The sequence below is a fragment of the Flaviaesturariibacter aridisoli genome, assembly GCF_004343705.1.
Classification (GTDB): Bacteria; Bacteroidota; Bacteroidia; order Chitinophagales; family Chitinophagaceae; genus Flavisolibacter; species Flavisolibacter aridisoli.
Map to the genome: position 1 here is coordinate 1 of NZ_SKFH01000018.1, position 57671 is coordinate 57671.

General features: G+C 60.5%; 46 protein-coding genes (1 of these 46 running past the window's edge). 16 read left to right on the plus strand and 30 right to left on the minus strand.

What is annotated here, in order from left to right; all coding sequences use genetic code 11:
* Positions 1-4370: beta strand repeat-containing protein (locus tag E0486_RS11600; RefSeq protein WP_165917301.1), on the minus strand; the 4370-nt coding region annotated here is incomplete at its 3' end.
* Between the two features lie 368 nt (positions 4371-4738).
* Here E0486_RS11600 and E0486_RS11605 point away from each other — a divergent pair.
* Complete coding sequence (locus E0486_RS11605; RefSeq protein WP_165917302.1) at positions 4739-5953, plus strand: GAF domain-containing protein; 1215 nt, start codon at positions 4739-4741, stop codon at positions 5951-5953.
* Here the strand turns inward: E0486_RS11605 and E0486_RS11610 are convergent.
* The 5 genes from E0486_RS11610 to E0486_RS11630 all read right to left on the minus strand — a co-directional run bounded on the left by E0486_RS11610 (position 5950) and on the right by E0486_RS11630 (position 11874).
* Entirely contained in the window at positions 5950-7902 is a 1953-nt protein-coding gene (locus E0486_RS11610; protein ID WP_131852349.1) for a protein-disulfide reductase DsbD family protein, read from the minus strand. The genes E0486_RS11605 and E0486_RS11610 overlap by 4 nt on opposite strands.
* A gap of 69 nt (positions 7903-7971) precedes the next feature.
* Complete coding sequence (locus tag E0486_RS11615) at positions 7972-8424, minus strand: protein-disulfide reductase DsbD domain-containing protein (RefSeq protein WP_131852350.1); 453 nt, start codon at positions 8422-8424, stop codon at positions 7972-7974.
* 144 nt (positions 8425-8568) lie between these two features.
* The gene (gene purQ, locus E0486_RS11620; protein WP_131852351.1) at positions 8569-9249 is read right to left on the minus strand and encodes a phosphoribosylformylglycinamidine synthase subunit PurQ; all 681 of its coding nucleotides are present in this window, start codon (positions 9247-9249) and stop codon (positions 8569-8571) included.
* A 109-nt stretch (positions 9250-9358) separates the two neighbouring features.
* Positions 9359-10342, minus strand: coding sequence for a hypothetical protein (locus E0486_RS11625; RefSeq protein ID WP_131852352.1), 984 nt, complete (start codon positions 10340-10342; stop codon positions 9359-9361).
* Between the two features lie 5 nt (positions 10343-10347).
* Complete coding sequence (locus E0486_RS11630) at positions 10348-11874, minus strand: hypothetical protein (protein WP_131852353.1); 1527 nt, start codon at positions 11872-11874, stop codon at positions 10348-10350.
* Between the two features lie 162 nt (positions 11875-12036).
* On the opposite strand from E0486_RS11630, the gene E0486_RS11635 reads away from it, so the two are divergent.
* Positions 12037-14043, plus strand: a complete 2007-nt coding sequence (locus tag E0486_RS11635) for a KUP/HAK/KT family potassium transporter (RefSeq protein WP_131852354.1) — start codon at positions 12037-12039, stop codon at positions 14041-14043.
* 98 nt (positions 14044-14141) lie between these two features.
* Here the strand turns inward: E0486_RS11635 and E0486_RS11640 are convergent, their stop codons facing one another.
* Both E0486_RS11640 and E0486_RS11645 read right to left on the minus strand, forming a co-directional pair.
* Complete coding sequence (locus E0486_RS11640; protein ID WP_131852355.1) at positions 14142-15062, minus strand: S66 peptidase family protein; 921 nt, start codon at positions 15060-15062, stop codon at positions 14142-14144.
* Positions 15059-16087, minus strand: a complete 1029-nt coding sequence (locus E0486_RS11645) for a S66 peptidase family protein (RefSeq protein ID WP_131852356.1) — start codon at positions 16085-16087, stop codon at positions 15059-15061. Before E0486_RS11645 ends, E0486_RS11640 begins: the two co-directional genes overlap by 4 nt.
* Positions 16088-16197: 110 nt before the next feature.
* Here E0486_RS11645 and metG point away from each other — a divergent pair, with 110 nt between their 5' ends.
* The 4 genes from metG (at position 16198) to E0486_RS11665 (ending at position 23361) form a co-directional block, all read left to right on the plus strand.
* On the plus strand, positions 16198-18399 hold the full coding sequence (gene metG, locus E0486_RS11650) for a methionine--tRNA ligase (protein WP_131852357.1): 2202 nt from the start codon (positions 16198-16200) through the stop codon (positions 18397-18399).
* Between the two features lie 150 nt (positions 18400-18549).
* Complete coding sequence (locus E0486_RS11655; protein ID WP_131852358.1) at positions 18550-20925, plus strand: 3-hydroxyacyl-CoA dehydrogenase/enoyl-CoA hydratase family protein; 2376 nt, start codon at positions 18550-18552, stop codon at positions 20923-20925.
* A gap of 141 nt (positions 20926-21066) precedes the next feature.
* A complete protein-coding gene (locus E0486_RS11660; protein ID WP_131852359.1) occupies positions 21067-22131 on the plus strand; it encodes an adenylate/guanylate cyclase domain-containing protein in 1065 nt (354 codons plus the stop codon).
* A gap of 165 nt (positions 22132-22296) precedes the next feature.
* Positions 22297-23361 (plus strand): 3-oxoacyl-ACP synthase III family protein, encoded by a 1065-nt coding sequence (locus tag E0486_RS11665; RefSeq protein WP_131852360.1) that lies wholly within the window; start codon positions 22297-22299, stop codon positions 23359-23361.
* On the opposite strand, the gene E0486_RS11670 is transcribed toward E0486_RS11665, so the two are convergent.
* From E0486_RS11670 to E0486_RS11705, 8 genes are all read right to left on the minus strand, one after another.
* Entirely contained in the window at positions 23333-23536 is a 204-nt protein-coding gene (locus E0486_RS11670; protein ID WP_131852361.1) for a hypothetical protein, read from the minus strand. The two genes, E0486_RS11665 and E0486_RS11670, sit on opposite strands and share 29 nt — an antisense overlap.
* A 345-nt stretch (positions 23537-23881) precedes the next feature.
* Complete coding sequence (locus E0486_RS11675; RefSeq protein ID WP_131852362.1) at positions 23882-24199, minus strand: DUF3303 family protein; 318 nt, start codon at positions 24197-24199, stop codon at positions 23882-23884.
* 177 nt (positions 24200-24376) lie between these two features.
* Positions 24377-26866, minus strand: a complete 2490-nt coding sequence (locus tag E0486_RS11680; protein ID WP_131852405.1) for a multicopper oxidase domain-containing protein — start codon at positions 26864-26866, stop codon at positions 24377-24379.
* 26 nt (positions 26867-26892) lie between these two features.
* Positions 26893-27357 (minus strand): DUF3347 domain-containing protein, encoded by a 465-nt coding sequence (locus E0486_RS11685; protein ID WP_131852363.1) that lies wholly within the window; start codon positions 27355-27357, stop codon positions 26893-26895.
* A 37-nt stretch (positions 27358-27394) separates the two neighbouring features.
* The gene (locus E0486_RS11690) at positions 27395-27607 is read right to left on the minus strand and encodes a heavy-metal-associated domain-containing protein (RefSeq protein WP_131852364.1); all 213 of its coding nucleotides are present in this window, start codon (positions 27605-27607) and stop codon (positions 27395-27397) included.
* Positions 27608-27687: 80 nt separating this feature from the next.
* On the minus strand, positions 27688-30102 hold the full coding sequence (locus E0486_RS11695; protein WP_131852365.1) for a heavy metal translocating P-type ATPase: 2415 nt from the start codon (positions 30100-30102) through the stop codon (positions 27688-27690).
* Between the two features lie 73 nt (positions 30103-30175).
* A complete protein-coding gene (locus E0486_RS11700; RefSeq protein ID WP_131852366.1) occupies positions 30176-30739 on the minus strand; it encodes a helix-turn-helix domain-containing protein in 564 nt (187 codons plus the stop codon).
* 33 nt (positions 30740-30772) lie between these two features.
* Positions 30773-33283, minus strand: coding sequence for a heavy metal translocating P-type ATPase (locus E0486_RS11705; RefSeq protein WP_131852367.1), 2511 nt, complete (start codon positions 33281-33283; stop codon positions 30773-30775).
* Between the two features lie 133 nt (positions 33284-33416).
* Between E0486_RS11705 and E0486_RS11710 the strand changes: the two genes are divergently transcribed.
* Positions 33417-33788, plus strand: a complete 372-nt coding sequence (locus E0486_RS11710; RefSeq protein WP_131852368.1) for a four-helix bundle copper-binding protein — start codon at positions 33417-33419, stop codon at positions 33786-33788.
* A 36-nt stretch (positions 33789-33824) separates the two neighbouring features.
* Here the strand turns inward: E0486_RS11710 and E0486_RS11715 are convergent, their stop codons facing one another.
* From E0486_RS11715 to E0486_RS18890, 4 genes are all read right to left on the minus strand, one after another.
* The gene (locus E0486_RS11715) at positions 33825-34004 is read right to left on the minus strand and encodes a GreA/GreB family elongation factor (RefSeq protein ID WP_131852369.1); all 180 of its coding nucleotides are present in this window, start codon (positions 34002-34004) and stop codon (positions 33825-33827) included.
* A gap of 18 nt (positions 34005-34022) precedes the next feature.
* On the minus strand, positions 34023-34223 hold the full coding sequence (locus E0486_RS11720; protein WP_131852370.1) for a hypothetical protein: 201 nt from the start codon (positions 34221-34223) through the stop codon (positions 34023-34025).
* Positions 34224-34229: 6 nt separating this feature from the next.
* Entirely contained in the window at positions 34230-35795 is a 1566-nt protein-coding gene (locus E0486_RS11725; RefSeq protein WP_131852371.1) for an FMN-binding glutamate synthase family protein, read from the minus strand.
* Between the two features lie 201 nt (positions 35796-35996).
* The gene (locus E0486_RS18890) at positions 35997-36155 is read right to left on the minus strand and encodes a hypothetical protein (RefSeq protein WP_165917304.1); all 159 of its coding nucleotides are present in this window, start codon (positions 36153-36155) and stop codon (positions 35997-35999) included.
* Positions 36156-36516: 361 nt separating this feature from the next.
* Between E0486_RS18890 and E0486_RS11730 the strand changes: the two genes are divergently transcribed.
* Complete coding sequence (locus tag E0486_RS11730; RefSeq protein ID WP_131852372.1) at positions 36517-36699, plus strand: hypothetical protein; 183 nt, start codon at positions 36517-36519, stop codon at positions 36697-36699.
* Positions 36700-36783: 84 nt separating this feature from the next.
* Positions 36784-37212: a hypothetical protein gene (locus E0486_RS11735; RefSeq protein ID WP_131852373.1), complete on the plus strand. Its 429-nt coding sequence runs from the start codon at positions 36784-36786 to the stop codon at positions 37210-37212.
* 144 nt (positions 37213-37356) lie between these two features.
* On the opposite strand, the gene E0486_RS11740 is transcribed toward E0486_RS11735, so the two are convergent.
* Positions 37357-37893 carry a hypothetical protein gene (locus E0486_RS11740; protein ID WP_131852374.1) on the minus strand — a complete coding sequence of 179 codons (537 nt, stop codon included), beginning with the start codon at positions 37891-37893 and terminating at the stop codon, positions 37357-37359.
* A 56-nt stretch (positions 37894-37949) separates the two neighbouring features.
* Positions 37950-39044: a TlpA family protein disulfide reductase gene (locus tag E0486_RS11745; protein WP_131852375.1), complete on the minus strand. Its 1095-nt coding sequence runs from the start codon at positions 39042-39044 to the stop codon at positions 37950-37952.
* Positions 39045-39331: 287 nt separating this feature from the next.
* Here E0486_RS11745 and E0486_RS11750 point away from each other — a divergent pair, with 287 nt between their 5' ends.
* The 5 genes from E0486_RS11750 (at position 39332) to E0486_RS11770 (ending at position 45603) form a co-directional block, all read left to right on the plus strand.
* Positions 39332-40030, plus strand: coding sequence for a Crp/Fnr family transcriptional regulator (locus tag E0486_RS11750; protein ID WP_131852376.1), 699 nt, complete (start codon positions 39332-39334; stop codon positions 40028-40030).
* A 19-nt stretch (positions 40031-40049) separates the two neighbouring features.
* Positions 40050-41930, plus strand: a complete 1881-nt coding sequence (locus E0486_RS11755) for a chloride channel protein (protein ID WP_131852377.1) — start codon at positions 40050-40052, stop codon at positions 41928-41930.
* 173 nt (positions 41931-42103) lie between these two features.
* A complete protein-coding gene (locus E0486_RS11760; protein ID WP_131852378.1) occupies positions 42104-42754 on the plus strand; it encodes a peptidase M10 in 651 nt (216 codons plus the stop codon).
* A 155-nt stretch (positions 42755-42909) separates the two neighbouring features.
* Positions 42910-44271: a M16 family metallopeptidase gene (locus E0486_RS11765; protein ID WP_131852379.1), complete on the plus strand. Its 1362-nt coding sequence runs from the start codon at positions 42910-42912 to the stop codon at positions 44269-44271.
* A 15-nt stretch (positions 44272-44286) separates the two neighbouring features.
* Positions 44287-45603 (plus strand): M16 family metallopeptidase, encoded by a 1317-nt coding sequence (locus tag E0486_RS11770; protein WP_131852380.1) that lies wholly within the window; start codon positions 44287-44289, stop codon positions 45601-45603.
* A gap of 130 nt (positions 45604-45733) precedes the next feature.
* On the opposite strand, the gene E0486_RS11775 is transcribed toward E0486_RS11770, so the two are convergent.
* Positions 45734-46669 (minus strand): TIGR01777 family oxidoreductase, encoded by a 936-nt coding sequence (locus tag E0486_RS11775; RefSeq protein ID WP_131852381.1) that lies wholly within the window; start codon positions 46667-46669, stop codon positions 45734-45736.
* Positions 46670-46792: 123 nt separating this feature from the next.
* Between E0486_RS11775 and E0486_RS11780 the strand changes: the two genes are divergently transcribed.
* Positions 46793-48271 carry a sensor histidine kinase gene (locus E0486_RS11780; protein ID WP_131852382.1) on the plus strand — a complete coding sequence of 493 codons (1479 nt, stop codon included), beginning with the start codon at positions 46793-46795 and terminating at the stop codon, positions 48269-48271.
* Positions 48259-48669 carry a response regulator gene (locus E0486_RS11785; protein ID WP_131852383.1) on the plus strand — a complete coding sequence of 137 codons (411 nt, stop codon included), beginning with the start codon at positions 48259-48261 and terminating at the stop codon, positions 48667-48669. The genes E0486_RS11780 and E0486_RS11785 overlap by 13 nt, the downstream gene beginning before the upstream one ends.
* A gap of 7 nt (positions 48670-48676) precedes the next feature.
* Here E0486_RS11785 and E0486_RS11790 read toward each other — a convergent pair whose 3' ends face one another.
* The 7 genes from E0486_RS11790 to E0486_RS11820 all read right to left on the minus strand — a co-directional run.
* Complete coding sequence (locus E0486_RS11790; RefSeq protein WP_131852384.1) at positions 48677-49105, minus strand: hypothetical protein; 429 nt, start codon at positions 49103-49105, stop codon at positions 48677-48679.
* Positions 49106-49333: 228 nt separating this feature from the next.
* Complete coding sequence (gene ftsZ, locus E0486_RS11795) at positions 49334-51199, minus strand: cell division protein FtsZ (RefSeq protein ID WP_131852385.1); 1866 nt, start codon at positions 51197-51199, stop codon at positions 49334-49336.
* A gap of 122 nt (positions 51200-51321) precedes the next feature.
* Positions 51322-52698, minus strand: a complete 1377-nt coding sequence (ftsA, locus tag E0486_RS11800) for a cell division protein FtsA (protein WP_131852386.1) — start codon at positions 52696-52698, stop codon at positions 51322-51324.
* A 55-nt stretch (positions 52699-52753) separates the two neighbouring features.
* Positions 52754-53962: a cell division protein FtsQ/DivIB gene (locus E0486_RS11805; protein ID WP_131852387.1), complete on the minus strand. Its 1209-nt coding sequence runs from the start codon at positions 53960-53962 to the stop codon at positions 52754-52756.
* On the minus strand, positions 53962-55389 hold the full coding sequence (murC, locus tag E0486_RS11810; RefSeq protein ID WP_243697433.1) for a UDP-N-acetylmuramate--L-alanine ligase: 1428 nt from the start codon (positions 55387-55389) through the stop codon (positions 53962-53964). The genes E0486_RS11805 and murC overlap by 1 nt, the downstream gene beginning before the upstream one ends.
* 8 nt (positions 55390-55397) lie before the next feature.
* A complete protein-coding gene (gene murG, locus E0486_RS11815) occupies positions 55398-56492 on the minus strand; it encodes an undecaprenyldiphospho-muramoylpentapeptide beta-N-acetylglucosaminyltransferase (protein ID WP_131852388.1) in 1095 nt (364 codons plus the stop codon).
* On the minus strand, positions 56489-57671 hold the 3' portion of the coding sequence (locus E0486_RS11820) for an FtsW/RodA/SpoVE family cell cycle protein (RefSeq protein WP_131852389.1). Its footprint extends 161 nt past the window's final position; 1183 of the gene's 1344 nt are visible here — the last part of the coding sequence; its start codon lies beyond the right edge, outside the window; its stop codon occupies positions 56489-56491. The genes murG and E0486_RS11820 overlap by 4 nt, the downstream gene beginning before the upstream one ends.

Genomic DNA, 57671 nt, shown 5'->3' on the forward strand with positions numbered 1-57671 from the left:
GCGGTGCCGCCGGGGTTCACCTGCGACGTAGCCGTGGTCAGCGCCGTCACGGTGGGAAGGGCGTCGATACCGAAATCGATCACCGTATTGGCGGTTACGTTGGCACCGAAAGTAAAGGTGCCGTTGGCAAGACCGTCGCCCGTCGTGCCGGTGGTGCCTTCTGCCGTGTAGGTAAAGGCGGCCGAAGGCAGCGTCGAGGTCGTGGCCAGCGCCGTATTGGTCAGCACCAGCGTGTAGTCGCCTACGTTGTTCTGCAGGCCGTCGGCGGTGCTGAAGCTATAGGTACCGGCAGCGCTCACAGCTTTGGAGGCTACCAGCGTCGTGCCGCTCACGAGGTTCACATATAATTGACCGCCGGCGTTGCTGCGCAGCGTGCCGTTGATGATGCCGGCATCCGGGTCGTCGTATACCGAGCCCGAGATGCTCACGTCGCTCAGGGGCTGGCGGGCCGCGCCGCTGGCAAGGCTTTCCTTACCGGCATTGTCTACCGCGCGGTAGGGGATGTCTACGTTCACCGCACCGTTCACCGGGTCTACTTTAACGGCAGCCGCGTTGGACAGGTTGCCGTTGGCAGCCGTGGCAATATACACGCCGCCGGCCGGGAAGGTGGCCGACGTGTAGATGGTCGTGGTTACCGGGCCGCCGATCGTGGTGGACCCGATGAGCGTGATCGTCGTGGCATTGGCGGGGAAGTCGGTGATGTGCACGTAGCTGATGACGCCGCCGTTGGCTGCATCGGCATCGGTGCCGCTGAAGGCCGTGGCCGGAACGGTCACCGTGTTGGTGCCGCCGGGATTTTGCTGCGTCGCAGCGGTGGTTAGGGCCGTGGTAGCCGGCAGTGCGTCGACACCGAAGTCGATCACGGTACTGGCCGTGATGCTGGCGCCGAAAGCATAGGTGCCGTTGGGAGCGCCGTCACCGGTAGTGCCGCTCACACCTTCGGCGGTGTAGGTCCAGGCAGTCGAAGGCAGCGTGGAGCCGGTTGCAGTGGCCGCGTTGGTGAGCACGAGCGCATAGGTGGTGATGTTGTTCTGCAGACCGTCGGCCGTATTGAAGGAATAGGCACCACCGCTGACCGCCTTGGAAGCGACCACCGTATTGGTGGCGGCGTTGACCAGGTTCACATACAGGGCACCGCCGGCGCTCGAAATGAGCGGTCCGTTGATGGTGCCGCCGTTAACATCGTTGTATACCGAACCCGATACCACCAGGTCGGTGAAGGACACGCTAGCCGTTCCGGTGCTGGCCGACTCGATACCGGCAGCATCCACCACCTTATAGGAAAGCGCCACCGAGGCCGCACCGTTGACCGGGTCTACCTGAACGGCATTCGCATTGGACAGGTTGCCGTTGGCACCCGTAGCGATATAGAGACCAGCGGCGGGGAAGGTACCCGCTGTGTAGGTGGTGGTCGTTACCGCACCGCCGGCCGTCAGGGCACCGGTAACGGTAATGGAAGTAGCGTTGGCGGGGAACGCCGTCAGGCGCACATAGCTGATGCTGCCACCGGCCAGGTCCACCGCGTCGGTACCGCTGAAAGATGTGGCCGGAACAACGGCATTGTTCGCACCACCTGGATTCACTGCAGAAGTAGCAGAAACGGTAACCGCAGCAGGCAGGGCATCTATGCCGAAGTTGACATTGGGCTTGCTGGCCGTCACCGCGCCCAGCGTGATCACGGGGTTCGTGACGTTCAGGCCGGTGTTGATCGAACCGTTGTTGTTGTAGCTCACGTCGGTCCAGCCGGTAGCAAGCGCCTGCGTAATCGTGTTGAGCGCGACGCCGTCGGTAGGCTGCGCGGCCAGCGAGGCCAGGCGCACTTCATAGCTGTTGCCCGAAGGGACGTTGCTGAAGCTGTACCCCGTGGCGTTCGCCGTCACCGCCGTGGAGGCGTATACGGTCGGAACGCCCGAGTAGGTGCCGGAGGTCTGTACGAGCAGCGCATAGAGCGTCTGGCCCGCATTGGCCGGTGCGGCAAATACTTCCGAAGCGTCTTTGCTGCCGTTGCCGTTCACGTCGTCCCAAACATTGCCCGATACCACGATCGGAGCGGCCTGGGCGATGAAGTTGATGGTCACCGTGCTGGGTTGGGCGTTCACATCCGTAACGACGGCGTTGTCGGTGGCGCGGAAAGGAATCACCACGCTCGTGGTGCCGGCGCCCGTGGGGTCAACGACGATGGCCGGAATATTGGCCACCGGCACCAGCACACCGGCCACCGGGAAGGCCGTACAGGCCGACTGCGGCGGGCAGGTGCCGCCGTTGGTGTAAATGATCCCGTTGAGGCGAATGTAGTTGGCGCCCGTGGGGAACGAAGTAATGGTGATGGACGACACGGAACCGTCTTCGTCGGCATAGGTAAAACCGCCCGTGGTGGGCACTGTATAATAGTTGTAGCCGCCCGGGTTGGCCACGTTGCTCAGCGTGCTGCTGGCCGTGGTGGGCGGAAGCTCGATACCGAAGTTGGCGTTGGTCACGGTGGAAGAACCGAGGGTCACCACGATCTTACCGTCTACCAGGCCGTCGTTGCCGGCCGTGGCGCCGATGTTCTCACCGATGCTCTTATAGGTGCCGCTGCTGCCGCTCGGGTAGGAGGAAGCGCTGATGGCCGTTCCGGAGGTGACCGCGGCGTTGCGGAAATAAATGAAGTAGTTGCCCGGGTCAACCGTACCGAAGCTGTAGGCACCGCCGGCGGCGACGCCGACACCCGCTTTCACAGCCAGGCCGGTGCTTTGGCTTACAAGTACCGCGTACACCTGGTTGGCGGCTGTGGTCGGGGTACCGTTGGCGCCCACCGTGTTATCGGTAAGGCCGTTGGCGTCGTGGTACACGTTCCCGCTGATCGACACGCAACTCACCGTAGCCGAGAAGATGGCATCCGGACTGGCGAAATTGCTGGTGAAGGCGTTGACGGTAAAGTTGCGGGTGCCGTTATTGGCCGAAGTAGCATTGTTGCTGTATTGCAACGCGTCGAGCAGGGCCTCGATGTTGGCCGCCGTGCTGTTGGCGCGCGTGAATTTGAGAAAGCGCACGCCGCTGCGGGTAACCGCCGTAGCCGTATAGGAAATGCCGCCGAGGGTAACCGTGGTGGCGCCGAAATCGGCATTGAGGCTGAGCGTGGCGCCCGCCGTGGCGTTGTTGACCAGGATTCTTTCGTTGGCGCCGTCGAGGATGTCGGCGGTACTGAACGAAACGACGAGCGAATCGAACACGTTGTTGCTGGGCGTCGCTTCGTTGGTAGCCGACGCGCCATTGGTGAACGGCATGGCCGCCGAGCAGGCGGAAGCTTCATTGTTCACCCCCGTGGCGGTAGTGTTGAGATCGATGCTGGGGGCGGTGAAGGTCTGCGCCGTGGCGAAGGCCTGGCCGACGCTGAAGTCGACAAAGTAGTAAGCAAGCCCCGCGCCGTCGGCACCGAGTGTAAAGCTGAAGTTGCCCAGGTTGGCGTGAAACATCTTCACGCGGGTGGGGTCGGCGTACACGGTGCCGTTGTTGGTGTTAACGCTGGAGCGGAACCTGGTTCGGCCGCTGGCATCGAGCGAAGGCACCAGTTGCGTACCGCTGCCGAGCTGGTATTGGTTGAAATCGCCGGCGATCACATACTGGTTGCTGTTGGCGCCGCCGTTGCCGTCGATGTCGTACACGTTCGACACCACGTTCTGTAAAATCACCGCCGTGCCCGAGGGGTTGGTGCCCGCGTTGTAGGATCCGCCGAGGATGAACTGGAAATTAAAGGTGGCGCTGCCGGCCGCTCCGAAGTTGAACTGCGGGGCGAAAAATTCGGGCTGGTTGCTGTTGAAGTTGGTGCCCGAGGTGGCGTTCTGATCGTAGGTATCGAACGTACCGCCGGTACCCAGGATAAGTGCGCTGGTGGTAACGATACAATCGATCGTCTGGCCGCTGATCGTGGTCACACCCGAATAGAGGATCTTATCCCCTACCGTTTTGCCCCCGTTGGTGCCGCTTATCTGCGTGGCGTTCGCGCTGAGAAAGGATACCTGCGCGTTGGCATTGTTGTAATAGGAGTTGGTTACCTGGATACTGAGCGTCGTGTTGGTCGAACCCGAGGCGTTGGTGGCCGTCACCGTATAGGTAGTGGCGGCGCTGCTGGCCGTTGGCGAACCGGTAATGGCGCCCGTGTTGGTATTAAACGACAAACCCGACGGCAGTGTCGGCGAGATCGAATAGGTCGACACATTTCCCGACACCGTCGGCGTGAGGGCCACCGTGCTGATATTTGTCCGGTAAACGTTCGGCGTGGGATACTTCAATGCGGTGGGCGGCTGCTGGGCAAAGAGCAGGCTGCTGCACAGCACGAACAGGAGCAGCAGAACGGGTCTTGCCGCGCGGACAGGGTACACTTGGGCCATATGCATGTTGTTGAATAAGCGGGGGAAGCGGGCAGGAACTGCCGGCAGCGATCGGGTTTGGCTTCGGGTCATTGCGCTAAGCGGTTTCGGGAGAAAGCTCATCAGTACTTTTAGGTAGTATTACTTACGCAAAAGTATCCGGAGTCGATAAATACTTAGCTAAAAATAGCTGAAAGCCACTTTTTGCCCGGCCAAACCCCAATTAACATTTATTGAAATAAGTAGTAACTATTACTTGTTGACGAGCTGACCGAAAACTCTTGTTTTAGTTTCCGGCCCCGTCCAGCTCTGCTGATTACACAGGCATTATCAACAAACGTTAAATAGGTATTTTCCCTAAATATTAGAAAAAGATGTACCTTGTCCGCATGAGCGAGCATTTACCGGAAGAAGACCGCCTCCGTGCCCTCGAGCGCCTCGACCTGCTGGACACGCCGCCGGAAGCTGATTTCAACGACCTCGTGTCGCTGGCGTCCGACCTTTGCGGGGCACCGATCTCCCTGCTCACCCTGCTCGACCGCGACCGGCAATGGTTCAAGGCGGCCAAAGGCATCGGCATCCGCGAAACGGAGCGTTCCCTCGCCTTTTGCGACAAGGCCCTGCTGCAGGACGACATCTTCGTGGTGTCGGATGCCCAGACCGATCCCCGCTTTGCCGACAACCCCTTCGTAACCGGCGATCCCAACATCCGCTTCTATGCCGGCGCCCTCGTTCATTCGCCCGAAGGCCAAAAGCTGGGCACGCTGTGTATCATCGACACCCGTCCCCGCGAGCTCTCCTGGCGCGAGGCCAACATCCTCGGCAAGCTCGCCCGCCAGGCCACCCAGCTCATCGAGGTGCGAAGCCGTCGCCAGGAGCTGGAAGCCGCCCGCAGCCGCGAAGAAGCCCTCCGCGCACGAACCGACGAACTGCAGTTCCAGTTCCAGCGCCTCGCCCACCTGTCGCAGCTGCAAAACGAAAACCTCGGCGCCTTTTTCCAGAATGCGCTCGACCCGCTGAAAACAGGTCGTTTTACCAAGAAAGAAATCGCGGAGATCAACGAAAAGGCCGCAGCCCACCGGGAGCAGGTCGACGCTTATAATGAGGCGCTCGCCCTGCTGGCCGCTTACCGGCGCCAGGCCGGACCGATGCCTGCGGAAGCCATCCGCCTGCTCGATTTTGTACAGGATGTATTCCCCGCGCTCATGCCGCTCGTTAAGGCAAGCGGCAACCGGGTGCAGCCCTACATTCCGGCCGACCTGGAGTTGCGCCAGAACCGCGCCGCCGTGCACCTGATTTTCAAGGCTACGCTTGGCCTACTACTGGGGGCGGTCAGTAAAGCCGACATTTCCCTGGTGGCCAAAAGCCGCCCCGACGGCGTAGCGTTCAGCATCTCCATCCCGGAACACAATCTGGTGGAAGCCCTGCAGCGCTACTTGCCCGACGCGCCCCAGTTGGGCTCCGAAGCGCTTACGGGCCGCTCCTTCCATGTGGAGGTCGCCCTGCTGAAAGACCTGATTTTTGAAATGGGCGGCAACAAAGACGTGCACCCGCTCGGCAACCGGGGCACAGGCATCGAGCTGTTTCTCCCCCACGCTTTTTAAGGACGCTGGCGTTCCCGGTAGGCCCTGAGCCCGCAGTCGAGCCACTCGTTGAATTCCTTCGGATCCTGCGTGTACGACTTTGTACGTGTCAGCGCTTTTTCATCGGGGCTGATAATGGCATATTGCGGCTGCGAAACGGCGAAGAAGTTTTCCGACTGGAAGGTGGCCCACTTATCCCCTACCGTTTCAATCGAGCGCTTGTCGCCGCGGCGCGAGGTATACTCCTGCTGCAGGGCGGCGGGCAGGCGGCGGCGTTCGTCCACATACAGCGACACCACCACGAATTCTTTTTGCATCCGCTCCGACACCGACTTGTCGGTCCACACCCGTTCTTCCATCCGCCGACAGTTGACGCAGGCCCAGCCGGTAAAGTCGATCAGCAGGGGCTTGCCTTCGGCGCGGGCACGGGCCAGTGCGCCCTCGTAGTCGTTCTTCATGGGCTCGAAGGCCAGCTTGTGGCCGCCCTTCGTTGCGGGGTAAATACTGTAGTCGCGCGGCGGTGGGAACCCGCTGATAAGGGTCAGGTTGGCGAAGCGAGTATTGGTAACACCAGGAAGCAGGTACAGCGTGAGGGTGGCAAAAAGGGCGATAAACCCGATGCGCAGCGGTGTAAAGCGCCGCCGGCCTTCGCCCTTGAAGCGCAGCAGGCCCGTCAGGTACAGCACGATCCCGGCACCGATGAGCACCCAGAGACCGATGAATACCTCGCGGGGTAGAATGTGCCAACCCTTGACGAGGTCGGCGTTGGAAAGAAACTTGATGGCCATCGCCAGCTCGATGAAGCCGAACACCACTTTCAGCTCGGTCATCCAGCCGCCGCTCTTGGGCAGCGACTGCAGCCAGCCGGGAAAGAGCGCGAACAGCACGAACGGCAACCCGAGCCCGAGCCCGAAGCCCGCCATCCCCGCCGTCAGCTTCCAGGCCGCCTCCGGACCATTGTAGGAGCCGCCAATAAGCGCGCCAAGGATACCGGCGGTGCACGAGAACGAAACGATCGTCAGGGTCAGCGCCATGAAAAAGATGCCCCAGATATCGCTCACACCGGCCTTGGAATCGACCTTGTTGGCGAGCCCGCTGGGCAGCGTGATCTCGAAGGCACCGAAGAAGGAAATAGCGAACACGATAAAGATGGCGAAGAACACCAGGTTCAGCGGCACGTTCGTGGAGATGTTGTTCAACACCTCGGGCCGCGGCTTGAACAGGTGAAAGGGAACGCTGAGCAGGGTATAGATGAGAAAGATCGAAAAGCCGTAGAAGAAGGCGTTGAAGATGCCGCGCTTGCGGGAGGGCGCACGCTTGGTGAAAAACGAAACGGTCAGCGGGATCAGCGGGAAGATGCAGGGAAACAGCAGCGCGAGCAGGCCGGCACCCAGGCCGATAAAAAAGACGCTCCAGACGTTCTGGTCCGCGGTGCTCACATCGCCGCAAGGCGCCGCGGGATTGTTGATATCGATGGATGGGATGAGGATGCGATTCTGGACCGACACGCCGCCTTCGAGTGCCACGGTAAAGGGTGCCTCGGTACCGGGGTACAGTTCGTCGTTTCGGCCGTAAGTATACAGCAACGTGCCGCGGAGCTGCGCCGGTACGCCGCCGTTGAAGCGCAGGTCCACGCGCCATTCCACCGGGCCGTTGTTAACGGCCACGATGCGTTCATCGAAGAGCGGGCTTTTGAACTGGCTGCTGGCAACCGTCTGCGTGGTTACAGGAGAAGGCAGCACGCTGCTGTCGCCCAGCTTCAACTCGGCAAAGGCAAAGTCGCGGATGTTGGCCTGCTCGGGCTGGTACAGCTGCCAGCCGCCGGCGCCGGTGCTGTTGAAGCGAAGCTCGTAGTGATGGTCACCCAGCCGCTTTGCCGTTACGGTCCATTGATACGGTGCTGTACCCTGCGCCCAAAGGTCGGCAGAAAAAAGTAGGAGTACCAGGAAGGGCAGGATGCGGCGCAACATACACAGGTGATTTAAAACAACAAACGGATCCTGTAAAGAATCCGTTTGCAAAGCACGTATAAAAACAGTTTAATTGAGCGCGAAGGTAAACGGCACCGTTTCAGGACGCAGGCACTTGTCGCCATTGCAGGTCTGGAACTCGAGCTTGCCGGTGACGGCGGTCTTCGCCCGGGCCTTCAGCTTCACCACCTGCACAAAATCCACTTTGTTGCTGTACTGGTGCGCCGTAACGTTGAGCACTTTGTCGTTGTACTTTTCCAGCTTTCCCTTTTCCCTCACATTACCCTCGAAAGCGAGCAGGGGGTTCTTGTTGAAGGCGAAAGTAGTCGGCAGCGCAATGGCGTCTTTCGGCTGGTCCTGCGCATACAGGTGCCACTCCTTCTGGATGGAAGCGGTCATATGCAGCTCGTAGGTTTTGTCGTTGATCTTCCTGGTGGAAAACGACCAGCTGACAGGGTTCTGCGCCGACACGGCGGCCGACACCAGCAGGAAAAGCGTAAGGGTAAAGGCGAGTTTTTTCATAATCGAGGACTGTGAAACAAATTTCGGAAACAAATCGGAGCCGCACTGTTAAAGATTCCGGAGCAAGGGTTTAGGAGGTGTAGGAGTTGGTAGCGAACCGGCTTGCCCATTAACTAACCAACCAATAGACCACGAAACCAGACCTCAGGCACCAACGTATTCCTGCAGCGCCGAAAAGAGTACGCCGAAGATCCTGCGCCCATCGGTATTACCGAGGAAGGTAGAGCAGGCGCGCTCGGGGTGCGGCATCATGCCAAACACATTACCCTCTTCGTTGCAGATGCCGGCGATGTTGCGGACCGAACCGTTCGGGTTCGCCTCGGGTGTTACGATGCCCTCTTCGTTGCAGTAGCGGAACAGCACCTGCCCGTTGCCCTCAATGCAGTCGAGGGTTTCCGGGTCGGCGTAATAACGCCCCTCGCCGTGGGCGATCGGAATCTGGTACACAGTGTCGCCACGGTCTTTAATGAACAGGTTCTTGCAGATGTATTGCTGGTTGTTGTTGCGCAGCAGCGCGCCCGGAAGGAGGCCGCTTTCGCACAGGATCTGGAAGCCGTTGCACACACCCAGCACCTTGCCGCCGCGCCGCGCATGCTCCGTAATGGCGCCCATGATGGGACTGAAGCGCGCAATCGCGCCGGTGCGCAGGTAGTCGCCATACGAAAAGCCGCCGGGCAGCACGATACAGTCGTCGGTGCCGAAGACCGAAAGGTCCTGGTCCTTATGCCAGAGCATGACGCACTCCTGGCCGAGGTCGTGCACGAGGGCATCCTGCATGTCGCGGTCGCAATTGGAGCCGGGGAAAACTACAACGCCAAATTTCATAAGGCAAAGGTAGTTTGGAGTCAGGAGTTTGGAGTTTGGAGTTATTGACAAACGTGGAAAATAACAGGGTTTTAATGGCGCCCCTTCCCACTTCCGACTTCCCACTTAATTACTTCCTGATCATACTCACGCCGTACTGCAGCGCCAGGATGTAGCAAAGGATCACGAAAAACAGCAGCAGCGGCGTCCAGCGGCGCGCGGGGTACAGAAAAGCGCAGGCATGGAAGGCGGCCAGCGGCGTGGCCACGAGCAGCCAGCCGGTATACAGTCCGTCGTTGTTGAAGAATGGGATACCGAGGGTCAGCAGGAGGTAAAACAGCGCGAGGCTCCAGTTTTTTCGCGCCTGGATCAGCATCTTCCGCAGGTTGGCCTGCACATAGAAAGAGCCGAGCAGGAAGGGCATCACCAGCAATACGATGGAGCCGAGCAGCAGGTAAGACGGCCGCTTCTGGATAATGCCGAAGTGCAGCCAGGGCACCAGCGCACGCCAGCTCAGCGTGTCGTAAAGAAACAGCCCCACCCCGTAGAAATACGTGGGAGTGAGCACGCCAAGCAGGTACAGCAACAGCTCCTGTGCCCGGAAGGGACGCAGTACCATCAGTCCGAGCAGCGCGATGACGCCGAAGAGCAGCGCCGGCGCAAAGAAAAAGCCGGCAAGTCCCGTCAGTAGCCCGATGTTGAAAATGCGGCCACCGGCCCGTGGGGCGGCATACAGGCGCAGGATGAGGCCGAAGGCCAGCACCAGCAGCGTGTTGGCGCAGAGCGGCGCCGACAGGCGGCTCCACTCGGGCAACAGCGAGGTGATGAGCAGGTAGGAAAGGGCCGGCAGGAAGGTCTGCCGGCTCATCATGCGGTACTGGTTCACGAACGAATTCATCGCCAGTGCCGCCACGAAGAGGAGCGTAAAAGCCAGCAATCCCGCCAGCACGGGCGGCGCGCCTTTGAGCTGGGCGGTAAGCAGCCGGAACATCGGACCGTCGGAGGGAGCGGTCTGCAGGGCTGTGCCGGTAAAGAGGGGCAGCTTCAGCAGCAGCCCCGTAATAAAAAGAATCGCGATCGTTCCGGGCGCTTTCTGTTTAAAGAGTGCAATCACTAGGATTATGGATTGGTATAGTCAACTTTTGCAAAGCAAATATAGTTGCGATAGTAACAGGGCACAATAAAGGTGCGCGCCGACACCTGCTTGCCGTAACGGGGCAGGAAGTCGAAGTTGCGGTCCAGGTTCTTCAGCGTCGGGTTGCGGGTCATGGCGCCGTCGGGCGTCAGCACGTAGTCGTTGAGCAACTGCACGCGCTTTTCGTCCTGGTTGAACAGGAAGTGCAGCGCCCCGCCGGTGTTCATCACCTGGTAGGATATGGCATCGTCGGCGTCGTCGTTGAACTGGTTCTTGTGGATCACCGAGCTCCACTGCAGCTTGCCCGTGGGGTCGAAAGACAGTACCGTGATGTTGTCGGCGTGGTAGCGCACCGCCTGGTTGCTGTTGTAGCGGTTGCGCCAGTACCAGCTGTTGTAGGGCGAATAGTTGTAATAGCCGTAGTTGCCGAAGCCGTAGGGCGACCCGTAGAGGTAGTCCCAGCGGTTCCAGTTGTTCAGGCGCGATGTGGTGTAGTAGCTCTCGGCGCCGATAAGAAAGCCGCCGTCTTTCTTGACAATGATGTTGCGGATGAAATAGTCGTTGAAGGCCATCCGCGAGTTAGCGTCGCCGCGGGCCTCGCGGCGGATGTCGTCGCCGAGGGCGGTAGCGCTTTCCAGCACCGGGCGCTTTGTGGCCTTGTCCCACACGTAGAAATAAAAGCCCTCGATATTGCCGCGGCGCTTCGTGTAATAAAAGGAGGTGAGAAAAATCCGCTTATTGGGATTGTCGGCTTTGATCTTGATCTCGTCGAGGAAGATCTTGTCTAGCCTGATATCCGATACGTACAGGCTGTCGGAGCCGGCCGCTTTGTAAAAGAGCGAGGCCTGGCCGATGTTGTCGTCGTTGACGCGGGTAAAGCGGGTGAATACGAGGTCGCCGTCGTTGTCGAGCTGAAACTGGCCCAGGTTATCGTCGCGCTCCTCCATCGGGATATTGTGCATGCTGCGGCCCAGCTCCCTGAGGCTGCTGTCGAGCAGCACCGTACTCAGGCGGTAGAGGCTTTTGTTGCGCGAGTTGATCTTAAATACCATCAGGCGCGCTTTGTCCTCGCTGCCGATGACGCTGTAGATCTTATTATTGGTGACGGCATTGATGTGGGCGGTGTCGAGCAGCTGCGGGTCACCCAGCTTTCGACCCAGCTCGTCTACCTTCACCGATTCGCAATAGACCACGTTCTTCCGCTGGTATTCATAGACAACGAAGGCATGGTCGGGGTAGTTGAAAAAGTCGACGTTGATGAGGCGGTCTTCGGGCAGGTAGGCCTGCACTTCGGTGGCTACATCCTTCATACCGTTGTCAAAAGCGGTGATGTAGCTGCGGCCGCGGTTGTTCTTATACACGAGGTAGTTGGCGCCCACCTTGCCGATGACCTCGAAGGTGGTCCGGCGGTTATCGTCGCGGGCGGGCTCGGAATACACGATCTTCTGGGCGCCGGCGGCCAGGGTGAGCAGCAGGGCAGGTACCAGGAACGAATAGCGGGTAAGACGCATGGGACTCGTGGGTTTTCAGGCTAAAATTAGGGGTTCCGCCCCTTTAAACGGGGTTAAACTTCGGCTTATTGCCGGCCGCGGAGAACAGCACCGTTTTTTCTGTGGGGATGTGGTCTTTCCGCTACCTTTATGCGCTAAAGACACTCACAACCGGCTCATCAAATGCCTTCACAACATAACAGCAAGGCGACCCTCGGGGGTCTGCTCATCGCACTCGGGATCATTTACGGCGACATCGGCACCTCCCCGCTTTACGTACTCAACGCCATCACCCGCGACCGCGTCATTACCGAAGGCCTCATCGTCGGAGCGCTTTCGCTGATCATCTGGACGCTCACGCTTCAAACCACCATCAAGTACGTCATTCTTACCCTGCGGGCCGACAACCGCGGGGAAGGCGGCATCTTCTCGCTCTTCGCACTGGTGCGGCGGCGGAAGCGCTGGCTCGTGGCCCCGGCCATGATCGGTGGCGCGGCGCTCCTCGCCGACGGCATGATCACGCCCCCGGTGACCGTTACATCGGCCATCGAAGGTCTCCGGCAGATCCCCACGTTCCACCACATCAGCCAGTGGACGGTGATCTATATCGTCATCGGCATCCTGTCGGCGATGTTTTTCCTCCAGCAATTCGGATCGGCGCTCATCGGCCGCTTTTTCGGCCCGGTGATGATGGTGTGGTTCCTCATGCTGGCGGTGTTCGGCGTGTACCACCTGTCCGACTACCTGCCCATTTTTAAAGCCTTCAACCCCTATTACGGCTTCAAGCTCCTGGCCTCGCACAGCAACGGCTTCTTTATACTCGGCGGGGTTTTCCTGTGTACCACCGGGGCCGAGGCGCTCTACTCCGACCTGGGGCACTGCGGCAAATGGAACATCCGGTACTCCTGGATCTTCGTCAAGTGCTGCCTGATCCTGAATTACCTCGGACAGGGCGCCTGGCTGCTCACGGCCCGCTACAAGGTGCCCGGCACCAACGAGCTGGTACCCATCCTGGGCCACAAGGTGACGCCCCAGATGATCGAGGGCGGCTTCAACCCTTTCTTCGGCCTCATGCCCGAATGGTTCCTGTACTTTGGCATCACCATCGCTACGGCGGCGGCCATCATCGCCTCGCAGGCCCTCATATCGGGCTCCTATACGTTGATTTCCGAAGCGATGCGCCTCAACCTCTGGCCCAAGCTGCAGATCAAGTACCCCACCGAGGAGCGCGGGCAGGTATATATCGGCGGCGTCAACCTGATGTTGTTCGTGGGCTGCGTGGGCATCGAGCTGTATTTCAAAAAATCCTCCGCCATGGAAGCGGCCTACGGCCTGGCCATCACGCTCTGCATGATCGCCACGTCCATGCTCTTTGCCAATTACCTCGTGCTGCGGCGCGTCAAACCGGCCTTCATTTACCTGTACCTGTCGGTGTACCTCACCATCGAGTTCGGCTTCCTGTTCGCCAATGCCGACAAATTCCCGCACGGCGGCTTCGTGACGCTGATCGTGGGCGGCTTCCTGTTCTTTGTGATGTACGACTGGTTCAAGGCCCGCAAGATCAAGAACCGCTACGTAGAATTCGTGCGCCTCGATGACTACATCCCGAAAATCCAGGAGCTGAGCAACGACCGGTCGGTGCCGAAGTTCTCCACCCACCTCGTATACCTCACCTCGGCCGACAACCCGCGCGAGATCGAGCACAAGATCATTTACTCCATCCTCAACCGGAAGCCGAAGCGCGCCGACATCTACTGGTTCGTGCACGTAGACACGCTCGACGATCCGTATACGATGGAATACAAGGTGGACCATATCATTCCCAACGATATCATCCGCGTGGAATTCCGCCTCGGCTTCCGCGTGGAACCGCGCATCAACCTGATGTTCCGCAAAGTGGTAGAAGACCTCGTGAAGAACCGCGAGGTGAACATCACCAGCCGCTACGAAAGCCTCGAGCGCAGTAAGGTGGTGGGCGACTTCCAGTTCATCGTGATGGAAAAATACCTGAGCCAGGACAATGAGCTGCCGCTTTTTGAGCGGGTGCTGATGAAGTTCCACTTCTGGTTGAAGGAAGCTTCCCTCTCCGAAGAACGCGGCTTCGGCCTCGACGTCAGCAATGTGACCGTGGAGAAGTTCCCGCTCATCGTGGCCCCCGTGACGAACCTGAAGCTGCGAAGGGTGGAATAGGCCGCACGCAGATAACGAAGATGAGTAATTCAAAATAGTGAAAGCCATCGCATTGCGATGGCATTTACATTACCTGCGCGATCCGCGCTATCTGCGGGTCACTTCTTTATGCGCTCCTCCAGCCGCACTTCCTCGCGCTCCACGCGCAGCGCATGCAACACACCGTGCTTCAGCGCTACGTTATCGGCGCCGTGCGACACGGGAAAATCGTAGCACACCGGGTATTCGTACCCCGAGACGGCATCGCGGATGATTTCATAAACGTCCTTACCGAAGGGCCGCGGTGTGTCTTTAAGGTCGGTGAAGCCCCCCACCACGAGGCCCGCGAGGCGGGCCAGCTTGCCGCTGCGCTTCAGCTGCTGCAGCATGCGGTCCACGTTGTACAGGTATTCGCCCACGTCTTCCAGGAACAGGATGGTCTTTTTGGTTTTCAGCTCCGAGGGCGTGCCGATGCAGTGCGCCAGCAGCGTGAGGTTGCCGCCCACGAGTGCGCCCTTCGCATGTCCCACCCGGTTGTAGGGATGGGCGGCGACGGTGTACGAGGAAGGCTCGCCCGCCAGCGCGGCCTGGAGCGTGGCCAGCGAGGCGTGGCCGGGGCCGTCGGGATTGAAGGCCGCGGCCATGGGGGCATGCAGACCGGCGATGCCGTACTCCTGCCACAACTGGCTGTGCAGCACCGTGATGTCGCTGAACCCGATGATCCACTTCGGATGCTTGCGCAGGGCCTGGAAATCGAGCTGGTCGATTATGCGGCTGATGCCGTAACCGCCGCGGGCGCAGAGGATGGCCTCCACCGACGGGTCGTCGAGGAAACGTTGCAGGTCGATGCGGCGCTCGTGGTCGGCATCGGAAAAGTAGTTGCTTGACTGGCTGTGGGTCGTGTCGCCCAGCTTCACGGTGTACCCCCACTCCTGCAGGGTGTCGATGCAGGCGCTCATTTGCTCGAGAGCCATGAAGCCCGAAGGGGCGGTGATGCCGATGGTAGCGCCTTTGGTCAGTGGTGGCGGGATCTTGCTCATAATGAATCGGTAAGGGTGGTGCCCGCGGCGTCGACCGTCAGGCGGTGGCGCAGGCCGCACCGGAGTGCGAAATTAGCACGTTGGTGACCAACGGGAAAATTAAACCCGACCGGGTAGTCCACCGGACCGATCCGCTGCAGTACGATATCGTACAGGTCGCGGCCGAATTCTTCGCCCGGGTCGTCGGGCTTCATCCGGAATCCGCCCACGATCAGCCCTCCCAGCCCGCACAGCTTCCCGCTGCGGTGCAGGTTTTGGAACATCCGGTCTACGCTGTAGGGATACTCGCCCGTGTCTTCCACGAAGAGGATCTTTCCCTTGGTGTCGATGTCGGAGGGCGTGCCCGCCAGGTTTTCCAACGTGCGCAGGTTGCCGCCCACCAGGACGCCGGCAGCCGTTCCGGGACGATTGCGCTCAAAGGCCGGAACGCGGTACGAGAGCGGCTTCCCGGCGAGGGCATCGCGAATGGACAGCACGGTGTCGCGCTGCACCGGTTCGGCGGCGGCCCAATCGTCCGGGAAGGAGTTGCACATCTTTGAATGGATCGTGGCGATGCGGCACTGGCGGTGAATATGGCTGTGCAGCACCGTGATGTCGCTGAAGCCGATGACCCACTTCGGGTGACGTTTGAAGCCCGACCAGCTGAGGCCGTCCACGATCCGCACGGCGCCATAGCCGCCACGGGCGCAGAGGATGGCGTTCACCGATGGATCGTCGAGCAGTTGCTGCAGGTCGAGGCAACGCTCGTCGTCGGTGCCGCCGAAGGAAAAGTCTTTTTTGCCGATGCTGCTGCCGAGCCGCACGCGGTAGCCCCAGGAGCGGATTTGCTGCAGCGCGGGTTGCAGCTCGACTTCGGTGATGGCGCCCGCCGGCGAGGTAATGGCGATGGTATCGCCGGGCTTCAGGAAAGGCGGGCGGCGGACCGGGGCCTCTTCCTCATCGGGAACGAAAGCGGCAGCCGCTCTGGGGCCGACGCTGCCGGCGAGCAGGGTACCGAGGGTGGCGAGAAAGGACTTACGTTGCATCGGCTCAATTTACGGCAATGCGACCGAAGGGCTCCTTCCGCCCGCAGGCCTTCACCAATCCTCAAAACCTTCAAAACCTTCAAAACCTCCCTAAACGTACATTTGTCGCGATGACAACTCCCAAGCGCTACTTAATTACCTCTGCCCTCCCCTACGCCAATGGACACAAGCACATCGGCCACCTGGCGGGCGCCTATATTCCCGCAGATATTTACGTACGCTACCTGCGCGCACAGGGCCGCGACGTGGTGTTCGTGTGCGGCTCCGACGAGCACGGCACCGCCATTCCCATCCAGGCCATGAAGGAGGGCACCACGCCCCAGGCCATCATCGACAAATACCACGCGATCATGAAGGAGAACTTTGACGACCTCTCGGTCTCCTTCGATGTATACGACCGCACCTCCGCACCGGTGCACCACGAAACGGCCTCCGAATTCTTTACCTACCTCAACGACCGCGGCGAGCTGATCGTAAAGGAAAGCGAGCAGTACTACGACGAGGCCACGGCCACCTTCCTCGCCGACCGCTACATCAAGGGCACCTGCCCCAACTGCGGCTTTACCGGCGCCTACGGCGACCAGTGCGAGAAGTGCGGCACCGCCCTCAGCCCCGACGAACTGATCAACCCCGTAAGCACGCTATCCGGCAACCCGCCGGTGAAGCGCGCCACCAAACACTGGTACCTGCCCCTCGACAAATACGAAGGCTGGCTCCGCGAATACATTCTTGAAGGACATAAAGACGACTGGCGCGCCTCCGTGCTCGGGCAGTGCAAAAGCTGGATCGATGCCGGCCTGCAACCCCGCGCCGTTACCCGCGACCTCGATTGGGGCGTCAAGGTGCCGCTCGCCGACGCCGAAGGGAAAGTATTGTATGTATGGTTCGATGCGCCCATCGGCTACATCTCCGCCACCAAAACCTGGGCGCAGCGCGAAGGCAAGGACTGGAAACCCTACTGGCAGGATAAGGACACCAAGCTGGTGCACTTCATCGGCAAAGACAACATCGTGTTCCACTGCATCATCTTTCCGCTGATGCTGAAGCTGCACGACTACATCGTTCCCGATAACGTGCCGGCCAACGAGTTTCTCAACCTCGAAGGCGACAAGATGAGCACCTCGCGCGCCTGGAAGCTCGATATGCAGGATTACATCGACGACTTCATCAAGAAGGCGAACGGCGGCCCCGCGCTGGCCGACTGCCTGCGGTATTACCTGACGAGCATCGCCCCCGAAACGAAAGACAGCGACTTTACCTGGAAGGGCTTCCAGGACGCCGTCAACGGCGAGCTGCTGAACAAGTTCGGCAACTTCCTCAACCGCACGCTGGTGCTGATGCACAAGCTCACGGGCGGAAAGGTGCCGAAGTGGCACGCCGATATCGTTACAGAACGGGACAACAACCTCATTAAAGAAATCCAGAATTCGAAAGCAAAAGTGGAACACCTGCTCGAGGAATACAAGTTCCGCGATGCGCTGAGCGAAGTGATCGCGCTGTCGTCGCTGGGCAACGTGTACCTGCAGGAATGCGCCCCCTGGTCGGTGGCCAAAAAGCTGGCCGAAGGCGGCTCCGTGGCCGAGACCGCGCAGAAGGAGATCGACAACTGCCTCCACCTGTCGTTGCAACTGAGCGCCAACCTGGCCATCCTCATCAACCCCTTCCTGCCCAATACGGCCAGGAAGATGTGCCACCTGATGAAGGTCGTGGACGGCATGCTGGAGTGGAAGAACGCCGGCTCGCTGAAGCTGCTCTCGGTGGGCTATTCGCTCCGCGCGCCCGAGCTGCTTTTCCGCAAGATCGAGGACGAGGAAGTGGCGTACCAGGTGGAAAAGCTAAAGGCGGGCATGGAGGCGTCGAAGGCGGCGCAAGAGGCAGCGATCGTGAGCCGTGAGGCGTCAGGCGTGAGCGATGCTTCGGACATCGGCGCTTCGACTGCGCTCAGCGTGACAAGTGCAGCAACAACGACCGTAGCAGAAACCAAATCTGAAATCGTCTATGACGACTTCGCCAAAATAGACCTGCGCATCGGCACCGTGACGGCCTGCGAAAAAGTGCCCAAGGCCGACAAGCTGCTGCAGCTGACCGTGGATATGGGCAGCGAGGTGCGTACGATCGTATCGGGCATCGCACAGCACTTTTCGGTGGAGGAGATGATCGGCAAACAGGTACTGGTGGTGGCCAACCTCGCGCCCCGCAAGATGCGCGGCATCGAAAGCCAGGGCATGATCCTGACGGCCGAACAGCCCGACGGACGATTGATCCTAGTGGGTCCGAACGACCGCACGGAGCCGGGATCGGGTGTGCGTTAAGCCGCCCGCAGATCGCGCAGATAACATTGCCAAAGGCGTCGCAAATGCGACGCCTTTGGCGTCATTGCGAGCGCAGCAACTTCCCACTTCCGACTTTCGAACTTGTTTTTGCTTACTTTTAGCCTAAATAGTTGCATAACTAACTAATTTATGGACAAGCGCATCATAAAGAAGGTAGCCGTACTCGGCTCGGGCGTTATGGGAAGCCGCATCGCGTGCCACTTTGCCGGCATCGGCATTCCCGTATTGCTGTTGGACATCGTGCCGAAAGAAGCACAGGAAAGCGACAACAAAGCAGCCCGCAACAAGATCGTCAACGACGCCCTGGCGGCCGCGATCAAAAGCAACCCCTCGCCCATCTACACCAAAGACGTGGTGAAGAAGATCAGCACCGGCAACTTCGACGACAACCTGAAGGAGATCGCTTCCTGCGACTGGGTAATCGAAGTGGTGGTGGAGCGCCTCGACATCAAGCAATCGCTCTACGAGCGCGTGGAGCAGCACCGCAAGCCGGGCACGCTCATCACCTCCAACACCTCGGGCATCCCCATCCACCTGCTGGCGGAAGGACGCTCGGCCGATTTCAAAAAGCACTTCTGCGGCACGCACTTCTTCAACCCGCCGCGCTACCTGCGCCTCCTCGAGATCATCCCCACACCCGATACCGATCCCGCCATCGTCGACTTCCTGATGGACTACGGCGACCGCTACCTGGGCAAGACCACCGTACTGGCCAAAGACACACCGGCCTTCATCGCCAACCGCATCGGCGTATGGGGCATGATGGCCATCTTCGGGCTCATTGATAAAATGGGCCTAACCATCGACGAGGTGGACGCCCTTACCGGCCCGCTTATCGGGCGCCCTAAATCGGCCACCTTCCGCACCGCCGACGTGGTGGGGATCGACACGCTGGTGAAAGTGGCCAAAGGCGTGTACGACAACTGCCCGCAGGACGCGCAGCGCGAAACCTTCGCCATCCCTTCCTGGCTCAACAAGGTAGTGGAGAACGGATGGCTCGGCGACAAGTCCGGGCAAGGATTTTTCAAAAAGACAAAGGGCGCCGGCGGTGAGAAAGAAATTTTGACCCTCGACCTGAAAACATTGGAATACGGCCCGCGCGTAAAGCCGAAGTTCGCTTCGGTGGACGCCGCCAAGCCCCTGGAAGACCTGAAGCAGCGCCTGCAGCTGCTGACAAACGCGCCCGACAAGGCCGGTGAGTTCCTGCGTCATTTTCACTACGGCCTGTTCTCCTATATCTCGCACCGCATCCCCGAGATCTCCGACGAAGTATACCGCATCGACGACGCCATGATGGCCGGCTTCGGTTGGGAGATCGGCGCCTTCGAAAGCTGGGACGTGCTCGGCGTAGAGCGCTCCGTGGGCAAAATGAAGGAAGCGGGCTACACAGTAGCCCCTTGGGTGGAAGAAATGCTGGCGGCCGGCAACAAGTCCTTCTACAAAGTAGAAGGCGGCCGGCGCCTCGCCTACGATCCTGCTTCGAAAACCTACAAGCCCATCCCCGGCGGCGGCGACTTCATCGTGCTGCGCCACAATAAGGAAGTGTGGAAGAACAGCGCCGCCCAGGTGTTCGATATCGGCGAAGGCGTGCTCGGCCTGCAATGGCAAACGAAAATGAACTCCATCGGCGGCGACGTGCTGGCCGGGATCAATAAGGCCATCGAGCTGGCCGAAAAGGGGTATAAAGGACTCGTGATCGCCAACGAAGGCCCCAACTTCTCGGCGGGCGCCAACGTAGGGATGATCTTCATGCTGGCCGTGGAGCAGGAATACGACGAACTCGACTTCGCCATCCGCCTCTTTCAGAACACGATGATGCGCGTACGCTACAGCTCCGTGCCCGTGGTGGTGGCCCCGCATGCCCTCGCCCTCGGCGGCGCCTGCGAGATGAGCCTCCATGCCGACAAGTGCTGCCCCGCAGCGGAGACCTACACGGGCCTCGTGGAGCTGGGCGTGGGCCTCATCCCCGGCGGCGGCGGCACCAAGGAATTCGCCCTCCGCGCCTCCGACGAAATGCACGAGGACGAGCCCGAGACCATTACGCTCAAGAACCGCTTCCTCACCATCGCTACCGCCAAGGTGGCCACCTCGGCCCTCGAAGGCTTCAACATCGGTGTGTACCGCAAGGGACTGGATGAGGTTGTGTTCAACCCGGGCCGCCGCATCGCCATCGCCCGCCAGTCGGTGACCGACCTCTACGATGCCGGCTATGTGCAACCTGTTCCCCGCACCGACGTGCGCGTGCTGGGCCGCTCCGCCCTCGGATCGCTCTACGCCGGCATCCACGGCATGACCACCGCCGGCTATGCCACCGCCCACGACGCCCTTGTAGCCCGCAAGCTCGCCTTCGTGATGTGCGGCGGCGACCTCTCCGAGCAAAGCCTCGTTTCGGAGCAATACCTCCTCGACCTCGAGCGCGAAGCCTTCCTCAGCCTGTGCGGGGAGCGGAAAACACTGGAGCGGATACAGGGTGTATTGAAGAATGGAAAACCGGTGCGGAATTAAGGGCAGAGTAAATGAGTACAGGAATACATGATTACATGAGGTAAGAAATCAACCCGCTCCCCCCTCATGTAATCATGTACTCATTTGATCATGTAATCGCCCCTCCTTGGCTTTGCACAGCTTTTGCATGGGCAGCCCCATATGCCCCGTCGCCTCTTGTACCTGCACCTGCGTTCGCTGGTCCTCATCTCGCTGATCTGGATCATTTTCGGCGTGGTCTTTTTCGAAAACCTCATCCGTAACTGCAACGACCTCGGCGTGCGGGTGGAGCTGTACCAGTTTTCGATCGCCTTCGGCCTTATCGGGGCCATCATCTCGGCCGTGATCATCTTTTACCTGAAGCCCGCCTTCAGCCACCACCCCGTGTGGCGGGCCTCGCTGTATAAGCTCCTCATTACGCTCGTGCTGTTCTTCTTCATCGCCTTCCTCCTGCTCTTTCTCTACTACCTCTTCCTGTACAAAAAAAGCTTTCACTTCGGCCACTTTCTCGACTCCTTTTTCACCAAGATCATGCTTACGCGCACCTTCACCATCTTCATGGTGGACATGGCGCTGATGACCGTGGTGTCGATCGCCATCCTGGAGGTGAAGGACAAATACGGCCCCGGCATGTTCTGGGCCATGATCTCGGGCGAGTACAACCAGCCCGTGGTGGAGAACCGCATCTTCATCTTCCTCGATATCAACGAGGCCACCTCCATCGCCGAAACCCTCGGCCACGAGCGCTATTTCCGGATGCTGCGCCGGTTCTTCGCCGACATCACGATGCCCGTGCTGGCCTCCGAAGGCGAGATCTACCAGTACGTGGGCGACGAGGTAGTGCTGAGCTGGCCCAACACCCCCGAGAACAAGCTCCAGGCCCTCCGGTTTCTCCGCTATGCCTACTTCCTCATGGAGCGCAAGGCGGCCGAATACGAGAAGCGCTTCGGCTACATCCCGCGCTTCAAGGCGGGCGTGCACGCCGGCGAGGTAACGGCCGGCTTCGTGGGGGTCGTGAAAAAAGAGCTGCTGTACACCGGCGATACGGTCAACACCACGGCCCGCATCCGCGGCATCTGCCACGATGTCAACGAGAGCTTCGTGCTCTCCGGCGCCTTCATGAGCGAGTTCGACAAGCCCCACGGCTACCGCATCAAGGCCATCGGCCGTATCGAGCTGAAGGGCAAGGTGGAGTGGGTGAAGCTCTATTCGATGCGTTTTGAGTAAGCCGCCCGCACCCCCCCGTTTTTCTGTCGTCCCGCGCCTCCCATATCTTTGCACTGCAGTTTTTTGAATAAGTCCAATCTTGAATATCTTTAGCCGAACTTGAAAAGCATTCAGGTAGCCCTCTCACGGGCTTCCGGTTGATACGGGCACAAAGAGGAAAGCATTATGAAACGAACGGTGATCACGGGCAGCGGAAGCTTTATCCCCGAGGAAACAAAAAGCAACCAGGACTTCCTGGCGCAACCCTTTTATGGTGCCGACGGCCGCCGCCTCCCCACCGAGCCGGCGGTGCTTATTGAAAAGTTCCGGGCCATCACCGGCATCAGCGAGCGGCGCTATGCCGACACCGGCGATGTCACCTCCACCCTCGCCGCCGCGGCCGGCGCCCGCGCCCTCGAACGCAGCGGCATCGACCCCGAGGAGCTCGACCTGCTCATCGTGGCCCACAACTTCGGCGACGTATTACCCGGCGGGCTGCAGTGCGATACCGTGCCGGCCCTCGCCAGCCGCGTTAAGAACACCCTTGGCATCCGCAACCCGCGCTGCATCGCCTTCGACACCCTCTTCGGCTGCCCCGGCTGGCTGATGGGCGTCATCCAGGCCGACGCCTTCTTCAAGGCCGGCATGGCGCGCAAGGCCCTCGTGATCGGCGCCGAAACCCTCTCGCGCGTGGTGGAATCCTTCGACCGCGACAGCATGCTGTTCAGCGACGGCGCCGGCGCCGCCGTACTCGAATTCCGCGACACCGATGGCGGCATCCTGCACAGCAGCTGCCTGAGCCACTGCACCGACGAAGTGGCCTACCTCAAAATGGACCGCCCCTTCCGCGAGCTACCCGACGGCGACCAGCGCTTTATGAAAATGAACGGCCGCAAGGTGTATGAATATGCCCTCACGCACGTGCCTTCGGCGATGAAGGAATGCCTGGACGGCAGCGGCCACAGCCTCGGCGACCTCAAAAAGATCTTTATCCACCAGGCCAACCAGAAGATGGTCGAGGCCATTGTGCAGGCCTTTTACAAGCTCTATGGGCAGGAGGCGCCGGCCGACATCATGCCGATGTGCGTGCACCGCCTCGGCAATTCCTCCGTGGCCACCATCCCCACCCTCTTCGACCTCGTTACGAGGGGCCAGCAGCCCGGCCACCAACTCGAAAGCGGCGACCTCGTGCTGTTTGCCTCCGTGGGCGCGGGCATGAACATCAACGCGGTTTGTTATCGCTGCGATTGACCGGAGCGTGCCGGAACAGCCAGCCGAAACCGACACTGAATACGAGGTACAGCCCGGCCAGGACCCAGACGGCGCGCGGCAGATCGGGGTGCTTCGGCAGGCCTTTGAGCAGCGCCAGGCCTCCCACCAGGAAGTGCGCGAAATTGCCGATCGCAATGGCGCACAGGCTTTGCATTCCTCACACCGGTGCGTTGCCCGCCCTTTGTAAAGAATTCCCTTCCGCACGCGTGCGGAGGCTTCCCCCTTCGAATGTTTGCCTTCCGCACTGGTGCCGCGCGCCCCATTTTCACCGGGCCGAATAAAATCCGCCCGGGCACGTAGTGGCGCTACGCGCCACCCGGGCGTGCGGCGCCTATCAACCCGGGTTGAACCCCCGGGCTGACACATACCGCCGCTATGCGGCGGCGGCAGAAGACGCACCGTATGCGTCTTTCCGGCAGCGCCCTTTACGGGCGGATAACCAACAGCAAGGCGCAAAAAAAGCCGCGCCCCGGGCGCGGCAACAATCCGTTGTGCTCACCTACCCCATCGCCGGTTGCCGGCGTGCGCTGTAGGCGGCCTTCAGGCCCTTTTGCAGGTCGTCGCGGTTCATGACCGGGCAGAATTCCACCTGCGCCTGCAGGCGGGTAAAGAGCGGCTCGGTGATGGACGGGATGTCTGATGGATCTTTCAGGTCGAAGACCATAAAGCAGGCGCGGTTGCCGTGCTCGGGATAGAAGTAGGTGCATTCGGGCTTGAGGCGATCAATGGTTTCCTCGATGATGGTTTGCAGCGAACCGTCGGCGATGGCGGCATTGCCGGCGGCCATGTCCATAGTGACCTTGAGAAGCGTGCGCATAGGTATCGTTTTAAGATGAAGAAATACAGGCACGGGTATTCAGAGAGGTCTAAGCTATGTTCAACAAACCGGGAAAAGCGATTCCTAAAGGTAAAACGAAAAGCGCCGCTGGTGCGGCGCTGAGCTGGAAAATAAAACCGGTGTTGCCGCATCCATTCGCGGTCCGGCAAGCTCCCGTTAATAGGTCAGCGTTACGCCGGCGCCGGGGCCCATATCGCTGTCGTAGTGGGTGGACAAAGCGAGCCATTTGCGCAGCACATAGCGGAAGCCCAGCATGTATTCCTTGTCGCTGTTGCCCATCAGGTTGAAGCGCAGGCGCGGCGTGATGGGGATGTCTTCGCGGCTCAACTGGAAGCGAAACTTGCCCTTGCCGTCCACCCGGGCATCGGCCAGCACCAGGAAGGGCGCCAGGTACTGCACACCCACCGTAAAGGTGCTGCGGTTGGCCTTGTTGCTTTGCTGGCCAAACAGGTTCCGCTCCTCCGCCGCCGCTTCTTTCGGCGAATCGTAACGCTTGTGGTGGTAGTCGTAGCCGATGTAGGGAAACCACCACTGGTTCGCCCCCAGGTAGCGGCCGAAAGCCAGCTCGGTCTCATAGCCGTGGTGCGGCTGTGTGCCGATGTGCCAGGTGCCCTGCAGCGCGTAGCGGTTGGAGGAAAGCATCGCCTCGCCGTCGCTGCCGTTGCTTTCGATACCTGCGCGGGCCATGAGGTGCAGCATGTTGTTGTCGTGGCGAAACATACGCGCCGCCATCGCGCTGTCGGGCAGATCGGGGTTGGGCGCGCGCTCCGAGTTTTCAAACACGCGGCCCATGCCGGCCATCATATGAAACAGGATGTGGCAGTGAAAGAACCAGCTGCCTTCCTGGTTAGCCGCGAATTCGATCGTGTCGGTCTCCATCGGCAGGATGTCGATCACGTTCTTGAGCGGCGCGTAGTCGCCTTGCCCGTTGAGCACGCGGAAGTCGTGGCCGTGCAGGTGCATCGGGTGCCGCATCATCGAGTTGTTGGTCAGGATGAGACGCACCTTTTCCCCTTTTTGTACCAGGATGCGGTCGGCTTCGTTCACGGTCTTGTTGTCAAGCGTCCACAGGTAGCGGTTCATGTTGCCGGTCAGCTGAAAGTGGAGCGTCTTCGTGGGTCCGCCGGCCAGCGCGGTGGCCTGCGGCGCGCGCAGCATCCCGTAGTTGAGGGTCAGCAGTTCGGGGTTGTAGGTAGGATGTGCCGTATCGGCCAGCTCGGGATACATCACCGAGTTCATATCCATCTGCTGCAGGCTCATCTTCATCCCCATATCGTTCATGCTGCCGTCGGTATTCATCATATCGTTCATCATCTTCATCCCGGCGAAATACTGCAGCCGGCCGAGGCGCGGCGCGGGATGCTGCGTGCCGGTGCCGAGCCACATCGAGGACGCGCCGGTGCGGTCTTCGGCCGTGGCGCGCAGCTCGTAGCTGCCGGCGGCGGGAAGCAGCACGCGCAGGTCGTAGGTTTCCGCGGGCGCAATGAGGAGGCGGTCTACGGGCACGGGTGCCACGTCGTTGCCGTCGTTGCCCACCACCTCGATCTTACCCCCGGCCCACTGGAGCCAGAAGTAGGTAGAGGCGCCGCCGTTGACCACGTGCACCGTCACCGTATCGCCCGCGTGGAACGGGCCCGCGCTTGCTTCGGGCTGCCCGTTTGCCAGGAAGCGCTCGTAATAATCGTCGCTCACATCCATCGCCTTCATGCGCTTCCATTCATTCGTCAGCTTGGTCCGGAAGTGTCCCGCGCGGATCGCTTCCGAATAGCTTTGCGTGCTCCGCTTTTGGATCGAATACCAATCGTTGCCGCTGCGCAGGCGGCGCTGCGTCTGCACCGGGGCCTCATCCGCCCACTCGCTCAGCACGAGGTTCACGTGCTTGCTACCCATCGACACGGCACTTGCCGCCACCGCGGTTTCTCCGCGCTTCAGAAACTGCAGCATGCCGTACATCCCCTGCTGCTCCTGCAGCGCCGTATGCGAATGATACCAGTAGGTGCCGTTCTGTACGACGCGGAATTTATAGAGATGCGATTCACCCGGTCCGATCCGCTTCGTGGTGAGGTAGGGTACGCCGTCGAAGCGGTTGGGGAGGATCACGCCGTGCCAGTGCAGCGAGGTCGCTTCCTTTTGCAGGTTGTTGTGCACCCAAATCTCCGCGGTATCACCTTCGGTAAAGACGAGCGTCGGCGCGGGCAACTGCCCGTTGACGGCATAGGCGTGCCGTCGCTTCCCGGTAAAGTTTACCACGGTGTCGGTCACATAGAGATGGTACACGACCGTCTTGCCCGGCGCGAGGTTGACGGACTCGGGCCGGTACACAGCGGCCGCGGTACCGGGTGTGGCGGGCGGCGCTGTAACGTGCGGCAGCTCCATGCCCGGTGCTGCTTGCTGCACTTCGGGCGATACGGGTTCTTTTTCCGGGGCCTTCGGTTCGGCCGCCGGCCGCGGCTTGCGGGCCGGGGCTTTGGGCGCCGCCACACGCACCGTTCGTTTGAGCAGCGGCATCCCGCACTTGGGGCAGTTGCCCGGGCGGTCGCGCTGCACTTCGGGGTGCATCGGGCATTGGTAGAACACCCGGGTACTTTGCGCTTCGGCGCCTACTGCCAGGAACATAGCGAACAGGATCGCCAGCCAATACTTCATCACGTGCTTTCTGTTTAGGAGGGTCTTTATGGAATGGTGGACTGCACCTGTCCGCAGGTGAGCATCGCGTTGCCGTAGTAAGGATTGCGGATGGCCTTGCCGGCGCTGAGCCAGAAGGCTCTTTTCATCGGGCAGTAGTCGACATACAGCGGCGCGTCGGACAGCTTCAGCGATTGCGCTACGGCCACCATGTTTTTCGACAGGTTGGCGAACACACTGCGTTGCGCTTCCAGGCTTTTGGCGGCGCTGATCCGGGCGGCGTCGCCTGCCAGGATGCGGATATTGTCTTCAGAGATCAGCTTGTAATCGATCGTGTTGGCCACGCGCACAAAGCTGTCGGCAGCAGCGCCCGCGTGGGCGGCGTCGCCGGCCAGCAGGGCGTCTTTTACCTGCAGGTACGTGGCGAGCAGCTTTCCGGGAGCGGGATCTGCCTGGGCTTCGGCGGCGCCCGCAAACAGGAGCGCGAGGAGTAGCGGGAAAATACGTTTCATGGGATTGTTTTTTCGGGTGGACGAATGGAGGCAGGAATTATTGCGCCAGGGTTGTAGCGGTGAAGCCGGCCTTCTGAACGATACGGCATACGGTGTCGGCGTCCAGGCCTTCCGCTTCAACGGTCAGCACTTTATCGGGACTTTGTGTATCGACCTTCCAGCTCCGGATGCCTTCGGCTTCGTTGAGGCGCGGCGTTACCGCCGCCACGCAACCGCCGCAATTGATGTTTGTCTTGAATTGCAGTTTCATTACTTGATGTTTGCTGCAAAGCTCCCCCCTTCGGGCGCCCTGCCTGTTATACTTAGCGGGTTCAATTGTTCACTTAAATGTCAGATCCGGGCCCACTTGAGCCGGAGACTGTTGGCCACCACGCTCACGCTGCTCAGCGCCATGGCCGCCCCGGCGATCATCGGGTTGAGCAGGAAGCCGTTGACGGGATAAAGCAGCCCCGCCGCGATGGGGATGCCGACCAGGTTGTAGATAAAGGCCCAGAACAGGTTCTGGCGGATCGTGCGTACGGTCAGCCGCGACAGGCGCAGGGCCGTAGGAATACGGTCGAGGCCCGAGCCGATGAGGGTCATCCCGGCCACGTCCATGGCAATGTCGCTGCCTTTACCCATGGCGATGCTGACGTCGGCCTGCGCCAGGGCCTGGCTGTCGTTGATGCCGTCGCCCACCATGGCTACCACCTTTCCCTGCCGCTGCAGCTCCTGCACAAAGTCGGCCTTATCCTGCGGCAAGGCTTCCGCCCGGAAATGCCCGATGCCCACCTGCCGGGCAACGGCGGCCGCGGTTTGCGGGTTGTCGCCGGTAAACAGATACACATCGATGCCCAGGCTCCTGAGCCGGCTCACGGCGGCAGCGGAGCCGTCCTTAATGCTGTCGGCGATCGCAAAGGCCGCGAGCACTTCCCCTTCCGAGGCGAAGTACACCACGGTACGCGCTTCGCCCCGTTGCGCCGAGCTCCAGCTGACTACCGATGCCGGCAGGGTGACACCCTTTTCAGCAAGCAGCTTCTCCGTTCCTGCATAATAATGCTGGCCTTCGTAGACGCCCCCGACGCCGGCCCCGGTGATGGAAGTTACCTGCCCGATGATCAGGGGCTGCGCAGCTCCCTGCAGGCTCCGGGTGATGGCTTCGGCGAGCGGGTGCTCTGAGGCGCGCTCCAGCGCATACAGCAGCGACCGCAGGCCGGGACGGTCGTTGAGCCACAGGCTGTCCACCACGTCGGGTCGGCCGGCGGTGATGGTGCCGGTCTTATCGAGCACGATGGCGTTCACTTTGTGCGCGGTTTCGAGGGCCTCGGCATCCTTGATAAGAATTCCCTGCCCCGCGCCCCTTCCCACCCCCACCATGATGGCCGTAGGTGTTGCAAGGCCGAGGGCGCAGGGACAGGCGATCACCAGCACGGTAACGAGTGCCAGCAGGCCCTGCGAAAGACCATTGGCGCCGCCCAGCAGCCACCAGGCGGCAAAGGAAAGCAGGGCGATGCCGATGACCACGGGCACGAAAATGCCGGCGATGCGATCGACCAGTTTTTGCACCGGCGCACGGGAGCCCTGCGCGTCCTGCACGGCCCGGATGATTCCCGCCAGCAGTGTGTCGGCGCCCACCTTCTCCGCCCGGAACTGGAAGCTTCCCTTTTGGTTGATTGTCCCGCCAAAGACTTTTTCGCCCGTGCTTTTTGCCACAGGAACCGGTTCGCCGGAGATCATGCTTTCGTCCACGTACGAGGCGCCGGAAGTAACGGTGCCGTCAACGGCGACCTTCTCGCCCGGCTTCACCAGGAGCGTATCTCCGGTCGCCACTTTCTCGAGCGGCAGCTCCATCATATGCCCCCCATCGTGAACTACGGTAACGGTCTTGGGTTGCAGGCCCATCAGCTTCTTGATCGCCGACGACGTGGACGCCTTGGCTCCTTCCTCGAGCAGCTTGCCCAGCAGGATAAAGGCAATCACCACGGCAGCCGCTTCGAAGTACACGTGCGCGTGGAGCCCGCGCCGGTGCCAGAACTCCGGGAACAGCGTGTTGAATACGCTGAATGCATACGCGATACCGGTGCTGAGCGCCACGAGCGTGTCCATGTTGGCCGAGCGGTGCCGCGCCTGCTTCCATGCGTTGACGAAAAACTGCCGGCCGAACACGAGCAGCACCGGCGTTGCCAGCGCCCACATGAGGTAATTGGCGTAGGGAATATGCATGAAGAACATGCCGATGACCACGAGCGGCACCGACAATACCACCGACCAAACGGTTCGCCTGCGCAGCGAACGGAGCTTGTCGCGGTGCAGGTCGTCCAGGGCCTCCCGGGCTTCTTTGGAATCTTCGGTCACGAGGTCATAACCGATGGACTGCACGCTGCGCTTCAGCTGTTCGGGCGTGACGACCGTCGGCACATATTCGACTTTCACGGAAGCATTGGCAAAGTTGACGGTAGCGTCCACGACACCCGTCTGCGCCCGGATCATCGATTCGGTGCTGGCGGCACAAGAGGCGCAGCTCATGCCGGTAACGGGAAAAGTTTGCTTCACCGTTTCCACGTCGTAGCCGAGGTCGCGGATGGCGGCCACCGCGCCGGCCACGGCTTCTTCGCCGTCGGCGGTAATGACGGCCTTGTGGTTGTTGAGTTCCACGTGGTGCGCGCGGATGCCGGGCACAGTGGACAGTCCTTTGTCTACGATCAGCGCGCAGTGCTCGCTGTCCACGCCGGCGAGGGGAAGTTCGATCTCATTGATTGTTGCCATAACGATACAAAGGTTGCCCCGGGCGGGCGCTTCCCTGTTACATCCGGATGGCGAACTTGTATACTTTATTGGTTCAAACGAGGTCGTCGAGCGACTTGCGGAGGGGCGCGCCACGTTGTTTGAACTGGCTGGGCGTCATGCCGGTGATCTTCTTGAACTGGCTGGACAGGTGCTGCGTGCTGCTGTACCCGAGCTTCCAGGCGATCTCGCCCAGGCTGTACTCGCCGTACACGAGCCACTCCTTGGCCTTCTCGATCTTTTGGAGAATAAAATATTGCTCGAGGGTGATTCCTTCCACCTCCGAAAAGAGGCGGCTCAGGTTCGAGTAGTCTTTGTACACGGCGCCCGCGAGGTATTTCGATATGCTGAAGTGCTCTTCGATGGCGCCGGACTGTGCCTGCTCCAGGAGCAGCGTTTTCAGCCGCTCGATGAGCGCTTTTTTCTGGTCGTCGAGCAGCTCGAAGCCGGCGCCGGCGAGGGCTTCGGAAAAGTGCCGGAGCGTTTGCGGTGCCGGCGCTGCAGCCAGCTCCACCTCGCCGAGGCGGATGGCCTTTGCCTCCATGCCGTGCTCGGCAAGGAGCGCTTCCACGGAGCGGATGCAGCGCGGGCAAACCATGTTTTTGATCAGGAGCTTCACACGGCAAAGGTACCGCGAAAACGAGCGGCGCCCCTACCGCTTGTAGGCCAGCAGCCGCAGGGCGTTGAACACTACCAGCACTGTAGAGCCCTCGTGGCCGACTACCGCGGGGCCGATGTGGGCCAGGCCCGAGATGGTCAGCGGCACCAACACGGCCACCATGCCGAGGCTGATGACCAGGTTTTGCCGGATGATGGCGTGCGCCTTGCGGCTCAGCCCGATGGCGAAAGGCAGGTTGGTGAGCTTGTCGGCCATCAGCGCCAGGTCGGCGGTTTCCAGCGCCACGTCGGAGCCGGCGGCGCCCATGGCGATCCCGACGGTGCTCTTGGCCATTGCCGGCGCGTCGTTTACGCCATCGCCGACCATGGCCACCTTGCCTTCTTCCTTACGCAGGCGCTCGATGGCCTGCACTTTCTGTTCGGGCAACAGGTTGCCCAACGCTTCGGTGATGCCGATGGGCCCGGCAATGGCCTCTGCCACTTTCTGGTTGTCGCCGGTGAGCATGATCATTTTGCGGATGCCCACCTTGCGCAGGGCCGCCAGGGCTTCGGGCGCCTCGGCCCGGGCCGTGTCCATCAGCGTGATGATGCCGATGAGCGTACCGTTCTCCTGCACCAGCATGGTGGTATGCCCCTGCCCTTCGAGGGCTTCCACCTGCGTCCGCACTTCATCCGGCACGGCGTGGCCGGATTCCTCAAAAAGCTGCTTGTTGCCTACGAGCACCTCGGCGCCGTTGCGCACGGCTTTGATGCCGCGGCCCTGCACCGCTTCCACGTTGGAGGCCGGCGGCACTTCGCGCCCCAGCTTTTCGGTGCCGCCCTTCACGATGGCCGCCGCCAGCGGGTGGTCGCTCAGCTTCTCCACGGCAATGACCGTCTCCAGTAATTGCTCCTCGCTCATGCCGCCGAGCGGGTGGGCACCCGTCAGTTTGGGCTTGCCCTCGGTAAGCGTGCCGGTCTTGTCGAACGCGATAGCCGTGAGCGCACCCAGCTCCTCGAGCGGACGGCCGCCTTTTACGAGCACGCCGCCGCGGGCGGCGCGGGCCACGCCGCTCAGCAAGGCGCTCGGCGTGGAGATGGCCAGCGCGCAGGGGCTCGCCGCCACCAGCACCGCCATGGCCCGGTAAAAACTGCTGCTGAAAGGCTCGTCAATCACGAGGAAGGCGAAGTGCAGCAACAGAACAAGAATCAGCACCGCGGGCACGTAATAGCGCTCCAGTTTATCGGCGAGATGCTGCGTCGGCGACTTCTGCGTCTGCGCCTCGTTCACCAGCTTCACCAGCCGCGCGATGGTGCTGTCGGCGGCCACGCGGGTAACCATCACTTCGAGGTTCTCGCCGCCGTTGATGGAGCCGGCAAATACGCGGTATTTCGCGTCGAGGCTGTCGACCTTGGACAGGTCGGCGGGAATATCTGCAAGCGGCTCCTTGTCTACCGGGATGCTCTCACCCGTGATGGGCGCCTGGTTCACGCTGCTGTTGCCCTGCACCACGAGGCCGTCGGCGGCGATCTTGGAGTTGGGGCGCACCACGATGACGTCGCCCGTTTTCAATTCACCGATACCCACCTCACGGATATCCGCCCCCGCTTTGAGAAGGGCGGTTTTCGGGGCCAGGTCGGTGAGGGCCGCGATGGACTTGCGTGCTTTTTCCAGCGCATAGTGCTCGAGCGAGTGGCCGATGCTGAACAGGAACAGCAACAGCGCGCCCTCGGCCCAGTGGCCGAGAAAAGCAGCGCCCACGGCCGCTACAATCATCAGGAAGTCGATCTCGAAGGCACCCTTGCTGATGCCGGCCACGGCCTCCTTCGTTGCATAAAAACCACCGAAGAAATACGCCCCGACATAGCAGCCGATGGAAACATACGGCGACAGTCCGTGAACAAAGGACAGTGCGAAGCCGATGCCCAGCAGGGCGCCGCAGATGATGGCGAAGATCAGCTCCGTGCGCTCGCCGAACACGCCGCCAGGCGCGTGATCATGGTCGTGCGCAGGAGGCTTTCCCGGGTGTGCATAGCCGTCACCGGCAGGTTCATGGTCATGATCGTGCGGAACTCCCGGCGCTGGTGCAGGGGCTGCCCCGTGGCGGTGAAAGTCTTCGACCTTGCGGATGCGGAGGCCGGATTTCTGTACGGCCTTCAGGAGGGCTTCTTCCGATACGGTTCCCTTGTTGTATTCCAGTTCGAGGAAGCCCGTGCCCGATACCGATACCGTTTGCACACCGGTCTGCCGGCGCAACTCGGCTTCGATCAGCCGGGCGTGGCGGGGATGGCGCACGCCGCCCGTTTCGAGCAGCAGGTGCCCGTACTGCTCGGTCAGCTCCGCGCCGGCCCGCCGGGCCAGTTGTTCCACCTTGTTGATCGAGATCACCGTGGGGTCGTAATGGAAGCAGAGCTGCGCGCCGTGGTCTTCGCCGTGGGGCACTACATGCACCTTGTCGATACCCCTTTTGTAGGCGAGCATGCGGATGATGCGTTCTACGCATTCATCGCGTTCGTGCGCCACTTCGGGCAGCAGGATGTCGAGGTTGATTCTGGTCTTTTCCATACGGTCGTGTGCCTTTTCGGTGAGGGGTTTCCGGGGCAGGAGCTGCAAAAGCCGAGCCCGCTACATCCCTGCCGGGGTTGTACAAAGTTCCGATTGGGCCCGTTTTTGTAGCCAGGTTTTAAAACCCAGTTCTATGAATCATCAGAATCCTTCCCACCACCACTCCGGCCACCCGCATAGTGACCTGATCCGTACCTTGCTGGAATGTGCCCAGGCCTGCGAGCTATGTATGTCGGCCTGCCTTGAGGAAAGCGACGTCACGGCCATGGCGCATTGCATTGAGCTGGACCGTGACTGTGCAGCGCTGTGCTTCCTGGGCGCGCAGCTGCTGCTCCGCGATTCGGAGATCGCGCACCCGTTCCTGCGTGTGTGCGAGGAGGCCTGCCGGCTTTGCGCGGAGGAATGCAGCATGCACGACCACGACCATTGCAAGCGCTGCGCGGAAGCCTGCCGCCGTTGCGAGGAAGCCTGCCGCCAGGTACAGGGCGAGACCCAACCGCGGTAAGCCGAAGTGAAAGCTCGATTCACGCAGGGACCGCACTCAAAGGTCAGCTTCCTGCCATACCTCCACGATGACATAAGTGCGCAACCCGCCCGGCAGGTTGCAGCGTACCGTATCGCCCTTGCGGTAGCCGATCAGCGCCGTGGCAATCGGCGACACGAACGACACCCGGCGCCGGCTTACGTCGGCCTGGACGGGCGGCACCAGTGTGAGCCGGATGGGCTTGCGCCCCTCTTCCTAGATGATCACGGTGGAGTGGATTCGCACCACTTCGGGGGAAATCTCGTGCGGCTCTACCAGCACGGCCTTTTTCAGTTCCTCCTCGAGTTCGTCCCTTTCTTCAGGACAAGCCCCGTAGCGACCGCTGCCGAGGCGCAGTTGCGCGCGTATGAGGGCGTAGTCGTCCCGGGTCAGGGTAATCGTTTGTTGGGGTAGCATACCGGATCAGTTTAACGTGTTTTTGAATAAGGGTTTCCGTGTTTCGCCGTTCTTGTTGAAGTAGATCTCGCTGAAGTTTTTTACCTCCTGCTCACTGGTGCGTCGATAGAAGCGGGCGGCGTCCACATCGGCCACCCGGCGGAAGCCGCAGGCTTCCATCAGTTCGCGCGTGGCGGCGATGCTGTTGCGGTGAAAGTGGTAAATGCGCACGGCCTTGTCGGCGGGGTCGAGGCCCTTGTAGAGGGCGGGGTTCTGCGTGGCCACGCCCACGGGGCAGCGGCCGCTGTCGCATACCAGCGCCTGGATGCAGCCGAGGGCCATCATCATGCCCCGGGCGCTGTAGCACACCGAGGCCCCGAGCGCCATCGCCTTGAGCATATCGAAGCCGGTGATGATCTTGCCCGCAGCGATGACCGTGATGTGCTGGGCCAGGCCGTAGTGTGTCAGGGTCTGGTGCACGAAGGCCAGTGCCTCGTAAAGAGGCATGCCCAGGTGGTCGGTAAACTCCAGCGGTGCCGCGCCGGTGCCGCCTTCGCCGCCATCCACCACGATAAAATCGGGAATCAGCCCGCTGGCGGAGATGGCTTCGCAGATGTCTACGAACTCCTGCCGGGCGCCGATACAGAGCTTGAAGCCGACAGGTTTGCCGTCGCTCAACTCGCGGAGCAGTTGCAGGAATTCCACGAGGCCTTCGGCCGAATCGAACTCGGTGTGCCGCGCCGGTGAATGCACGGTGCTGCCGGCTTCCACGAGGCGGATGGCGGCGATCTCGGGCGTGTTCTTCGCAGCCGGCAGGATGCCGCCATGGCCTGGCTTGGCGCCCTGCGACAGCTTCAGCTCGATCATCTTCACCTGTGGTCGCAGCGCGTTCCTGCGAAAGGCCAGCGCGTTGAAGCGCCCGGTAGCATCGCGGCAGCCGAAGTACCCCGTACCGATCTGCCAGATGAGGTCCCCGCCCTTCAGGTGGTGGTCGCTGATGCCTCCTTCGCCCGTATTATGGGCAAAGCCGCCAAGCCGCGCACCTTCGTTCAGGGCCGCGATGGCGGTCTTGCTGAGCGCTCCGAAGCTCATGGCGCCGATGTTGTAAATGCTGGCACTGTAGGGTTGCAGGCACTGCGCGTTGCCTATGCGCACACGCAGGTCTTTTTCGGAGATGACCGCCGGGTACAGCGAGTGGGCGGCCCATTCGTAGCCCGGCGCCGAGGGGTTGGCCTGCATACCGAAGGCGACGGTTTGCCGCTGGTTCTTTGCCCGCTGGTACACCACCGAGCGCTGCCGCCGGTTGAAGGGCTTTCCATCGAGGTCCGACTCGAAAAAGTATTGCCGCAGCTCGGGCCGGATGGATTCGAGCAGGTAGCGCAGGTGGCCGAGCAAAGGATAGTTGCGCGTTACGGTATGGCGTTTTTGCAAGGCGTCGTACCCTGCGATAACGAGTAACGGAACAAAGAGCACCAACCACCCATAAGCGCCGGGATGGCCCAGGAGCGCCCGGGCCAGGAGCAGCGCTGAAACGGTGCTGAGCACCAACAAAATAAGGGTACGGGCCGAAGGCCGCAGGAGTTCTTTCCTCATGGGGAAGGATTTTAAATTGTGGGAATAAAAAAAGCGACGCGGAAATGCCAGGCTGCGCGGTACCGTTAGCCACCGCGGGCTGCGGGCTTCATGGCTCCTCCGATCCGTCCATCGCGAAAGGACGCATACACGGGACCGGTAGGCAGATAGGATCAGGAAAAAAGTAGAAGCCGGTTATAACGGCGGCAGGTGCCTGGCGCATCAGGCCGCCGGCTTAAAGATCTTAAAGCTGGAGATATAGTACAGGTCGGTACAAAAAGGACAAAACTCCGGGAACGACCAGGTATAGCAATCCTCGAGGTCGAGCACGAGACGTCGTACGGCAGGTGCGGTGGATTGATATGAAAAATTCGTGGCCACGGATACAAACTTAGTTGAAAACCCGGAACGGTTGGCCACGCAGCAGCGGTGCCCCTCCCCTTTCGGACCGTTGATGGGCGCGTCGGCCTTGATTTAACTTTTTGTAAACCAGAGAGCGGCGCCCCTATCGGTTCCCGGCTTAAGTTTGCAGCAATGGCAATGACCAGCCTCCATATAAAACCCGCAGTGATCGTTCCGGACCCCGTCTTGGACCTGAGCGACTGTTATACCTGGTCGTTCCCTGAATTCCTCCCCTTCTGCTCCGAGCTTTTCTACTACTCGAGCCTCAAGAGCTTTCGCGCTATCGCCTGAGCAACGCGCTCCCTTCTGCCCTCTCACATTTACTTACTAAAACAGCGTCATGCACCGAAACTCCAGGGAAGTTTCTGTGTCCGGCACGGTCACCCTAATGCTGGTCCTGGTCAACGGGACGATCCTGGCGGCGGGGCTTACCGACAACAGGGCCTGGTACAAGCTCTTGCTCTTCACCCTGCCCGCCCTGCTCATCGCCCTTATTGCCGGAAGCAGAATGCGTAGCCGCTGAATGCCGGCGCGCTCCCAAAAACAAAACAGGCGTTGCCCCCACCGCTATTGGCGGAACTGCAGCACCCACAAAAAACAAACAGACATGAACCCACTACTCACCCGGTTTCAGGAAGCGGCCCGCCGCCATGGGTTGGGCTGCCCCTGCCCCGAAATACTAAAAACCGGCGTCCTCGGACTGGATGCGCTCAAGCGCCGGCTGTTGTGGCTTTTCCAACCGGCAACGGGCGCGCCGCAGGAGCAGGTCATTGCCCTCGACGCCCTCAGCGCCTGCTCCATCAGGAAAGATTACAGCGGCATCCGTCCGGGATCGCTGCCGGCCCGACGGCTGGACGAATACCTGCTCCGCACCTACCTGCACCTCGAAGGAAGCACCGCGGCCGAAAGCGCCGAGATCCCTTTTTACGACAGCAAGTGGAACCTGTACCGCGACGCGGCACCGGCGGAGCGCACTGCCCGGCACTGGGCAGGCCTGATCGCGCCCCTGCTGGAACCGACGACCCGAAGGGCCTGAGGCGCCGGCAAAATAAAACGTAGTAGCAAGATGGTTGGTTTCTTCTTGATTACACGGCCAGTGCTTTGCCACGGGCACGGCCGAGTGTGTGTTGACGAGCCCCGGTTTCTACCGGGGCTTTCTTGTGCCCTTGCGCAGCACTTGTCAATCGGCAAAAGACCACCCGAAAAAATACCAGGCGCTTGCGGTTTCGAGCCAGTAGCGCTTGTCGTTCCATTCGTTGGCAAAAGCACGTGCCTGGAGCAGTTCTTCCTGGAGGAATGGGACAGTGAGCGGGACGGGCAACCCGTTCCGGTGCAGGCTGCTTTCCGGGCTGCTGAGGATCTCTGAAAAAAGCGAAGTGAGGACGGCCCGGGCGTCTTCCGTAGAAATACGGTGCAGCAGCGGACCCGACACGCAGCCATAGGCCAGCAGCCGGTCGAAAAAGGCCCCGCCCCCGGGATATTCCGGGCCAGCTACTGCCAAGGCAGGATCGGCGGCGAGCATCCGCTGGAAAACATACAGCAGCGCCGCGTCTTCGTCCGGCGCAACCGACTTCGCGAGGCTTACCAGCAACGGGCTGCCGAGGTAATCATCATTGGTGCCGAACCGGTATTCCACGGCCGCCTGGGCGTTGCCGTCGGCCAGCAGGGCGGGGATGCGACCGGCCATCTGGCGGGTAAAAAGTGCTTCGAGATCCATCAGGGCTACAAGGTATCGCAGGAAGCGTTCGCCGAAAGCATGCGTCCGGCAATTGCCTATTGCCCGGCCTTCCCTCCCAGGAAGTCCTGCAGTTCTTGCGGCGTAACATCTTTCTTCCGGATAACGCCTTTTTCATCCAGCAGGAAGTTGGAGGGAAACACCCGAACGTTGATCCGGTCCGCCTCCACGCCATTCACATCCAGGAACTGCGGCCAGTCCATTCCCACCGTTTCGATCGCTTTGCGCCAGTCGCCGCGGTGTTCCTCTTTGTCTACCGAAATACCAAGAAAAGCGACGCCTTTGTCTTTCACCTGCCTGTAAACCTCCTTCCAGGCGGGCGCCTGCTCCAGGCAGGGGCGGCAATGGGAATACCAGAATTCTACAAGGGTGTACCGGTGCGTGGCGGTGGTGGTGGCGATAGAGAGGGCGGGCTGCACGAGCAGTTCCGGGAACGCCTTCCCTACCACCAGCGTCAGTTCTTTTTCCAGGTCCCGGGCGAAGGCGCGCCAGGTATTCGAGCGTTTCACAGCAGCGGAAAAAAGCGCGGTATTGGCCAGTAGGCTGCGCTTATCGTCGTCGGTACGCGCCTGGCTTACATCCAGCACGAGGTCCCAAAGGGCGACATACGAATCCGGATGGGCGGCGATGTAGCTTTTCATCAGTCGCTGTTTGGCCGGCAGGTCGGGCACCGCGCCGGTCACGGTATCCACCACGCTGCTGTAAAACTTCCGCAGGCGCCGGTATTCGCGGTCGGCAGCGGAGCGGAAGTTGGGGCGCAGGGCCTTGTGTGTTTCGAGGTCATCCACTTCTATCTGAACCGGCCCGCCCTCGATAAAATAGTAATAGGAAACAGGCGCCGATTTCTTTTCGGCGTCAAAGTAAAAAACGCACAGCGGGTGCGGGTAGCGCAGCGTGCCGGCGCGGGCAAAGCGGGCATCCACCACCTCTACGGTCGGGTTCGGGTTGGGCAGCGAATCTCCCGGCCGCAACGCGTAGGAGAAATCATTGTAGTACACCGGGTACACGCCCACCATCACACCCAGCTTTCGGTGGTTGTAAAAATCAGAGCGGCCGCTGATGGTAAAAGTCTTTTGCTGGCCCTGCGCAAGGAAGGGCAACAAGGCGAGCAGGAGCAGGAATGGGGAATGCATGCAGTTGGGAGTTTATACAAAGATGCAAGCGACATTCTTTTTGCACACGCCCTTACGCTTTCCATCGAATGGCCGAACAACCCGGTGATCAGCGCCCGGTAAGAAGCGGAGTGCGGCACTGCGTAGTTTTCCCTAACGATCTTTTTCAGGGACGAATGCATCTTTCACCATAATTACCTTGCCCCGGCATGGTTTCCTTTGTGTTATACTGATGTTTTCGACCATATTGTATTATTTAAACAATGTTTTATGCTCCGATTCCGGGGCATTCCGGCTACCTTTGCCGCATGGCGGACCCTTCCTGTGACCTTTCGAGTTGTTTCCTGTGCCGGTTCTGCATCCCCGAGTGGAAGACGGCCCTCGCGGTGCACAAAACAACGATGGCGGTGAAGAAGGGAAAGACGCTCTTTCGCGAAGGCGACCCGGTAACCGGCATTTATTTCATCTACACCGGGGCCGTAAAGGTGCACAAACAATGGACGGAAGGCAAAGAGCTGATCCTGCGTTTTGCCAAAAGGGGCGACATCCTCGGCCACCGGGGGCTCCGCGACAAAGTGTACCCGGTTTCCACCACCACGCTGGAAGACAGCCGGTTTTGCTTTATCTCCACCGAATTCCTGGAAGCTACCCTGAAGACCAACCCCGCCTTCACCTACGAAATGCTTTATTTCTACGCCGACGAGCTGCAGAAAGCAGAAAACCGGATGCGCAACCTCGCCCATATGGATGTGAAGGGCCGCATTGCCGAGGCCCTGCTGCAGCTGCATACGTTTTTCGGCAGCGATCCGGCGGGCACGATCGACGCCAAGATCAGCCGGCAGGACATCGCCTCCTACGCGGGCAGCACCTACGAAACGGTGTTCAAGTTCTTCAACGAGCTGTCCGCGCAAGGCATCCTGTCTACGGAAGGCAAGAGCCTCCGGATCAACGATCCGTCGCGCTTGCGGGCCTTCGTAACGGTCCAGGCACCGGCGTCCCACCAGTAAATCCTTTTTTGCGATACCCATGAATCCCCTCCAACCCGACCTCAGCAACCATATTCCCATCGCCGTATCCTTCGACCCCGGCCCGGATGCCGCGGCAGCGCCCCCGCAGCAGCGGGGCGACAAAAAGCGGCTGCTCTACATCAGCGCCCTGGCGGTGGCCATCGCGGCTGTTATCAGCGTGGTGGCGCGCCTGCTGGTGTACCTGATCAACCTCATCACCAACCTGTCGTTTCACCACCAGTTTTCCCTGACCGCCACCTCGCCCGCCACGCACCACTACGGCGCCTTCGTCATTCTCATCCCGGCCATCGGCGGCGGGCTGGTGGGGCTGATGGCGCTGTACGGCTCAAAGGCCATCCGCGGTCACGGCATCCCGGAAGCGATGGAGCAGATCCTGACCAACGAAAGCCGCATCCGTCCTTCGATTACCTACCTGAAGCCCCTATCGGCCGCCCTTTCGATCGGCACCGGCGGCCCTTTCGGCGCGGAAGGCCCTATCATTGCCACGGGCGGCGCCTTTGGCTCGATGATCGGGCAGGTGCTGAAGATCTCTTCGTACGAGCGCAAGATCCTGCTGGCGGCGGGCGCGACTGCGGGCATGTCGGCCATATTCGGCAGTCCCATCGCGGCCATCTTCCTGGCCATTGAGCTGCTGTTGTTCGAGTTCTCCCCGCGCTCCATCATCCCGGTAGCGCTGGCCTGCATTACCGGCGCCGCGGGTCACCACTTCCTGTTCGAAGCCGGGCCGGCCTTTCCTGCACCGGCGATCGCCATCGCTGGCAACAGCGCCCTGGCGGTATACAGCGTCATCGGCCTCCTGTGCGGCGGACTCGCCGCGGGCATTACCAAGCTGCTGTACGCCATCGAAGACGGCTTTGAAAAGCTCCCGATCCACTGGGCCTGGTGGCCGGCGCTGGGCGGATTGGTGGTGGGCCTCGTGGGCTACGTCGCTCCACATACCCTCGGCGTGGGTTACGAAAACATCAGTGCGCTGCTTTCGGGTAAGACGGCGCTGTATACCGTGATCGCACTGTGCGGCTTCAAGTTCCTCTCCTGGGCCGTAGCCCTCGGCAGCGGCACCTCCGGAGGCACGCTGGCGCCGCTGCTCACCATCGGCGGAGCGGCCGGCGCCCTCCTGGGCATGGCCGCACAGCACTTCTTTCCCGGCTCCGGCGTTACCATCACGCTGGCGGCGCTGGTGGGCATGTCGGCGCTCTTCGCCGGCGCTTCCCGGGCGCTGCTTACCTCCATCATCTTTGCCATTGAAACCACGCAGCAATCCAATGCACTTCTGCCCCTGCTCGCGGCCTGCCTCGCCTCCTACGTGGTATCGTACCTGTTGATGAAGAATACCATCATGACCGAAAAGATCGCCCGCCGCGGCGTAACCACGCCGCACGTGTACCAACCCGACCTGCTGGAGAACAAACGCGTGGGCGAGGTGATCGGGAAGGAAGGCCTGATCCTCAGCGGCAGCAGCACGCTGGAAGAAGTGCGCGAATGGCTCAAGAAGCATACGGATCAGCAGCAGAATTTTTACATCGTAGCAGACGCCGCCGGCGTATTCAAAGGCATCATCAGCTCTTCCAACCTCTTTAGCCTGCACCACCCCGGCGACACGAGCCTGGAGCAGCTGATCAAACGAAAACCCTTTGCCATCACCGAAAGCGAAAACCTGAAAACGGCCGTGGAAATGATGGCGCGCGAAAACCTCGACGTACTCGCGGTGATCGACCCGGCCACGCAGGTCGTGGCAGGAATGTTGTCGTACAAAGATATCCTGTCGGTGTACCGCGACGCGTTCAGCGAGCACGAGGAAGCCGTGGCCATTTCGTTGAAGCAGCACAGCAAAAGGCTCTTGTTCCGCGTCCGCCCGAAGCTTCCCGCAGACCGGAAATGAGCAGCAACCGCCCATCAGTTTTCATCACCATAAAAACGAAAGCGATGAGCGCGCGAACAGGAGGCCAGCACTTTATTTTCCCGGTAACCCATTCGCTCCTGTAACCCGCGCCGCCCGGGGTTACATTCGCAGTACCGGCACCGCAACGGGTGCGGCGATAAAAACAGGAACCCATGGGTGAAGCCGAACTCTTTCCCGAACGCAGCGAGCTGGTTATAAAAGCGCACCTGGTTTTTTACGGCGCCTTCGCCACGGCCGCTCTTGCCGAACAGCTGCGAACCGAGACCGAAGAACTCTGGAACGAACCGCAGGGCCGCGTGCGCATCGGCGGCCGTAGTTATACGGTTGTCTTCCGCATCAGCGCGGAATGCATCCCCGGGCTCGATGAATACACGGTGCTCGCCAACTCCGACCCACGCGCCAACTTCTTCCGTATTGAAGACTATGCCGAGGGCAACATCTCGTTTGTGGACGGCCTCGGCTCGAACACGGGCTACTTCCTGCTCGAGAACCTCTACCCCGGGTCCACCACGGCGGCCCACGAGTTCGGCCACACACTCGGCCTCGACCACCCGCTCAACATGGACTGGCGCGGCATTGCACCACCGGGCATCATGTGCGCCCGCGGCACCCTCGTGGACCCGCAATTCCAGTACGACCCCTCCGTGCCCGCCGGCCAGAAAGGCGGCACCCTCCACCCGATGCACCGCCGCGTGCGGCAGGCCGACATCGACGACCTCCGCCTCGACCGGTTGCGGTTTACAAATGGAAAAGCGATCGTGGGCGACTTCACCAACGTGTATCATTGGGCGCACGTGCTGTAGCGAAAGGTGTAGAAATAAAATAAGTGTCGGAACCGACCTGCCGTCGCTAAAGCTTTGGCAGGCGGAAGAAGAAAGAAGAGAATATGTTGTTTCGCGAATAGGATGCGAAACGCACTGCCTTCTTCGTACCTTTTAGGTATCCAAAACCTTTATTTATGAAACGAAATGGATTGCTTCTGCTCCTGGGGCTGGCCTGCATGGGCGCCCGGGCGCAGCACCGGCTGCCCGCGAACTATTCCTGGCAGCGCCTCGAGAACGGGCTCGAAGTGGTGGTGATCGAGAACCACCGCGTGCCGCTGGCCACCATCGAGATCGCCGTCAAGAACGGAGCCTACACCGAAGGCCCCGAGTACAGCGGCCTCTCCCACCTGTTCGAGCATATGTTCTTTAAAGCCAACAAGGACTACCCCGACCAGGAGAAGTTCATCCGCCGCACCGAGGAGCTCGGCGCCATCTGGAACGGCACCACCGATGTGGAGCGCGTGAACTACTTCTTCACCTTTGCCAAAGACAGCCTCGAAGCGGGCCTCCGCTTTATGAATGCGGCGATGCGTTATCCCATCTACCGCGCCGAAGACATGACCAAGGAGCGGCCCGTGGTGGACGGTGAGTTTCAGCGCGCCGAAAGCGATCCCGGCTTCCAGCTCTGGCACGAAAGCCAGAAGCGCCTCTGGGGCGAACTCGTTACCCGTAAGAACCCGATCGGCGAGCACGACGTCATCAACACAGCCACACCTGAAAAGATGATGATCATCAAAGACAAATATTATCATCCCAACAACTCGCTGCTCATCATCGCCGGCGACGTGACCCCCAACGAGGCGTTCCGGCTTGCGCGCAATGTGTGGGGCGACTGGGCACACAGCGGTTTCAACCCGCTGGAGAAATACCCCATCCCGCCCTTCCAGCCGCTGGCGAAAACCGACTACTTTATCAAGCAAAGCTCGATCGCACAAACACCCTACATGATGCTTTCCTGGCAAGGCCCGTCCTTCGCCGACGACTCGGCCAATACCGTGGTGGCCGACGTCTTCTCCGCGGTACTGCGCCTCAACGCCTCCAAATGGAAGCAGGCGTTGGTAGACAAAGGACTCGCTCCCTATGCCGACATGGGCTATTCCACCTGCCACTACACCGGCCCCATTGCGATCACCGTAGTGCCCACGCCCACGAAACTCGAAGAATGCTACCGCGCCATGATGGACCAGATCGCACACTTCGGCGATGAGGACTATATCAGCGAGGAATTGCTGCAAACGGCCAAGGAAGTAATCCGACGCAACGAGATCCGCTCCAAGGAAAAGCCCTCCTCGCTGCCGATGCAACTCTCCTACCAGTGGGCCAGCACTTCGCTCGAATACTACACCGACTACGAAGCCAACCTGATGCGGGTGACGCGCGCAGACTTGCGCAACTATGTAAAGCGCTACATCACCGGCAAACCGTTCGTGGCCGGGTTGATCCTCAACGAGGAGATGGCAAAAACGGCCAGGCCCGAAACCTTTTTCAAAAACTAAGTCCAACCAAAGCACATGAAAAAGTTCTTCTTCCTGCTCAGCGCGCTGATAGCCGGCGGCGCGCTCTGGGCCCAAATGGGAGCACCCTACGAGCTTACCATCAACGGCGTTAAAGTAATCGTACAGCCCAGCGGCAACGACATTGTAGAAATACGGACCATCATCAAAGGCGGCGTGCAGAACTATACCGCCCGAAAGGCCGGCATCGAAGCACTTGCGATGGACGCACTCACCGAATGCGGCACCCTGAAGCGCGACAAGAATGCCTTCAAAAATGCCCTCGACGCCGTGTCGGCGGAAATGGGTGGCGAGACCGGGATGGACTACGCCACTTTTCGCATGAACTGCATCAAGAGCGACCTCGACAAAGTTTGGCCGCTGTACGTGGAAGCGCTGACGCAGCCGGCCTTTAACGGCACCGAGTTCAGCCGCATCCGGCAGGACGCACTGACGCGCATCCGATCGATGGAAAGCAATCCCGACAACGCCGTAGACCAGATGGCACGCCGCACTGCTTTTGCCGGCCAGCCCTACGCGCTTGACCCGATGGGCACCACCGAAAGCGTGACCAAACTGACGGCCGCCGAAACGAAAGCCTACTTCCAGAAGTTGCTGCACCGCGGCCGCATCGCCATCGTGGTGGTGGCCGACCTTCCCAAAGAAGAATTGGAGCAACGCCTCCACGGCCTGCTCGACAAGGTGCCCGCCGGCCCGGCCTTTGTACCGAAGAAGTCGGCCTTCACTGCAGCGGGCAACAGTTACAACGCCGCCAAGAAAGACCTGGCCACCAACTATGTGCAGGGCGTCAGCGGGGGGCCGCAACCCGGCACGCCCGACTTCAACGCGTTTATGCTGGCGATGCGCATCTTTTACAACCGCCATTTCGTGGAGATCCGCTCCAACAACGGATTGTCGTACGCGCCGGCCACCTGGTTCAGCGGTGGACTGACGCCCTACTCGGTGCTCTTCGCTTCTACTACCGAGCCCAATAAATATATCATTACGGCGCGGCAGCTGCTCGACAAGATCCGCAAGGAAGGCTTTACCGAAGACGAGCTGCGCAACATGAAGACCACCTACCTCACCTCCACCTATTACCGCCAGGAAACCAATGCAGCGCAGGCCGGCTCGCTGGCCGCCAACGAGGTGCTGCACAACAACTGGCGCCGCACCATCACGCTCAACGAAGATCTTAAGAAGGTAACGCTGGCCGACCTCAACCGCGTGTTCCGTCAATACGTGAGCAACATCAGCTGGGTGCTTCAGGGCGACCCGACCAAAGCCGATGAAAAACTGTTTAAACAGAAAGAAACGCCTGCGAAAACCTTCTGATGCGCTATGAATGAGGAATATTGAGGAAGACCCGAAGGCGCCGCGAATGCGGCGCCTTCGGCGTTATTGGGAGCTTGGAGGGCACCTGGACACCCGCAACCTCCAGAACCTTCTGGTTCTACTAATCGTCCTAAACCTTTTTCTTCCGCTCGAGGTTTTTCGCGGCCGCAATGATATCGGGGTAATGGAAGCCAAAGCCCTGGTCCTGCAGCTTGCGGCTGCTGACCGTGGTGCTTTTCAGCACTTCCACGCTCATCTCGCCGAGCAGCACCTTCAACACAAAAGCGGGTGCCGGGGCGGTCAGGTGAAAGCCGCCCTTTGCTTTTGCGATCGTTGTGATGAGCTTTCGGTTGGATACCGGCGTTGGCGCCACCAGGTTATAGGTTCCCGTATAATTACGGTTTTCAACAGCAGCCACGAAAAAGCGCACGAGGTCGTCGATGTGGATCCAGCTGACGATCTGCCGGCCATTGCCCATCACGGGTGCAACACCGAAGCGCATCGGCTTTCGAAACTCGGCATAGGCGCCACCGGCGCGGCTCAACACGATGCCGATGCGGGCAAAGACGAGGCGCTTGCCGAGCTCTTCCACGGGGCGAATCGCCGCTTCCCAGGCCGCGCAGGTGCGCCCGAGAAAAGTGGCGGTCGCGGCCGGGTCGGTTTCCACAAAGGGCTTCGGGTTCGGAATGACCGGGTCGGGGCCGTACCAGCCGATGGCGGAAGCGCTGACTACCGTCCGCACCTTGTTCGGAAGCTCGCGCAGGGCTTTGGCGAGCAGGGTGCCCGAGTCAACGCGGCTCCGGACGATCTCCTGCTTGCGGGCTTCGCTCCAGCGCGCATCGGCCACGCCCGCGCCGGCGAGGTGCACAACGGCGTCGGCAGCAGCCAGGGCCGCGGGATCGATCGTGCCGGCGGCCACGTCCCACACGGCATAGCGAATGCCCTTCTGCCCGGAGCTGCGCGCCGTACGGCTGAGAATGATCGCTTCATGTCCCTGCTGAACCAACGCCCTGGTAAGGGCTGTGCCGACGAGCCCCGTGCCGCCCGTGATGAGTATTGTTGCCATAATTTCTGAACCACAAAGGTGGGCCCGTGCTGCCGAAAAACGACCGGTCGCGCTAATCGTATTTTAACCCTCCTTCGGCGCCCCGGCTGTAAATTGCGCTTCCCTTAACCCGGCAATAAATTCATGAAGATCGCGCAGCTCATCTTCTTTGGTTTCCTGTTCGTGCTGGTTCTTTTCTCGCTGACCACCTGGATCAACTACCGCCAGATGGAAGCGGTAAAGGACAACACCGAGTTTGTGTCGCACTCGGCCACCGTCGTACGCCAGAGCAACCGCTTCCAGCGCAACATCCTCAATATCGTGAGCAGCCTCCGGGCCTACTTCCTCACCGGCGACAGCACGTTCATCCAGACCTTTCAATCAGCCGCGCAGGAAAACGAAGGCATCCTCGTGGAGCTGACCACCGGCGCCGACCCGGCCCAGGTGCCCGGCCTGCACCGTGTGCAGTCGCTTAATAAAAGCTGGACTTCCGAGTTCACCAGCATTCTCGACGACGTACGGCGCAAGGCCGTCAGCAGCCGCGACCCGGTTGACCTGAGCGCCGTTTACAAGAATGAGTTTCCCATCATCGCCAAGGGTGATGTGGCCGAAGATCTTCAGAACGAAGTACGCAACTTCATCAACGAGGAATACAAACGCCGCGAGGTACGCAAGAAGCAACTCGCCGAATCCATCCGCACCACGCGCCGGCTTTCGTTCGGACTCACGCTTTGCTCCATCGTCATCGGCCTGGTCATCGCCGGCTTCCTTACCTATACCATCTCGCGACGCATCCTGCGTCTTGTGAACATGTCCAATACCATCGCCAAAGGCAATTATAAAGTCCAGGTAGAGCCCGGCCGCGATGAGCTGGGCCGGCTGGCGATATCGCTCAACCATATGGCCCAGGTGCTGGATGCCAACATCTCGGAGCTAAAGCGCAAGAATGCGGAACTAGACCAGTTTGCCCACATCGTGTCGCACGACCTGAAGTCGCCCCTGCGCGGCATCGGCAACGTAGTGACGTGGATCGAAGAAGACCACGGCGCCGAGCTGACGCCGAAGGTACAGGAATACCTGGGCCTCGTTAAAGGTCGCCTGACGCGGGCCGAAAACCTCATCGGCGGCATCCTTACCTATGCGCGTGTGGGCAAGGAGCAGCAACACCGCGAGTCCGTAGATCTACGGGAGCTGCTGCAAGAAGTGCTCGAAAACCAGGCCCTCCGTCCCGGCACGGTAGTAAGCCTCCCGCCCACCCTGCCGGTGCTGCTGACCGAGCGGCTGCCGCTCTTCCAGGTGTTCAGCAACCTGGTGAGCAACGCCCTAAAGTACAACGACAAGGAAGAGCCCCGCCTCGCCATCTGGCACGAGGAAGAAGGCGACCGCTATTTTTTTTATGTGCAGGACAACGGCCCGGGTATCTCGCCGACCTATCACCGAAAGATCTTCCAGATCTTTCAAACGCTGCAGGCAACCGAGGTTCCCGACAGTACCGGGGTGGGCCTTGCCATTGTCAAAAAGATCCTCGATGCCCGCCAGGAAACCATCCAGGTAACCTCCCAGGATGGCCAGGGCAGCACCTTCTCGTTCACCTGGAAAAAAACGGAAACATGGAAAAAGTAATCAATATCCTGCTGGTGGAAGACGACGAACTCGATGTCATCGACATCCGTCGCACGCTCGACAAGATGAAGATCGTATATCACCTGCAGCATGCGCGCAACGGCGAGGAAGGATTGCAGGCCCTGAACAATGTAGGCGACAACCTCCCCGACGTGGTGCTGGCCGACATCAACATGCCGAAGATGAACGGCCTCGAGTTTTTGCAAGCCCTGCGCCGCTCGGAAACCTGGAAGGGACTCAAGTGCTTTATCATCACCACCTCCGACGAGAAGGTGGACCGCGAGGCGGCGCGCCGATTGGGTGTATCGGGTTTCATCGTGAAGCCCTTCAAGATCAATAATCCTTCGTCGATGGATTCCTTCAACCTGATGATCGACCTGATGAACATGCGCGGCTGACCGAGGGTCAGCGCGTGTAGTGATAGGTAACGCCGTCGGCAGCGTATTGCTGCAGCAGCAGCGTGTCCTGCCGTATCTCCGTCGGCGCGTAGCCGTTGCCGGAAGGGCCTTCGAAATAATAGCCATTGCCGAACAGGTTGGCCGGCCGCCACGTGATGGGGCCGCTTTCCACCACGCCGAGTGAATCGTTGCCGAAGGTCACCTGGCCGGGTGAAAGGTCCATATAGGACCCGGCCTGCACGGGATGCTCGCAGCTGCCGCAAATGCCGCCGCTGATGCGCCGGAGGATCCAATGTCCTTTTGTTTGCTGTTGTATAAAGGGCAGGTCTTCGCGCAGCAGGCTCGTGCTGACAGGATCAACGCTGTCCTTTCGGCATTGGGTGAAGCCCGTGGCCAGCAGGCCAAGCGCGAGCGAGCGGATGAATGAGCGGTTCATGGTGTTTCTTTTCAGCCCTGACAGGCAGTGAATCGAAAACGTTGCACGGGCTTTGAAAAAGCCGACGACCGTTTTACTCGGGAGCGAAACGTAATGCCCCGGTTTCTGCCGCCACCAACAAAAAACCCCCGGCACAAAGACCAGGGGTTTAACAACTAAAAACACAAGCCAACGAGCGGCTGTTTTCAACAGGATGGAAACCGGTCCGGGCAGGACCGGCACCGCGTTTTAGTCCGGCTTTTTGCCGTCTAAGAAAGTATTGATCGTGGAGATCTGAGCGCCGTTCTTGCCATCGGGCTGAACGGTGTAGTTGCTGTAAAAGTTTTCAACGGTACTCTGGTTGCTTTGCAGCTCCATGTTGCGTCGGATGTAGGCCGGCACCTGTTCAAACTCATTATTCGGGTCTGCCGAGTGCATGTTAAACGAGAGGTTTCTCAGTTTTTGCAAACGTTCGGCTTGCCTGCGTTTTTCCTCACCGGCCATGTCCTGCGGCGCAGGGTCCTCGACCGGTTTGTTGTTTGGCGTTTGAGCTTGTTGGGGTACGGCCACATCCGTCGCTTGATCATTACGGATCACCAGTTGCATCTGGAAGGTTTCCTCTTCTTCGTTCGATGCAATAGGTCCCGCAACGGGTTTTCCTGCAGAAGTGGGTGTAGACACATCCGGGTTGGATTCTGCGTAGATATTGGAGGGTCTGGCCAGATAACCACCCGCCGCTGCAGACGGCGGGATTGCGTTCGGGGCAGCGGACTCGGGAGCGCTGCCGATAATATTCTGACGGAGCTGTTCGAACTTGTCGTCGAGCTGCCGCTTTTGTGCTTCCAGTTCCAGGCGCTCGCGCTCACGCTCGGCCTCTTCGTCTTTCAGCTTCAATTGTAATAATACGGGACCTTCTTCGTCGGCGGCAGGCGCTTCCTCGCGGAGCGTCTGTACGAACGTCAGCTCGGGTGCTGCCGGCGCCTGCGTGCCATCTTCCACCAGCTGGGGAGCCAGCGGATCAACAGCTGCTACCGGGGCGGGCGCTTCCGGCGCTTTGGCCTTCGGCTGCTCGCCGAGCGTCAGCACGATCTTCTCCTCGCGCGGGGCGGGCGCTGCCTGCGCCTTCGGGGCGCTCTGGGTGAAGGGGTCTTTGTGCTCAAAGCCGGTGGCGATGAGGGTGATGCCCAGCTTGGCGCCGAGCGCGTTGTCGTAGCCGAGACCGAGGATCACATCGGTGTGCTCGCCGGCCTGCGACAGCAGGTAGTTCTGGATGATGTCTACTTCGTCCATCGTAAACTCGTGCTCGCCTTCGGAGGAGTTGATATTGATGAGGATCCATTTGGCGCCGCGGATCTCGTTGTCGTTGAGCAGCGGCGAATTGAGCGCTTCCTCGATGGCGCGCTGTGCACGGCCTTCACCGTCGCAGGCAGCATTGCCGAGGATGGCTACACCACCGTTTTTCATGACGGTGCACACGTCGGCAAAGTCAACGTTGATCTGGCCGGTGCTGTTGATCACGTCGGTGATGCATTTGGCGGCGGTGGCCAGCACGTTGTCGGCCTTCGCGAAGGCTTCGCGCATCTTGAGGTTACCGAACTGGTGACGCAGCTTGTCGTTGGAGATCACCAGCAGGGTATCTACGTAGTTCTTCAGGTTCTTAATGCCTTCCTCGGCCTGGAGCTGGCGCTTGCGGCCTTCATAGGAAAAGGGTGTGGTCACGATGCCCACGGTGAGGATGCCGAGGTCTTTGCACACCTTGGCGATGATGGGTGCGCCACCGGTGCCGGTGCCGCCGCCCATACCGGCGGTAACGAAGGCCATCTTGGTGTTGACCTCGAGGGTGGCTTTCAGCTCTTCGAGGCTTTCCTCGGTAGCCTGGCGGCCAATCTCGGGGTTGGCTCCGGCGCCGAGGCCCTGCGTCAGGTGCGGCCCGAGCTGCACCTTGTTGGGCACCTCGCTCGTGGCGATGGATTGTGCGTCGGTGTTGGCGATGATGAAGTTCACGCCTTCGATGTTCTGGCTATACATGTGGTTTACGGCGTTGGTGCCGCCGCCACCGATGCCGATGACTTTTATGATGGAGGATTTTTCCTTCGGGAGATCAAAGTGGATCATAGCTTATTATTTGGGAGCCCCTCCCCGACCCTCCCCGTAGGGGAGGGAGTAGAGAGGCGTGTTTTTTTGAACTTGGTGACTTCATTTCCCCTTCCTTTCGGGAAGGGGTCAGGGGATGGGCTTTACAGGTGCTGGTCTTCTTCTTCCTTGAAGATGTCGATCAGGCTGTTGCGAAACTTGTCCCAGAAGCGGGCGCGTTGCTTGACGGCAGTCTCGGCAGGCACCACCATGGTGTGTGTCTGCACGGCTACGTCGTCGGTGTCGGCCGGCTGCTGGCGCAGGTTGTCGGGGATCTCCACCACGCGGAAGTCTTTCTCGAACTGCTTGCGGTTGTGCTCGTAGTCGTCGTAGCCCTTCAGGATGAGGCCCAGGCAAGTCGAATACGTGGGCTTAGCCAGCTCCTCGATGTGGCCAGCGGCCAGGTGCTCCGTCGGCAGGCCGATGCGGGCGTTGAGGCCGGTCACATACTCGGTGAGCTGGATGAGGTGCTTCAGCTGCGAGCCGCCACCCGTGAGGATGATGCCGCCGTTGAGCATCCGGCTGTCGAGCCCTACCTGCTTCAGGTGATAGGTGACGAAGTCGAGGATCTCGCTCATGCGCGCCTGGATGATGTTGGCGAGGTTCTTCACCGAGATCTCCTTGGAAGGCATTCCGCGGAGACCCGGGATGGTGATGTAGGCGTTCTGTTTCGCTTCGTTGGCGAGCGCGGAGCCGAACTGCACTTTCATCTGCTCGGCCTGCGTCTTGAGTACGCCGAGGCCCGTTTTAATGTCGTTGGTAATGTTCTCACCGGCGAAGGGGATCACCGCAGTGTGCTTCAGGATGCCTTCGTAAAACACGGCCAGGTCGGTGGTACCGCCGCCGATGTCCACGATGGCTACACCCGCCTCGAGGTCTTCCTGCGCCATAACGGCGGCCGAAGAAGCGAGGGGTTGCAGCACGAGGTCCTTCGTGATGAGTCCGCTCTTTTCCACCGAGCGGTTGATGTTGCGGATGGCGTTCTTGTCGCCAGTGATGATGTGGAAGTTGGCGCCCACTTTCACGCCGCTGTACCCGATCGGGTCGGGAATGTTTTGGAAGTTGTCGACCGTAAATTCCTGCGGAATGACATCGATGATCTGGTCGCCGGCGGGGATGTACGTTTTGTACTGGTCGGCAATCAGCTTGTCGATGTCCAGCTGCGCGATCTCGTCGTCGGTATTTTGCCGAACGATGTCGCCGCGGGTCTGCAGGCTTTTGATGTGGTGACCGGCGATGCCTACGTACACCTCGTTCACTTCCAGGTTGGGGTTGGAAGCATAACAGTTGTCGAGGGCCTGCCGGATCGCCTTGATCGTCTCATCGATGTTCAGCACCTGCCCGTGCTTCACGCCGTTGGAGTTGGAGCGGCCGAAACCCAGGATCTCCAGCTTGCCGTACTCGTTCTTGCGTCCGGCAATGACGGCGATCTTGGTGGTTCCGATGTCCAATCCCACGATGATGGGTTGCTCGTTGTTCATGTTTATGGTTGTTTTTAGTTGTTGTAGGTAATGGGTTACGTATGGGGGTAAGGGTTTAATATTCGTTGGCGGTTCGTCGCGGTGGCTTTGGCCTTGCCGGCATGACGGCCCTTGGTTGCGCCCGCTGCGCGGGCACGGTGCGGGCTGCCGGCTGGCGGCGCGCCGGTTGCGGCCGCTGCGCGTGGGGTGTTGCCGCCCGCGTCGTTGCCGGCCGGGTGGCGGTGGGGCGTGCCGTGGCGGGTGCCGGATGCGAAGCGGCTGCCCGTCGCGTCGTATCCGTGCTGTTGTGTACAGGTGCCGCTGCAGGCGCCGAAGGCTCCGGCTGCGTAGCGATGGAGTCGAGCGGCAGCTGCACCCGTGCCCGGGCGGTGTCGTCGGCGAGGCCCAGCTGCACGGCAGCGAGACTGTCTTCCTGCATCTGGCGCTGCGAGCGCTCCAGCAACTCCTGTATGTTGCGCTGCAGCTGCAGCGAATCCACTTCCGAAACGGCGCCGCGGTGCACGCCTACCACCTGTCCGGCGTATTGCACGTCTACCACGGCGTATTTATCGAAGCCCGTGCGGGCCAGCACCTTCTTGTAAAAAAGGATCAGGCGCGCCAGCTTGGCGTTGAGGTTTTGAGCGTCGCCGAGGCGGATGATGTGGTTGCCCACTACCGGGATCGCCTCGAAACTCCCCGAGGGCGTGATGTCCAGCTGTGCGATCTGCTCTTTCCAGAATTCGTCAGCACGAACCGTCACGGCGATGGCCTTGACGTCGGCGGCGCGGAGACTGTCCTGGTGATTGAAGCGGGCGCTGCCGGGATAGTTGGTCACCACCAGCACGCGGGCGCTTTCCTTTTCGAGCAGCGGCATCCGCTGGCCCGAAGAGTCGATATAATACGAGGTGCCGGCTGTCGTGAACACACGGGCCACGGGCTCGCGCTCCGTCACCTGCACGTGCAGCACATCGCGGCTGTCGATCCAGAGTTCGGCCTGGCGGATCCAGACGCCCTTTTCGAGTGCGTTTTCGAGGCGGGCCAGGTTCAGCGCGTCGATGGAGCGTCCCTTGATTGCTGTGCGCGCGGCGGTGGTCAGCTGCTGGAGGATGTCGCTCTTGTCGATAAAGAACTGCTCGCCGTCGCCTTTGATGCTGATCAGCACTTCGCGCACGGCATGGCCTTGCTCGGGCCGGTTGGCGGCCACCAACAGCACGACCATCCCCGTTCCGGTGGTCAGCCAGAAGAGGGCGGTGAGTACTTTTCGGAGGAGGCGCTTACGGTTCATCAGGCGTTCTTAAAAATTTGGTACAGTTGTGGCACGAGGGCATCGATATCACCCGCTCCGGCGGTGATGATGACTTCTCCGAACTCCTTATCCAGTTGGGGTGCTTGCGCGGTGGCCCATTCCAGCAGTTGGTCTTTGCTCAACAGTTTCTTGTCCTCTTTGTCTATCGCGTCCAGGATCAGCTGGCTGCTCACGCCTTCCATCGGGAGCTCGCGGGCGGGATAAACGGGCAGCAAAAGTATGCGATCCGCCCATTCCAGACTCTTTGCAAATCCGTGAAACAGGTCTTTTGTTCGACTAAAAAGGTGCGGCTGAAAAATGACTGTAATTCTACGGCCGGGGAAAAGGCTGCGGGCGCTCTTCAGCAGGGCGCTCAGCTCCTCCGGGTGGTGGGCATAGTCGTCGATCAGTACCGGTTGCACATAGCCGCCCGGCTCTTTCGGCTGCGGCGCGATGACATACTCAAAACGGCGGCGCACACCTTTGAAAGCGGCGATCGCGTTGCTGATGAGCTGCCCCTCGATGCCGAGCGAGTGTGCGGCGGCAATGGCGGCCACAGCATTTTCCACGTTGTGCATGCCGCCGATGTTGAGGCGCAGCTCGTACAGTGATGTATCGGGCAGGTTGACGTCGAAGGTATAGCCGCCGTTCTCGATGCGGATGTTGGCCGCATAAACGTCGGCGGCGTCGTTTTGCAGGCTGTAGGTCCAGTGGCGGTCGGCCTTGATCTCCTTGGCGCGCGTGAGGCCGAACTTGGAAATAAGGAGGCCGCCCGGCTTCAGCTTGTTGCCGAAGGTCACGAAGGCGTCTTCCATGGTCTTCGCATCGCCGTAGATGTCGAGATGGTCCGGATCCATGGAGGTGATGATGGCCACGTCGGGACTCAGTTTCCAGAAAGAGCGGTCGTATTCATCGGCCTCCACCACGGCTACGTCGTTGAAGGAGGTCCAGAAGTTCGTGTTGTAGTTGACGGAGATGCCGCCCAGGAAAGCATTGCCCCCAAAGCCGCTGTGACGCAGGATGTGCGCCGCCATCGTAGAAGTGGTGGTCTTGCCGTGTGTGCCGGCCACGCAGATGTTGAACGACTCCTCGGTGATGCCGCCCAGGATGTCGCTGCGCTTCAGCACCGGGAACCCATGCTGTTGATAGTACACCAATTCGGCGTGCTCTTTCGGTACCGCCGGAGTATACACGACGACCTGCGCGTCTTTGGGAATGAGCGCCACGTCTTCCGTATAGTGTACCTCAATCCCCTCGGTCACCAACTGGCGGGTGAGTTCCGTTTCGGTCTTATCGTAGCCGCTCACACGGGCGCCGCGACCCTTGAAGTAGCGGGCCAGTGCACTCATGCCGATGCCGCCGATACCGATAAAGTATACGGACTTCACATTCCGTATGGACGGCACGTGGGTGGGTTCGTTCATCATGGTGGTTCTTACGCGATCTGTTTTAAAATGGCTTGTCCAATCTTTTGGTCGGCATCGGTCACCCCGAGCGTTCCTATATGTCGTCTCAATAGTTCCTGTTGGTTGCCGTCGCCGGCCAGGGCCAGCAGCTCGGGCACGATCTTGTTCTTTGCCTCGCTGTCGGCGATCATCAGGGCCGCATTCTGCTCCACGAGGTGGCGGGCATTGGCGGTCTGGTGGTCTTCCGCGGCGTGCGGGTAAGGCACGAACAGTACCGGCTTGGCCACCACGCAGAGCTCGGCAACCGCCATGGCGCCGGCGCGGCTTACCACGATGTCGGCGGCGGCATAGGCCTGCTCCATGTGGGTAATGAAGTCGCCCACCCAGATGCCTGGCTTTCCGTCGGCAGCTTCGCGCCAGCGGGCGGCGTCGGTCTTGCCCGTCTGCCAGATCAGCTGGATCCCGGCGCTCACCAGCGCATCAAGGTGGGAAGCGAGGGCTTCGTTGATGGAGCGGGCACCAAGCGAACCGCCCACGGCCAGCACTGTTACCCGTCCTTCCTGCAGCCCGAAAAAGCGCAGCGCCTCGCTTTTCGGCAGGGCGGCAGTCTTCACGATGCCGGGGCGGATCGGGTTGCCTACCACTTCGAGCTTGTCGGCCGGGAAGAATCGCTCCATCCCTGTGGCCGCCACGAACACGCGCGTGGCCTTTTTACCCAGCAGCATGTTGCTTTTTCCTGCAAACGAGTTGCTCTCGTGCAGGAAGGTGGGGATGCCCTTCGCCTGTGCGTAGCGCAGTACCGGGAACGAGGAGTAACCGCCGACGCCGATGACCGCGTCGGGCGCAAAATCGCGCACGATGCTCCGCACCTGGAAGAAGCTTTTTACGAGCTTGAAGGGCAGCCAGATATTTTTAAGCAAAGAACTCCGGTTGAAGCCCGCGATGTCGAGCCCCTTAATGGGATAGCCCGCCTGCGGAACTTTTTCCATCTCCATTTTGCCGCGGGCGCCCACGAACAGTATTTCTACAGTAGGCTCCAGCTGCTTCAGGGCATTGGCGATGGCCAGGGCGGGAAAAATATGCCCACCGGTGCCGCCACCCGCAATGATGATCCGCTTGCTCATACCGTGATGCCCTCCTCTTCTTCGATTACGCCGGCTTCGGCATCGGCTTCCGCTTCTTCACGGGCTCTGGCGCGCTCTTCCTTGAGGCGCTCCTTGCCTTCGTGCTGCTCTACGTTGCGGGCCACGCTCAGGATGATGCCGATGGCCAGGCAGGTAAACAGGAAGCTCGATCCGCCCATCGACACGAGCGGCAGGGTGACCCCGGTAACGGGAAACAGGTTGACATTGACCGCCATGTTGGCCATGGCCTGCAGCACCAGCGTAAACGAAAGCCCCAGGGCCAGGAAGGCGCCGAAAGCATACGGACAACGCTTGTACAGGCGGATGCAGCGAAAGAGCAACGCGAGGTACACGAAGATGATGAACGCGCCGCCCACCAGTCCGTATTCCTCGATGATGATCGAATAGATAAAGTCGTTGTAAGCCTGCGGCAGGAAGTTGCGCGCCTGGCTGTTGCCCGGGCCGAGGCCTAAAGCACCGCCCGTGGCAATAGCGATCTTCGCCTGGTCGGTCTGGTAGGAATCATCGTTCGATACTTCCTTGGAACCATACATGAAGTTCTCCACGCGCGAGATCCAGGTGTCCACGCGGGCGGTGAGGCGGTTGCTCTTCGGCTTCGGCGCGGCCACGGTGGTCGCTTCCTCCTCGTCGCCACCGGTCTTGTGCTTCACAACGGCTGCGGAGATGAGGATCGCGACGGGGATGGCGGCAACACCTATCGTTAGCAGCAAGTGCTTCGACGACACGCGCCCGATGAACAGCAGCATCATGCAGGTTGCGCCGAGCAGCAGGGCCGTAGACAGGTTGGCCGGCGCAATGAGCGCGCAGGTGAGTGCTACCGGCCCGATAACGGGCAGGAAGCCTTTCTTGAAATCTTTAATGACGTTCTGACGGCGGCTCAGGATCCGAGCCAGGTACATGAACAGGGCCAGGCGCGCAAGGTCGGAGGTCTGCATCGTCATGTTGATGATCGGCAGGCGGATCCAGCGCGAGCCCTGGTTGATGGTGGCCCCGAAGAACAGCGTATAAATAAGGAGTGGTATCGACAGCAGGAACAGCACTTTCGCCACGCGCGAATACAGCGTATAATTCACACGGTGGGCGAAGTAGATCACGCAGAAACCGAGGGCGATGAACACGACCTGCTTGAACAGGTACACCTCGGTGTTGCCCTTGTAG

Coding starts and splice junctions, on each gene's coding strand:
- E0486_RS11735 (WP_131852373.1), top strand. CDS start 36,784: ATGAACCCACTACTCACCCGGTTTCAGGAAGCGGCCCGCCGCCATGGG.
- E0486_RS11655 (WP_131852358.1), top strand. CDS start 18,550: ATGGACAAGCGCATCATAAAGAAGGTAGCCGTACTCGGCTCGGGCGTT.
- E0486_RS11640 (WP_131852355.1), bottom strand. CDS start 15,062: ATGAGCAAGATCCCGCCACCACTGACCAAAGGCGCTACCATCGGCATC.
- E0486_RS11780 (WP_131852382.1), top strand. CDS start 46,793: ATGAAGATCGCGCAGCTCATCTTCTTTGGTTTCCTGTTCGTGCTGGTT.
- E0486_RS11760 (WP_131852378.1), top strand. CDS start 42,104: ATGGGTGAAGCCGAACTCTTTCCCGAACGCAGCGAGCTGGTTATAAAA.
- E0486_RS11755 (WP_131852377.1), top strand. CDS start 40,050: ATGAATCCCCTCCAACCCGACCTCAGCAACCATATTCCCATCGCCGTA.
- E0486_RS11670 (WP_131852361.1), bottom strand. CDS start 23,536: ATGCAAAGCCTGTGCGCCATTGCGATCGGCAATTTCGCGCACTTCCTG.
- E0486_RS11695 (WP_131852365.1), bottom strand. CDS start 30,102: ATGGCAACAATCAATGAGATCGAACTTCCCCTCGCCGGCGTGGACAGC.
- ftsZ (WP_131852385.1), bottom strand. CDS start 51,199: ATGATCCACTTTGATCTCCCGAAGGAAAAATCCTCCATCATAAAAGTC.
- purQ (WP_131852351.1), bottom strand. CDS start 9,249: ATGAAATTTGGCGTTGTAGTTTTCCCCGGCTCCAATTGCGACCGCGAC.
- E0486_RS11635 (WP_131852354.1), top strand. CDS start 12,037: ATGCCTTCACAACATAACAGCAAGGCGACCCTCGGGGGTCTGCTCATC.
- E0486_RS11610 (WP_131852349.1), bottom strand. CDS start 7,902: ATGTTGCGCCGCATCCTGCCCTTCCTGGTACTCCTACTTTTTTCTGCC.
- E0486_RS11790 (WP_131852384.1), bottom strand. CDS start 49,105: ATGAACCGCTCATTCATCCGCTCGCTCGCGCTTGGCCTGCTGGCCACG.
- E0486_RS11725 (WP_131852371.1), bottom strand. CDS start 35,795: ATGAGGAAAGAACTCCTGCGGCCTTCGGCCCGTACCCTTATTTTGTTG.
- E0486_RS11705 (WP_131852367.1), bottom strand. CDS start 33,283: ATGGAAAAGACCAGAATCAACCTCGACATCCTGCTGCCCGAAGTGGCG.
- E0486_RS11770 (WP_131852380.1), top strand. CDS start 44,287: ATGAAAAAGTTCTTCTTCCTGCTCAGCGCGCTGATAGCCGGCGGCGCG.
- E0486_RS11615 (WP_131852350.1), bottom strand. CDS start 8,424: ATGAAAAAACTCGCCTTTACCCTTACGCTTTTCCTGCTGGTGTCGGCC.
- E0486_RS11690 (WP_131852364.1), bottom strand. CDS start 27,607: ATGAAACTGCAATTCAAGACAAACATCAATTGCGGCGGTTGCGTGGCG.
- metG (WP_131852357.1), top strand. CDS start 16,198: ATGACAACTCCCAAGCGCTACTTAATTACCTCTGCCCTCCCCTACGCC.
- E0486_RS11680 (WP_131852405.1), bottom strand. CDS start 26,866: ATGAAGTATTGGCTGGCGATCCTGTTCGCTATGTTCCTGGCAGTAGGC.
- E0486_RS11740 (WP_131852374.1), bottom strand. CDS start 37,893: ATGGATCTCGAAGCACTTTTTACCCGCCAGATGGCCGGTCGCATCCCC.
- murC (WP_243697433.1), bottom strand. CDS start 55,389: ATGATGAACGAACCCACCCACGTGCCGTCCATACGGAATGTGAAGTCC.
- E0486_RS11665 (WP_131852360.1), top strand. CDS start 22,297: ATGAAACGAACGGTGATCACGGGCAGCGGAAGCTTTATCCCCGAGGAA.
- E0486_RS11750 (WP_131852376.1), top strand. CDS start 39,332: ATGGCGGACCCTTCCTGTGACCTTTCGAGTTGTTTCCTGTGCCGGTTC.
- E0486_RS11685 (WP_131852363.1), bottom strand. CDS start 27,357: ATGAAACGTATTTTCCCGCTACTCCTCGCGCTCCTGTTTGCGGGCGCC.
- E0486_RS11775 (WP_131852381.1), bottom strand. CDS start 46,669: ATGGCAACAATACTCATCACGGGCGGCACGGGGCTCGTCGGCACAGCC.
- E0486_RS11710 (WP_131852368.1), top strand. CDS start 33,417: ATGAATCATCAGAATCCTTCCCACCACCACTCCGGCCACCCGCATAGT.
- E0486_RS11805 (WP_131852387.1), bottom strand. CDS start 53,962: ATGAACCGTAAGCGCCTCCTCCGAAAAGTACTCACCGCCCTCTTCTGG.
- E0486_RS11745 (WP_131852375.1), bottom strand. CDS start 39,044: ATGCATTCCCCATTCCTGCTCCTGCTCGCCTTGTTGCCCTTCCTTGCG.
- E0486_RS11785 (WP_131852383.1), top strand. CDS start 48,259: ATGGAAAAAGTAATCAATATCCTGCTGGTGGAAGACGACGAACTCGAT.
- E0486_RS11675 (WP_131852362.1), bottom strand. CDS start 24,199: ATGCGCACGCTTCTCAAGGTCACTATGGACATGGCCGCCGGCAATGCC.
- E0486_RS11660 (WP_131852359.1), top strand. CDS start 21,067: ATGCCCCGTCGCCTCTTGTACCTGCACCTGCGTTCGCTGGTCCTCATC.
- E0486_RS11645 (WP_131852356.1), bottom strand. CDS start 16,087: ATGCAACGTAAGTCCTTTCTCGCCACCCTCGGTACCCTGCTCGCCGGC.
- ftsA (WP_131852386.1), bottom strand. CDS start 52,698: ATGAACAACGAGCAACCCATCATCGTGGGATTGGACATCGGAACCACC.
- murG (WP_131852388.1), bottom strand. CDS start 56,492: ATGAGCAAGCGGATCATCATTGCGGGTGGCGGCACCGGTGGGCATATT.
- E0486_RS11630 (WP_131852353.1), bottom strand. CDS start 11,874: ATGCGTCTTACCCGCTATTCGTTCCTGGTACCTGCCCTGCTGCTCACC.
- E0486_RS11720 (WP_131852370.1), bottom strand. CDS start 34,223: ATGCTACCCCAACAAACGATTACCCTGACCCGGGACGACTACGCCCTC.
- E0486_RS11730 (WP_131852372.1), top strand. CDS start 36,517: ATGCACCGAAACTCCAGGGAAGTTTCTGTGTCCGGCACGGTCACCCTA.
- E0486_RS11765 (WP_131852379.1), top strand. CDS start 42,910: ATGAAACGAAATGGATTGCTTCTGCTCCTGGGGCTGGCCTGCATGGGC.
- E0486_RS11605 (WP_165917302.1), top strand. CDS start 4,739: ATGAGCGAGCATTTACCGGAAGAAGACCGCCTCCGTGCCCTCGAGCGC.